The following is a 55,740-nucleotide window of genomic DNA, read 5'->3' on the forward strand; positions in this document are numbered from 1 at the left end:
CTAGACGAGTAATGCGTAAGTCTGGGTGGTGACCGGAGATGGACGAAGGGTGTTCAAGATCCGTTTGTGAGGACAGACCTGAACACCCTTCTCACCGCACTCTACGTCAAGATCGACGACCACCTCGCGGGCCGGCGCCGAACGGGCAGACCGCCGAAGTTGACCGACGCCGAGTTGGTCACCCTCGCCGTGGCCCAGGCACTGCTGGGGTTCACCTCCGAGGCCCGCTGGCTGCGGTTCCTGCCCGCCCGGATGCCCGGCGCGTTCCGCTACCTGCCCGGCCAGTCCGGCTACAACCGGCGGCTGCGTGCCGCGTTGCCGCTGATCAAGCACGTGATGCGCTGGCTCGCAGCCGATACCGACCTGTGGACCGACACCACCTGGATCGTCGACTCCACCCCGGTCGAAAGCGGCCGCTCCCGGCCGACGGTCAAGCGTTCGGAGTTGGCTGGCTGGGCCAAATACGGCTACTACCGCTCACACTCCCGCTGGTTCTGGGGCCGGCGACTACACCTGATCTGCACCCCGGCCGGGCTGCCCATTGCCTGGGCTCTGGCCGACCCGAAGATCGACGAGCGGCAGGTACTCATGGCCATCCGCGACCACGAACCCCACCTGCTCACCGACCGCCCGGGCCTGCTGATCATCGCCGACAAGGGCTACGTCTCCCGCGAACTCGACCACTACCTCACCGAGCGCGGCGTCCGGCTGATCCGACCCGCCTACCGCAACCGCCAGCCCCATCCCGGTGAGCCGCTGCTCAAGTCCATCCGCCAACTCATCGAGCCGGTCAACAACACCCTCAAAGGCCAACCGAACCTCGAACAACACGGCGGACGCACCATCGAAGGCGTCGGCGTCCGCACCGCCCAACGCCCCCTGGCCCTCACCACCGCCATCCGGCACAACCGCGCCACCAGCCAACCCACCACCCAATCCCTGACCCCCTACGACCACTGACCGAGATACGCATCAGTCGTCTAGGCGTAGTGCCCGGGGCACTACACCTGGTGGCGATGCCGGCGAACACGGGCTGTCCTGCCCGTTCCTCCCGTCGGGAATATATGGACCCGGCGTACACTTACGCTAGATATGGACGCACCGTGCATAAACAGGGTGCGCATGACGAAAGGGTGAACTCCCATGTCAGCTGTCGTTCTGATCACCGGCGCCGCAACCGGGATCGGCAACCTCACCGCCCGCGCTCTCGCCGCGGCGGGTCACACCGTGTACGCCAGCATGCGCAACATCGAAGGCCGCAACTCGGTTCACGCGACCGAACTGCTGGAGCTGGGGCGCCGGGAGGGCTACGACCTCCGGGTGGTGGAGCTCGACGTGCAGTCCCAGGACTCGGCCGACGCCGCCGTGGCCACCATCCTCCGCGACGCGGGCCGGCTCGACACCGTCGTGCACAACGCGGGACACCTCTACCTCGGCTACGCCGAGGCGTTCACCGCGGAGGACATCCAGCACCTGTTCGACGTCAACGCCATCGGCATCCAGCGGGTCAACCGGGCGGCGCTGCCGTCGATGCGGGAACGCCGCTCCGGCACGCTGATCTACGTCGGCAGCACCACGTCGGTGGTCGTGCCGCCCTTCCTCGGCCCGTACGTGGCGTCGAAGTTCGCCGCCGACGCGCTCGCACAGGTGACCGCCTACGAGGTCAACCACCTGGGCATCGAGACGACGATCGTGATGCCCGGCCCGTTCACGCGGGGGACCGAGCACTTCCCCAACGCCAGCCGGGCCGGCGACGAGGGGCGGACCCGCGCCTACGCCGAGCTGGACCCGCTGCTGGAGCGCAACGAGGCCGCGACCGAGTCCCTGTTCCCGCCCGATGTGGACGCTCACCCGCGGGCCGTCGCCGAGGAGATCACCCGGATCCTGGCGCTGCCCGCGGGCACCCGGCCGTTCCGCAGTGTCGTCGACTTCAGCAACGCCGGGGTGGAGAAGGTCAACGAGCTGGCGCGCGAGGTCCAGGAGGAGTTCGTCAACCGCATGGGCTTCGGTGAGCTGCTGCGGGTCAAGACGGGCCGGAACTGACGCGATCGAGACCGCCGAGGCCGTCCGGCAGCGGACGAGCCCTCGGCGGTGTTCCGCGCCGCGCCGGATCGCGTCGTGAGGCGGCCGGTCCATTGGCCGGTCCGGCATGTGGCCGGGTGAGGGCCGGCATCCGAGACTCGGCACTGCACCACTTACGGCTGGGCCGGCGACCGGCAGGCCGCACACCTCGGTCAGCGCGACTGCCATCCGGCGCTTCCCGACGAGCTGGAGGAACGCGATGAAGACGACAGCGGCGATCCTGTGGGAGCGCGGCGCCCCGTGGAGTGTCGAGGAGATCGACCTGGACCCGCCGAAGGCCGGTGAGGTCCTGGTCGAGCTGGGCGGCAGCGGGCTGTGCCATTCGGACGAGCACGTGGTGACCGGCGACCTGCCGTGGCCGATGCCGATCGTCGGCGGCCACGAAGGCGCCGGCACCGTGGTGGAGACCGGTCCCGGGGTGAGCGACCTGAAACCCGGCGACCGGGTCGTCTTCGGTTTCATCCCGGCCTGCGGGCGGTGCACGGCGTGCTCGTCGGGAATGCAGAACCTGTGCGAGCTGGGCGCCTGTCTCGCGGAGGGGCGGCAGCTGTCCGACCACACCGCCCGCCACCATGCGCGCGGCCGGGACCTCGGTGTGATGCTCCTGCTCGGCACGTTCGCCCGGCACACCGTGGTGCACGAGGCGAACTGCATCAAGCTCGAGGACGACGTGCCCCTCGACCGGGCCTGCCTGCTGGGGTGCGGGGTGGTGACCGGGTGGGGCTCGGCGGTCTACGCCGGTGGCGTGCAGGCGGGTGACACCGTGGTCGTCGTCGGTATCGGCGGCATCGGCGTCAACGCCCTGCAGGGTGCGGCACTGGCGGGCGCGGCGCAGCTCGTCGCCGTGGACCCCGTGGGGTTCAAGCGGCAGCAGGCGGTCGAGTTCGGTGCGACCCACGCGGTGGCCACCCATGAGGAGGCGCTGGAGCTGGTCGCGGATCTCACCCGCGGCCGCGGCGCCCAAGTCGTGATCAACACGATGGGGGTCGGGTCCGGCGATCAGATCGCGAAAAGCCTGGCCCTGACCGGCAAACGGGGCACGGTCGTGGTGACCAACCTGCACCGCGCGGCGGAGACCACCGTCTCGATGAGCGCGCTGGACCTCGTGCTGTACGAGAAGCGGGTCGTCGGCTCGACGTTCGGCAGCGCGAACCCGCGCCGCGACATCCCCCGGTTGCTGCAGCTTTACCGCAGTGGGCGGCTGAAGCTGGACGAAGTGGTCACGCGCACCTACAAGCTCGAGGACATCAACACCGGTTACGCGGACATGCGGGAGGGGCGAAACCTCCGCGGCGTGCTGTCGTTCTGAGTGCCCGGAGCCCGGCGCGTCATCCGGCACCCGCCGGGGTGCGGCTGCCGCCGGCCCCGGGGGCAGGGGCCGGCGGCAGCCGGGTCCCTACTCGATCCGGGCGATCAGCTCGCCCTGCTTGACCACGTCCCCTTCCTGCACGAGCAGCCGCAGCACGCCCGCGGCCGGGGCGGGCACCTCCACGTCCACCTTGTCGACCGCGACCTCCGCGATCAGGTCGCCCTCACCGACCTGATCGCCGTCGGCGGCGAACCAGGTCGCGAGCACGCCTTCGGCGTCGGGCTCGTTCTCCGAGATGTGGGGGAAGGCGATGTCGGTCATGCGTTCACCAGGTCGAGGACGGCCCGGCGGATCCGGTCCGGGGTCGGCAGGACGGCGTACTCCAGCGGGCGGGCGTAGGGGATCGGGACGTCCGGCACCGCGACCCGCGCGGCGGGCGCGCGGAGCAGGCCGGGGTCGCGCTCGGCGACGCGGGCGATGATCTCCCCGGACAGGCCGAAGGAGAGGTAGTCCTCGTCGACGACGAGGAGCCGCCCGGTGCGGCCCACCGACTCGAGGATCGTGTCGGTGTCCAGCGGAACCACGCTGCGCAGGTCCACGACCTCGCAGTCGATGCCCTGCTGCGCGAGCTCCTCGGCCACGTCGAGGGAGTGGTGCACCGACAGCGACAGCGTGACGACGGTGACGTCGCTGCCCGGCCGCACGATGTTCGCCTTCCCGATCGGCACCACGTGGTCCCCGTCGGGCACCGGCCCGATGGACCGGCGGTTCTTGGCCATCCAGGGCAGGCCCATGACTCCCTTGTGGAACAGGTACACCACGGGGTTGTCGTCGCGGATCGCGGCGGTCATCAGGCCCTTGGCGTCGGCCGGGTTGCTGGGCGCGACCACCTTCATCCCGGGCAGGTGCGCGAACGTGCCCCACAGGCACTGCGAGTGCTGCGCGCCGTCGGAGTACCCGCCGCCCACCGCGGCGGTCAGGACCATCGGTACCTTGACGTTGCCGCCGGACTCGAAGTGGATCTTCGCCATGTGGTTGTAGATCTGGTCCATGCACACGCCGAAGAAGTCGACGAACATCAGCTCGACGATCGGCCGCAGGCCTTCCACCGCGGCGCCGATGGCCGCGCCGATGAACGCGGTTTCCGAGATGGGCGTGTCCAGGACGCGCCGCGGGCCGAACTTCTCGAGCAGCCCGGTGGTGGAGCTGAAGATGCCGCCGTAGGCGCCGACGTCCTCGCCGAGCACGAAGACGTCCTCGTCTCGCTCCATCTCCTGCGCGATGGCCTCGACCATGGCCTTGGCGGTGCTGAGCTTCCGTTGTGCGGGTGCGGAGGACGATGCCGAGGCATCCGTGAGCGTCATTGCTGCGTCTCCTCGTCGGGTGGTGGGATCAGGCCTGCGCGAACACGAAGTCGAGAGCGGTGGCCGGGTCGGGTTCCGGGCTGCGCTTGGCGAACGCGATCGCCGCCTCGACGCGGTCGCGGGCCTGCTCGGCGATCGACGACACCGCGGCGTCGTCGAGGACGCCGGCGGCACGCAACTCCTTCTCGTAGGTGGGCAGCGGGTCCCGGCCCGGCACGCCCTCGAGGTCGGACCGGTAGCCCTGCGCGTCGCCCTCGAAGTGCCCCCACAGGCGCAGTGTGTGGACTTCGATGAGGCTCGGCCCCTCGCCCGCGCGGGCGCGCGCGATCGCCTCGCCCGCGACCGCGTGCACCGCCTCGACCGAGTTGTCCTCGACCCGCTGGCCGGGGATGCCGTACCCGGCGGCCCGGAGCGCGTTCGACGTGACGCAGGTCGACGCGCTGCGCGGGACCGAGATGCCCCAGTCGTTGTCCTCCACCACGAACACCACCGGCAGCTTCCACAGCGACGCCAGGTTGAGCGCCTCGTGGAAGGCTCCCTGGTTGGCCGCGCCCTCACCGGTGACCGCGACCGCGACGCGGTCGGTGCCGCGCCGCTGGAACGCCAGCGCCTGACCCACCGCGGGCGGGTAGCCCTCGGCGATGATGCCCGAGCACGAGAAGTGCGTCGCCGGGTCGAACAGGTGCATGTGCCCGCCCCGGCCGCGGCCGAGACCGTCCACCCGGCCGAAGATCTCGGCCGTCATCCTGTCCAGGTCCACCCCGTGCGCGATGGCGAAGTGGTGGGGCCGGTGGGTGGCGGTGACGGCGTCGTCGGCCGTCAGGTGCGCGCACACGCCGGCGGCGACGGGTTCCTGCCCGGCGGAGAGGTGCATCTCGCCCGGGATGAGCCCGGCGCCGATGTCGAACACGGGTTTCTTGTCCGCGTGGTACTCGCGGAGGATGGTCTCCTCGTAGGTGCGGATCAGGACCATCATGCGGTACAGGCCCAGCCTGCCGTCCGGTTCCATGTGACCTCCCAATCGGTGTGGGAGTCACTGTCGCGGCGGCGGAGCGCCGCGGACAACGGTGCGGATTTCAGATGGTGATACAGGGCCGTTCCGGCAGGTCAGGAGAGCAGCGCGAAGGCGCGCGACACCCGTCGCGACGCCCGCTCCAGCGACACCGGCTCGACCGAGGGCAGCCGGCGCGCGGGCAGCGAGATCGCCACCGCGCCGACGACCCCGGGCGCCCGGACCGGCGTGGCCAGGCAGGCCGTGCCCAGCAGGTACTCTTCGCGGTCGTTGAAGACCCCGCCGCCTTCGGCCAGCCGCTGTTCGAGCACGCGCGTGTCGGTGATGGTGTGCGGGGTGAGGTCGGCCAGCCGGTACCGCGAGAGGTGGTCGCGCCGGGCGTCGGGGTCCAGGCACGACAGGATGCACTTCCCGAACGCGGTCGCGTGCGCCGCCTCCTGCACGCCCACCCACAGGTCCACCGAAGGCGCGTCGGGGGCGTCGACGATGTCGATCAGCTTGATCTCGCCGCCCGAGTACAGCGACAGGTAGGCCGCGCCGCGCACCTCGTCGCGTAGCGCCCGCAGCACCGGCCGGATCTTCGGCAGCAGCGCGTGCAGGGAGTTGCGCTTCCGCAGGGCGCCGACCTGCTCGCCCAGCACGTAGCCGTCGTCCAGCTTGCGCAGATAACCCTCGTGGAGCAGGGTGCGCAGGAGGTGGTAGGTCGTCGGCAACGGGAGACCGACACCGCGGGCGAGCGCCTTGGCCGTGACCGGACGTTCGCTCGCGCCGACCGCGTCGAGCAGGTGCAGCGCACGCTGTACGGAACCGATCAGTGTCGGTCCAGTGGTCATCGGTCACCTCCGCCGCCCCGTTGCCGCGCACCCAGGATGCCGGGTGACGTGTGCGACGGGCAAGGCGTGAGGCCCGGCCGGGTTACCGGCCGACGATGGTCTCGCCGGGCTCGATCGGCTTGGCCCGGCCGGCCGGATTGGACCGAACCAGGCGAGCGTCCTTCTGCCACCGAGTCTCACAGCCCCGCGGCGGCGACCGACTGGCTCAGCGCGGCCGCTGCGGCGCGGACAGCCGTGGCGCGTTGTTCGCCCTCGGGGCCGGTGAAGTCCTCGCTGCGGCCGCCGAGGCTGAGCGTGGCCACGAGGGTTCCGCCCGCGCCGAGCACCGGTGCGGCGACGGCGGACACCCCGTTGAGGTAGTCGTCCCGGCTGACCGAAACGCCTTCGGCCCGCACCTGGTCGAGGTAGGCCGCGAACTCGTCGCGGTCGGAGTGCGTCGCGGGGGTGAAGGCGGGCAGCGGACCGGCGAGCACGCGCGCCCGGAGGTCCGGGTCGAACGCCGCCATCGTGACCGGCGCGGCCGCGGCGTGGTAGGGCAGCACCGAGCCGATCCCGATGGCCGCCAGCACCAGTGGTTTGCCGCCCTCGACGCGGTCGATGCACACCGCGCCCGCGTCGGCGGGCACCATGAGGAACGCGGTGTCGCCGAATCGCTGCGCGAGCTCCTCCAGTGCCGGCCGCGCGGCGGCGCGCAGGTCGAACTCGGCGAGCGCCGCCGCGCCGATGGTGAACACCGGCATCCGGATCCGGTAGGCGCCGGCCGGGTCCCGGTGCACCCAGCCGGCCTCGACGAACGAACTCATCAGCCGGTGCACCGTGGGCTTGTTGAGCCCGCTCGCGGCCGTGAGCTCGGCGAGCGTGATCACCGGCCGGTCCGGGCTGAACTCGCCGAGGAGCTGGCACGCGCGCAGCACCGCGGTGACGGTCTCCCTGGTGCCGCTCCCGTCGGGTGCCGCTTCGGTCACCGCCACCCCCTCGTCCGCCTGCCCGGTCCGCCCCAGGTTAGCGACCGGTCCTGGCGCGCGTCTTGACACGTCCCACCCCTCTCCCGCACAGTTTCGGAACGCGTATCGCATCACGATACACAGAGAGGTGAGTTGTGGAACTGCGCGAGATGATCTCCGACCGGCTGGTGTTCGCCCCTGGCGTCTGGGACGGGCTGACCGCCCGGCTCGCCGAACAGGCGGGGTTCTCCGCGCTGTGCGCCTCGGGCTTCGCGATCTCGGCCGCGCTCGGCTACCCCGACGCGGAGCTGTACACGATGTCGGAAAACCTGGGCGCCGTCCGGACGATCCGGGAGGCCAGCGACCTGCCGCTGATCGCTGACATCGACACCGGCTACGGCAACGCCGTCAACGCCGCGCGCACCGCTCGCCGGTTCGCCGACGCCGGTGTCGCGGCGGTGTTCCTCGAGGACCAGCGTTCGCCCAAGCGCTGCCCGCTCATCCCCGGAGCCGAGGTGGAGCTGACCGACCTCGCCGAGGCCGAGGGCAAGGTGCGTGCGGTCAAGGACGCGGCCGGGGACATGATCGTCATCGCGCGGACCGACGCGAAGGGCGAGGAGGCTCTCCGCCGCGCCGAGGCCTACGTCCGCGCCGGCGCGGACATGATCATGCCGGTCACCAAGACGTTCGCCAGCGTCGAGGAATGGGCGCGTTGCCACGAGCGGACCGGTGTCCCGCTGATGGCCACCCTCACCGCGTCGGCCTGGACCGAGCGCGAGTTCACGCCCGAGGTGATGGAGCAGATCGGCGTGCGGATCGCGCTGCTGCCCACCCAGGTCCTGATGGCGGTGACCGGGGCGGCGCAATCCGCTCTGCGCCGGCTCGCGGCGGGCGAACCACCCGCCGACGTGAGCGCGGACGCCCTGCCGCACCACGATTTCGTCGCCCTCATCGGGATGGACGAGATCGAGCGCCAGCAGCACAAGTACCTGCCGGCGGAGGTCTGAGGTGGCCGGCACGATCGCCGAGAAGATCCTGGCACGGGCGGCGGGACGGGACACCGTGCGCGCGGGCGAGAGCCTGCCGGTGCGGCCGGACTACATGATCGCCTACGACTTCCCCGGCTACACCGACGTGATGTTCCGCCAGATGCACGACGACTTCGGCATCGGCGAGCTGGCCGAGCCCGAGCGGTACGTCGTGTTCATCGACCACATGCTCACGAAGGGCAACGCGAAGGAGCAGGAGGTCCACCAGGTCACCCGCGACTGGTGCGAGTTCTACGGCATCGAACTGCACGAGGCGCGCGGCATCGGCCACCAGGTGATGGCCGAACTCGGGTACGCGCTGCCCGGCAACTTCCTCATCCACTTCGACGGGCACATCTCCGGCGCCGGTGCGTTCGGCGCGCTCGGCTGGGGTGTGCGCCGCGATCTGCTGGAGGCCTGGGTGTCCGGGCAGATCTTCCTCGACGTGCCCGCCACGACCCGGTTCGAGCTGACCGGTGACTTCGCGCCCGGGGTGGACAGCCGGGACCTCGTGCACCAGATCATCGCCGACCACGGCGCCGACGGCTGCGCGCACCAGGTGATGGAGTACGGCGGGCCCGGCGCCCGGGCGATGTCGATCGACCGCAGGCAGGGCCTGTGCGGCATGGCGATGTTCACCGGCGCGGTGTCGGCGGTGTTCGAACCGGACGAGGCCGCACTCGCCTACGCGCGCCGCGTGGCGAAGACCGACTTCACCCCGCAGCTACCGGACGCGGGCGCCGGCTACGCGGCCGTGCACTCCTACGACCTCGCCGCGGTGCGGCCCCGGGTCGTGCTGCCGGGGTCGGCCCGCTCGGCCAACACGCGCGATGCCGCCGAACTCGCCGGAACCCCGGTGACCAAGGCGTTCATCGGCTCCTGCGCCAGCGGCCGCATCGAGGACATCCGGGCCGCCGCGCTCGTGCTCGACGGACGGCAGGTCGCGCCGGGGGTGGAGCTCAACGTCGTGCCGACGTCCGACGCCGTGCACCGCCAGGCGGAGGACGAGGGGCTGTTCGACGTACTGCGCGCCGCGGGCGCGAAGATCGCCCGGTCCAGCTGCGACTTCTGCTTCGGCTACCAGAAACCGTTGCAGGACGGGGAAAACTGCATTTCCACCGGGGTGCTCAACATCTCCGGCCGGATGGGCAGCACGGCGGCCAACATCTACCTGGGTTCCGCCTTCACCGTCGCGGCGAGCGCCGTGGCGGGCAGCATCAGTACGGCCGGGGAGGTGGGGCGCTCATGAGCGCGGCACGGGACTACCCGCCACCGCCGGACGTCATCCGCGGCCGGGTCGCGTGGGTCTTCGGTGACGACTTCGACATCGACCTGGTGATCGGTGTCGAGAACATCAAGTCCTACGACGCGGAGTTCCTGCGGAGCAAGGTGATGCGGGCCTACGACCCCGGCTTCGCCGACCGGGTCCGGCCCGGCGACGTCATCGTCGGCGGCCGGAACTTCGGGTACGGCCACCCGCACTACCCGCCCATGGTCGCGCTGCGCGACCTCGGCATCGCCGCGGTCCTCGCCGGGTCCTTCTCGCCCGGGTTCTGGCGCGGCGAAACCTACAACGGGGTCCCGCTGGTCACCGTCCCCGGGATCGCCGCAGCCGTCGCGACCGGCGACCCGGTGGCCGTCGACTGGCGCGCGGCCACCGTGTCCCTCGGCGACGGCCGCGTCCTGCGGGGCACGCCACCCAGCGACCGGGTCGTGCGGGTGATCGAGGCGGGCGGCTCGCTCAAGCTGCTGCTCGCCGAGCACGCCCGCACCTGACCACTCTTCCCGCTCAACGACGACCGGATCTGGAGCCGACATGGCCGAAACCACCACCTCACCGGGCACCGTGGCCGGAGTGACCACGAAACCGTCCGCACGGCGCGCCGCGTTGGCCGGCGGCGTCGGCACGCTGATCGAGTACTACGACTTCAGCGTGTACGCCTTCCTCGCGGTCACCGTGGGCCCGTTGTTCTTCCCGAGCTCGAAACCGGCGGTCTCGGTGCTGCTGACCCTGGCCGTCTTCGGATCGGCCTACGTGATGCGGCCACTGGGTGGCTGGTTCTTCGGCCGGCTCGGCGACCGCCGCGGTCGTCGGCAGGCGCTCGTCGTCACCGTGGTCACCATGGGTGTGTTCTCCGGGCTGCTGGGCATCCTGCCCACCTACGCCTCCGCCGGTGTCGTCGCGCCCGTGCTGCTCGTGCTCGTCCGGCTCGCGCAGGGGTTCTCGGCCGGTGGCGAGATCGGCGGCGCCGCCACCTACGTCGCCGAATCCGCGCCCGCGGGCAAGCGCGGCTTGTTCGGCTCGCTCACCCCGGTCGGCTCGACTCTCGGGTTCTCCGTCGCCGCTGCCATCGTGGGGTTGATGACGGCCGTGACCACGTCCGAGCAGATGGTGGCGTGGGGATGGCGGGTGCCGTTCCTGATCTCGCTGCCACTGGCCGCGGTGTGCCTGTGGGTGCGGGTGCGGCTGGAGGACACGGCCGAATTCGCGGAGATGGCACACCGGTCGGAGGTCGTGCGCAGCCCGCTGCTCGCCGTGGTGAAGGAGAAGCCGCTGGCGGTGCTCCGGGTGATCGGGATCGCGATCGCGATGAACGGCACCGGCTACATCGGACTGACCTACTTCTCCACCTACCTGATCCAGACTCAGGGGTTCGGCAAGCAGGCCGTGTACTGGGCCTCCGCGATCGGGATCGCGCTCGCCTGCGCCACCTACCCACTGGCCGGGATGCTCACCGACCGCTTCGGGCGCAAACCGGTGCTGATCACCGCCTACGTGTCCTACCTGGTCATCGCCTGGCCCGCGTTCGCGTTGCTCGGGGCGACGTCGAGCATCGTGGTCGTCACGGTGATCTACGTGGTGTACATGGCGCTGAACGGGTTGGCTCAGGTGCCGGCGTTCCCGCAGTTCACCGAGCTGTTCCCGCGCCGGATCCGCTACACCGGGGTGGCGCTCGGGTTCAACCTCGGGACGATCATCGCCGGCGGGTCGGCGCCGTACGTCGCGGCACAGCTCGTCGAGAGCACCGGCAACCCGATGTCCCCCGCGTTCTGGGTGCTGGGTGTGGCCGTGGTCGGCCTGATCACGGTGCTGACGCTGCACGAGACCGGCCGCGATCGGCTGCCGGTCTGATGATCATCCGCAGTCCGTTCCCGGACATCGACATCCCGGACGTCACCCTCACCGAGCTGCTCTTCGGTGCGGCACCGTCCGATGCGCCGGCCCTGATCGACCCGGACGGTGACGTGACGACCCGGCGCCGGCTGGACGATCGCGTCCGGCGGATCGCCGCCGGGCTGCACGCCCGCGGGATCGGCCAGGGGTGCGTCGTCGGGTTGTTCGCGCCGAACTCGCCCGGGTGGGTCGCGGCCTTCCACGGAATTCTGCGCGCGAACGCGATTGTGACCAGCGCGAACGTGTTGTACACAGCCGATGAACTGGCGCACCAGCTCAGCGATTCGCGGGCCCGGCTGCTGGTCACCACGGCGGGGCTCCTCGACGTCGCCACCGCGGCCGCCGAGAAGGCCGGCATCGAGGAGATCCTGACCCTGGACCACGCGCCGGGGCACCTGCGGATCGACTCGCTCCCCGGTGCGGCGCCTCCGCCGCTGCTCGCCGGTCCGGGGGACGTCGCGGTGCTGCCGTACTCCTCCGGCACCACCGGCCGGGCTAAGGGAGTCGTGCTGACGCACCGGAACCTGGTGGCCAACGTGCTGCAGTTCTCCCGGATGGGCCGGACGTCGGCGGACACGGTGCTGCTCGCCGTGCTGCCGCTGTTCCACATCTACGGCATGACCGTGCTGATGAACCACGCGCTGCACCAGCGCGTTCCGCTGGTCACGATGCCGCGGTTCGACCTGGCCGGGATGCTCCGGCTGATCGAGCGGCACCGGGTTACCAAGCTCTACATCGCGCCGCCGACCGCCCTGCTGCTGGCGAAGAGCCCGCTCGTGGACGAGGCGGACCTCTCCAGTGTGGAACTGGTGTTCAGCGGGGCGGCCCCGCTCGACGGCGAACTGGCGCGGGCGGTCGCACGGCGCCTGGGGTGCTCGATCCGGCAGGGCTACGGCATGACCGAGATGTCGCCGGTCTCGCACGCCATCCCGCAGGACCGGCCGGACATCGACCCCGCGAGTGTCGGCTTCGCTCTGCCGAACGTCGAGTGCCGGCTCGTGGACCCGGTCACGGGCCACGACGCCGGCCGGGGTGAGCTGTGGGTCCGCGGACCCAACGTGATGTCCGGTTACCTGGACAACCCCGTCGCGACGGCGGCCACGCTCGACGCCGAGGGCTGGCTGCGGACCGGTGACATCGCGACCGTGACCGCGGACGGTGTGTTCTCCATCGTCGACCGGGTCAAGGAACTGATCAAGTACAAGGGCTACCAGGTGCCACCCGCCGAGCTGGAGGCCCTGCTGCTGGCCCACGGCGACATCGACGACGCGGCGGTGGTCGGCGTGCTCGACGAGGAAGGGGAGGAGGTCCCGAAGGCGTTCGTGGTCCGCCGCCCCGGCGCCCGGCTCGACGCCGCGGAGGTCATGGCCTACGTCGCCGGCCGCGTCGCACCCCACAAGAAGGTCCGCCGCGTCGAATTCCTCGACGCGATCCCGAAATCCGCGTCGGGCAAGATCCTGCGCGCCACGCTGCGGGCGGCCGGGCAGCGGTGAGTGCCGGGTGGTGGCCCCGCCCGCCACGGCCGGGCGGTCGCGCTGACGGCGAGGGCCCGGGCCGGGTCGTCCGGGTGTGCGGCTCGCCGCCGGCCGCTAACCGGCGACGCTCGCGGCGGCGAAGGCGTCCGCGGGCATCGGGCGGCGCAGGTGCCACGTGATGGCGATCGGCCGCTCGCCGCGGTGCTCCACGTGTGTCGCCGTCCCGAGGCACACGAACGGCGCCGCGCCCAGGTCGTCGGTGGGTCGCTCGCGGGTGAACAGCACGACGTGGCTGCCCTCGGCGCGGTGCTGGACGTACCGCCGCCCGGTGGGGGAGTCGAGCGAGGTGGTGTTCTGCGACTCCCAGTGGAACAGCTCGGTGCTGATCGCGTAATCGCGGTACATCGTCGTCGGCGAGAAGTCCTTTTCGCTCTTGCGCAAGTTGATCAGCAGCGCGTCGGTGCGGGTCTCCTCGCACCACGCGACCCCGGACACGTGGTTGCCCGGCACGCGTTGCAGCGTTGCGTACCCCAGCGCGGCCAGGATCTCCTCCCGCCGGTAGCGGCTGTGAGTGGCCAGCGGAACGTGCTGCAGACCCTCGCCGAGCGGGGCCGGGACGTGCCGGGCACGGTCCAGCCCGAGCGTGACGAGCTCGGCGATCTCCGCACACACCGCGGGGTGCCGGCGCAAGCGCGCGAGCCCCGCCGGGTACGACGGGAAATCGGCCTTCTTCGGCCACAGGGTGAACAGCAGCATGCGCGCGAGCCGCTGCTCGCGGTCGGTCAGTTCCGCGTAGTCCGGGCCGTCCGCGGCGACCAGCCGCCGGTAGGCCTCCGCCCGCTCGGGATCGTCGACGTGGGTGAACGCGGCCATGCGCCGCAACAGCGCACCCTCGTCCGGGCCGGCCGGAGGGGCCGGCAGGCCGGCCTCCCGCCGCAGCCCGGTCCACGACCCGCTGTTGCGGTAGACCTCCACCAGCTCACGATCGGCGGCATCCAGGTACGCGGCGAGGGCCAGATCACCGTGTGAGCGCACGTCCTTCGCGAGCTGCGTGCGGGTGAAGCGCAACTGGGTGCGCACGTTGTCGAGCACGATCTTCTGCGCGACCCGGTCGAGCACGACCTGCGAACCGGCGGGCAGGAACGGAAACCCCTGTTCGATCTGGCGCTGCAACCCGCGGCGGCTGGCGCCGGTCAGCGCGCGGTACCGGGTGTCGAACCGGTACTCCTTGCGGTGCTGGCCGATGAAATCCAGCACGGTCAGCACCGCCTTGCCGGGAGCGCGCCGCAGGCCGCGGCCGAGCTGCTGCAGGAAGACCGTCGCGCTGTCGGTGGGGCGCAGGAACAGAGCGGTGTCGATCTCGGGGATGTCCAGGCCCTCGTTGAACAGGTCGACCGCGAACAGCGCGTTGACTTCACGCGCCCGCAGCGCGGCGATCGCGCGGTCCCGGTCGCGCGGGGAGGTCTTGTCCGACACCGCGAGTGCCGGGATGCCGGACTCGCGGAACACCCGCGCCATGTACTCGGCATGCGGAATGCTCACGCAGAACCCGAGCGCGCGCATGGCACCGACATCGGTGACCTTGTCCCGCAGCTCCTTCAGCACGCGGGCGGCGCGCGCGTCGTTGCCGGTGTAGAGCTGGTTCAAGCCGGCGGTGTCGTAGGCGCCGCGCTTCCACTCCACGCCGGACAGGTCGATGCCGTCGGCCACTCCGAAGTAGTGGAACGGCACGAGCAGATCCGCCGAAAGCGCCTCCCACAGCGGCAACTCGTAGGCCGAGCGGCCGTCGAACAGGTTGCGCACGTCGCCGCCGTCGCCGCGCTCGGGAGTCGCGGTCAGACCGAGGAGTTCCTTGGGGCGCAGGTGGTTGAGCAGCTGCCGGTAGGTGCGTGCTTCGGCGTGGTGGAATTCGTCGATCACGATGACGTCGAAGTGGTCGGCGGGCACGTTCTCGATGCCGTGCGCCGTCAGGCTCTGCACGCTGGCGAACACGTGACGCCAGCGCTCGGGCCGCGTGCCGCCCACGTAGGGCTCGCCGAACGTTTCCTCGATCAACGTTTCCCGGTAGACGCGCAGCGCCTGGTGCAGGATCTCCTTGCGGTGGGCGACGAACAGCAGGCTGAGGTCGCCGTGAGCGCGCAGACGCCGGTAGTCCAGTGCGGCGATCACGGTCTTGCCGGTGCCGGTGGCGGCCACGACCAGGTTGCGATGCCGGTCGTGCACCTGGCGTTCGGAGTCCAGGGCTTCCAGGACCTCCTGCTGGTGGGGCAGCGGCCGGACCTCCAGCCCGGCCAGGCTGATCGTCACCGGCGCGCTGCCGCGACGGCCCGCCTGGCGGAGGGCGTCGTCGAAGCGGTCCGCGTCGGTGTCCGGATCGTAGGGGACGAAGGCGCTGGATTCCCAGTAGGTGTCGAAGGTCGCCTCGAACTTCCGCAGCAGTTCCGGTGTCGCCACACCGGAGAGCCGGACGTTCCACTCCAGCCCGTCGACCAGGGCCGAGCGGGACAGGTTGGAGCTGCCGACGAACGCGGTGTCGTAGCCGGAGTTGCGGCGGAACAGCCACGCCTTCGCGTGCAGCCGGGTCGACTGGGTTTCGTAGCTGATCCGCACGTCGGCGCCGAACTGCCGGACCAGGCGGTCGATCGCGGGCCGTTCCGTCGCGCCGACGTAGGTCGTGGTCAGCACCCGCAGCGGCACGCCGCGCTCCCGCACGTCCAGCAGGGCGGACTCGAGCAGGCGCAGGCCGGGCCAGCGGATGAACGCGCAGAGCAGGTCGATCCGGTCGGCGCTGGCCAGCTCCGCCCGCAACTCCGCGGACAGGCTGGGTTCTTCCTTCGCGTTGGTCAGCAGCGCCGCCTGGGACAGCGGGGTCACCGGCCGGATGTGCCGGCGCGGAGCCGGGCCGGTGATCTCGCTCAGCGCGAGGAGCTGCTGCACCGTGCCGGTGAGCCGGTCGTCCTCGGCGGCGAGCTGGTCCAGCAGCTGGTTGGCCAGCGTCACCCGGCGCGCGTTGTCGGTTTCGTCGGTGAGGACGCGGCGGACCGCCTCGGCGACGTGACGGGCGATCACCTCGGGGGCGTCCGCCGGGTCGACCGCACCGAACTCCGGCCGGAACCGGTCGCGCGCCGCGTCCAAGGTCCGGTCCAGGCGGTGGGTCCGGAGCGCTTCGTACACCCCGTCGGCCAGCGGTTCCATGGTGATCACTCTGCCACGAGCCGCCGGCGGGCACCGGCGGATTCCCGTCGCCACCGCCGACCGCGCGGGATCCACGAGAACCGCTGGAGGATTGCGGGCGCCGTCTCGGGGAAATCGTCCGGGAATGTTTGCCGGTGAATCCGCCGTCGAAAGAAAGGCGACTTCGCGTCCCATTTCTGACACCATTGTCGGGAATTGATGCTCATTGTTCCCGGCGTGACCGCTGTCTCTTTCACGTCCGCCTGGCGGGTCCGGGGGCACCGCTTCGTAACCTTCGCCGTTGCTCCGAACGGGCCAACCGGAGGAGGAGTAGCAGCCCTGTTACCGAGGGGTAGAAACAGCGTTCGAGCTGGGGAAAGTATCGATTCCGAAGATCGGCGGCCACCCCCTCAAACTGTGGTTCTCCTCACCGTTTGGTGATATCTCCGTTTCCCGTTCGTAATCTGGCCGAGGCGTTGCGGCGACACCCGAATCCCCCGTTCCCGTCGCCGTGTGCCCCCGCCGGTTTGGCCCCCGACAGCCGGTGTGGACGAACGTCAAACAAGGAGACTCCCCGTCAATGGGAAGCCATAATTCAACATCGCGTGCTCCCCGAAAGGTGGTCCTGTTTCCCCCGAACAGGTACCGCCCACGGCACGCGGTCAAATCCAGGAATCTGGGCCGGATCAGTGCGCGCACGTCCGTTTCCGCCGGCCTGCTGATGCTGTCCGTGGCCGGTTCCGCCAGCCCGCTCGCCATGGCGAGCACCCAGGGCGGCGCACCCCAGCCGGCCCCGGCCACCGATACCGCCCCGGCCGCTCACGACACCGAGGTCGCGGCACCCCGTCCGGTCCTCGGACCGCCGTCGACCTGGGTCGTCACGACCCGGGCGCCGGTCCTGGCCATCCCCGCCGCCCCCGAGCCGGCCTCGGCCGACCCCGAGGCCGCCCCCGCCAAGCCCGAAGCCGCGGACCCGGCGCCCGCCCCGGCGCCGGAGGTCTTCGACACCACCGGTGACGAGCTCGCCGGCTGGATCAACGAGGCCATCCGCGTCATGCGGGACGCCGGCGTGCCGGTGTCCGGCAAGGACGTCGAGGCGATCCGCACCGTCGTGGACAAGGAGTCCGGCGGCGACCCGTCGGCGGTGAACCGGTGGGACAGCAACTGGCTCGCCGGTCACCCCTCCAAGGGGCTGATGCAGTGCATCGACTCGACCTTCGACGCGCACAAGCTGCCCGGCCACGACGACATCTTCAACCCGGTGGACAACATCATCGCCGGGGTGCGCTACACGATCGACCGCTACGGCGGCTTCGACGGCCACCCGGGCCTGAAGTCCATCCTGAAGGGCAGTGGCTACCGCGGCTACTGAGCACCCCCTGCCGCGGGTCCGTCCACACCGGACGGACCCGCGGCAGTCCCTTGTGCTGCCGAACTTCCGGCGGCAGGCGCCGGTGCTGCGCTAACCGCCGTAGGGCTTGGTGATGATCTCCAGCCGGTGGCCGTTCGGGTCGCACCAGTAAACTCCGCGGCCGCCGTCGTTGTGGTTGATGCGTCCCGGTTCGCGCTGGAAGGGGTCCGCCCAGTACGGCAGGGAGCGGCTGGTGATCCGCTCGAAGATCCGGTCGAACTCCTCGTCGCCGACCAGGAAGGCGTAGTGCTGGGCGTGCACCGGCCCGTCGACGCCGATCACGTCGAGCGACACGCCGTTGGCCGCCTCCACGACGAGGAACGGACCGTAGGGCACCGGAGCCGGCAGCCCGAGGATGTCGGTCAGGAAGTTCGCGGTCTCCTCGCGGTCCCGCGCCTCGACGATCGTGTGGTTGAGCTGGACGGCCATGTCCGGCCTCCCTTCCCCGCAGATTCCGGCGTGTTCCCGAATGTAGCCCCGCGGCGCCCTAATCTCGAAGGATGACAATCGAGCGCACCGCGGTACTGGCCCTGCACTGGCAGGTCAACGTCATCAAACCGGAGGGCTTCTTCGGCGGCATGCTGGCCGGGCCGGTCGAACGCAGCGGGGTCGTCGAGCGCGCGGCCCGGTTCCACGAGTGGGCCGCCGCGGCGGGCGTCCCGGTCTACTTCACCCGCTTCACGATCCCGGTGGGGGAGGGGCGGCTGGTGCGCAACACCGCCTTCATGGAGGCGGTCGCCCAGGCCCAGGAGCAGTTCCGGCCGGACGCCGCGGGCGCCCAGGTGATCCCCGAGATGGCGCACCTCGCCGAGCCCGGCCAGGTGGTGGACAACCAGAAGCTGTCCGGGCTGGCCGGCAACGACCTCGCCGCCCGGCTCGGCGAGGCGGGCATCACCACGCTGTTCGTGACCGGGGTGGCCACCAACCTGACGGTCGAGCAGACCGCCCGCCACGGCACCGACCTCGGGTTCGTCGTGCACCCGGTCGCCGACTGCGTGACCGCCGCCGAGGAGCCGGTGCACCTTGCGTCACTGGCGAACCTCGACCTCGCGACCGCCGGGTGCCGCATGTCGACCGAGGTGATGACCGGCTAGAACTCGTCGCCGGCGGAGAGTTCCTTCTCGAACGCGTCGGCCTGGGCGACGACCGACAGCAGCGGCCGCTCGAACTCCTCCCGCAGGTGCAGCGACGTCAGCGGCACCGTGTGCTTGATCAGCGCCACGCCGTCGACGACGGCGGCGCCGCCGACCGACGTGCCGCCGGCCAGTTCGAGCAGGCGGCGCAGGTCGAGCTTGTCCGCCCAGCCGACCGCCGAGGAGATCTCGGCCCACTCCGCGCCGTCGACGTCGGGCAGGTGGTGCACGGTGACCTGCTGCGTGCGGCCGTCCTCGGTGTCCAGCCGGAACCGCAGCCACTGCTCGCTCTCCTCCAGCACCTCGTACCGGATGCGCACGTAGTTGATCACGTCGGTCCAGATGGTCACCCTCGCCGCCTCTCGCACGTCGACTCGGGCGCCAGCTTAGCCAGAACGGTCAGCTCTTGTGCGCGCGCGCCGCGGCGAAGCAGTAGATGCCGAACGCGGCGAGCCCGGCCGCGACGACCACCAGGAGCACGACGCCGTAGGGCTGGGCCGCGAGCGTCCGCAGCGCCTTGTCGACCCCGCCCGCCTGGCCGGCGTCGGACCGCAGCGCGGCGTAGCCGAGCAGGCCGCCGATGATCACGTACACCGCGCCCTTGGCGGCGTACCCGGCGAAGCCGAGCCATTCCACCCACTTCCGGGTGCCGGAGGGCAGGTGGACCGTGTCGAGGTCGGTGAGGAAGCCGCGCCGCACGCCCTTGACCGCGGCCCCGATCCCGGCCCCGATCACCACGGCGCCGGCGACCGCGACCAGCGCCTGCCCGGCGGGCAGCGCGAGCAGCCGGGCGGTGAACTCCTGCTGCGGCTGGTTGCCCGAGGCCGAGCCGCTGCCCGTGGCGAGCCGGATCGCGGTGTAGGCCAGGGCGAGGACCACGACACCGCGCGCCGCGGAGCCGATGCGCTTGCGGGTCCGCCTGCCGCTGCGCAACACCCAGGTGTAGCCGGTGGCCGCCATCAGGAACTGCCAGATCCCGAACGCGGTGAGTCCCGCCACGAGCACCCACAGCACCACCTGGCCGGCCGGGGTGGACCCGATTTCCTGCAGTGCGCCCTTCTGGTCGGCCTCCTTGCCGCCGTCGCCGGACGCGACGCGGACCGCCAGGTAGGCGACGATCAGGTGGACCAGACCCCAGCAGACCATCCCGATCCGCCCGGCCGCCTGTGCCGCCGTGCTGCCGCGCACCCGCGAAGCCCGGTCGGCCGTTCTGTTCGTCGCGGCACCGCTCGTCATCGACACGCCTCCTCAGTCACCCCCGACCATCGCTCGATCGGGTGTACCCCGGAGGGGGTGCCGCTAAGCCGGACGTGGTGCCCCGACGGTGTGGGAGACCCGAGCAGCCGGACCCGGTGAGTGCCAACGGGAAACACGTCACGGCCCGATCCCGGTCATCCGGGCCGGGTGGTGCGTGCACATCTCATCCGGGGCTTGGCCGGGTTTCCGTGCTCTCCCGGGCGATCAGCGTGTGCGGGGCGATGAACTCCTCCGCCGGCAAGGCCGGGTCCTCGATGCGCGCGGCGAGCCGGGCGACCGCGGTGCGGGCGATGAAGGCCGTGTCCAGCGACACGGTGCTCAGCGACGGCCGGGAATACCGGCCTTCTTCGATGTCGTCGATGCCGATGATCGCCACGTCGTCGGGGACGGTGAGACCGGCGTCGAACACCGCTCGCATCGCCCCCATCGCCAGCAGGTCCGAATAGCAGAAGATCGCGTCCGGGCGGGGCGATTGGCGCAGCAGGGACGCGGCGGCCGCGTAACCGTCGGCGCGTCCGTAGTGGGCGGCCGTGCGTTCCAGGGCGCCCACCGGCTTCAGTCCGCGTTCCTGCAGCGCCTTGCGAAATCCCTCGGTGCGTTGCAGCGGCGTCGAGTAACTCTCCTTCGGCTGGGCGCCGATCGCGGCGATGCGCGTGCGGCCCCGGTCGAGCTGACGGTGGCGGAGGGGGAGACGGCCGACCGGCTCACTCTGACCGGTGGGTTGCGGCGGATCGAGACCCGCGGCGAAGCGCTGTACCTCAACGGGGAACGGCTCTACGTGCGGGGCGTGCTCGACCAGGGGTACTGGCCGGAGACCGGCCTCACCGCGCCGGACGACGAAGCGCTGGTGCGTGATCTCGACCTCGCTCGCGCACTCGGGTTCTCGCTCGTGCGCAAGCACCTCAAGTTCGAGGAACCGCGGTGGCTGGACCACGCCGACCGCACCGGCATGCTGGTGTGGGCGGAACCGCCGTGCCCCAGCCGGTTCAGCCCGGCCGCCGCGGCCGGGTTCGAGGCGCAGTTGCCGGATCTGGTGCGCCGCGACGGCAACCACCCGTCGATCGTGATCTGGGGGCTGTACAACGAGGAGTGGGGCCTGGACTGGGACATCCCGGGCAGCCCCGAGCGGGCCGCCGCGGCCGAGCACGCCTACGATCTCCTGCGCTCGCTCGACGACACACGGCCGATCGTGGAGAACTCCGGCTGGGCGCACGTCAAGACCGACCTGGTCGACTGGCACTACTACGACGAAAACCCGCGCAGCTGGGCGGACAACCTCGCCGCGCTCGCCTCCGGCGAACGGGAGACGTTCCCGGTCAAGCTCCGGCCGGACGTCGTCGTCGAGAAGTCCTTCTACGGCTCGGCCGGCTTCCCGCGCACCGGCGTGCCGGTTCTCAACAGCGAGTACGGCGCGGGGTTCACCAGCCTGGAGCGGGCCTGGCACGTGCGCTGGCAGACGCAGGAGATCCGCCGGCACGACCGGTTCGCCGGCTACATCTACACCGAGCTGACCGACGTCGAGCACGAAATGGCGGGTCTGCTGGACGCCCACCGCAGGCCCAAGGACTGGGGCGGGCTGGACCCGGCCGACGCGTTCGCGCCGACCACCCTCGTGGTGGACCTCGTGCCCGCGCACGCCGGAGCCGACCTCCCGGTGCCGGTCGCGCCGCTGACCCTGGACGTGCACGTCTCGCACACCGGCCGGACGCCGATCACCGGCACCCTGCACGCGGCGTGGGGGGCTTCGGGCTCGCGCGGGCTTCCAGTGGCGCCCGCGGACTCCCACGAGGTGCGGGCGGAGCCGTTCCGGCTTTCGGCCGCCGCCGGGGTGTGCGTGCCGCCGCCGGGTGGCCCGGCGCGGCTGCACCTGTGGCTGGTCGTGGACGGCGAGGTGCGGGCGCGGACGTTCGTGGACGCGGCGGTGGTCGAGGAGCTGAACCGGCGCGGCGAGCGCGCCTGAGCGCGGCAGCGGGGGAGACCGGTCCACATCGGACCGTCCACCCCGGCCCGGCCCGTCGCCTTGCCTACGATTGCAAATGTGGGTGGACCAAGGACGGCAGCGAGGACAGATCCAGATCGCGCGGATGTCGGCCGTCGTCCTTTCTCCTGCTCGCGTTGCCCGTCGTGGGCGGGCGTGTGACACGCCGGGAGAACGCTCCGCCGAGCTCGGCTACGACCGGGCGTCGGCGGAGAGCTCGCCAGGCGCCTGGGCGTCAGCCACGTGAACGGGTTGCCAGGCCGGTGTCCGCACCGTGCCCCGGGGTCACTCGACCGCGATGCCCAGCACCTCGACGAACGCGGCCGCCGCGGGGGTCAGGCCCGCTGTGCTCCACACCAGGTGCTCGATCCGCCCGGGGGCGTCGGTGACGGGCACGGTGGCCACGCCCGCCAGGCGGGGCGCGTAGGTCGAGGGCAGCATCGCCACGCCCAGGCCCTCCCGCACGAGCCCGGCCATCAGCTCCGCGGTCGTCACCTCGAAGGCCACGTTCCGCGTCAGTCCGGCCGCGGCGAAGGCCTGGTCGGACTGGGTGCGGCCGGGTGAGCCTGCCGGGAAGTCGACGAACTCCTCGCCCGCCAGCGTCCGCAGGTCCGTTCCCGCGCCGGTCGCCAGCGGGTGCTCCGGCGCGACGACGGCGACGTGCCGGTCGTGCGCCAGTTCCCGGCCCCGCACGCCCTCCGGCCGTGTCGTGAGCGGCAATCCGAGGAACGCGACGTCGACCGCGCCCTCCCGGACCTGCTCGACCAGTTCGTGGCTGGGCGCCATCCGCAGCCTCACACGCACCTGCGGGTACCGCTGCCGGTACACGCGCAGAGCCGACGGCAGGTCCACCGCCGCCACGGTCGGGATCACGCCGACGGTCAACCGCCCGCGCACCTCGCCGACGGCGGCCGCCACCTCGGCCGCGGCCCGCGAGGCGAAGTCCAGGCACTGCCGGGCCTGCGGCAAGAACGCCTCACCCGCCGCGGTCAGCCGCACCCGGCGGCTGGTCCGGTCGAACAACCGCGCGCCCAGCTCCCGTTCCAGCCGCGCGATCTGGTGGCTGAGCGCGGACTGGACGACCAGGCACCGCTGCGCCGCCCGGGTGAAGCTGCCCGTCTCGGCGACCGCGACGACGTACCGCATCTGCTGGAGTTCCACCCGTCCATCGTGTATCGCGATGGATCAGGTGACAAGGATGTATTGGACTCATCGATCGCGGCGGCCGAGACTCGAGGACGTGAACGACACCCTGTCCCGCACCGCGCTGACCGCCTTCGCGCCGGTGGTCTGGGGAACGACGTATGTGGTCACCACGGAACTCCTGCCGGCCGGGCACCCGATGTTCGCGGGTCTGCTGCGCGCCCTGCCCGCGGGGTTGATCGCGCTGGCGGTCACGCGGACGCTGCCGCGGGGCGCCTGGTGGTGGCGGGCCGCCGTGCTCGGTGTGCTCAACATCGGGATGTTCTTCCCGTTCCTGTTCGTCGCGGCCGAGCGGTTGCCCGGCGGCGTCGCGGCCACCCTCGGTGCCGTGCAACCGCTGGTGGTGGCCGTGCTCGCGGTCGCCGTGCTGCGGCAGAGCGCGTCGGCGTGGCGGTTCGCCTGGGGTGCCGTCGGCGTCGTGGGCGTCGCCCTGGTGGTGCTGGGGCCGGCGGCCGGCTTCGACGTCGTGGGGGTCCTAGCCGGGCTGGGCGGGGCGGCGACGATGGCGCTCGGGGTCACGCTCACCAAGCGGTGGGGGCGTCCCGGGGGAGTGGGCCCGACGGCGTTCGCCGGCTGGCAGCTGACCGCGGGCGGGTTGTTCCTCGTGCCCGTCACGTTCCTCGCCGAGGGTGCGCCGCCCGCCGTGGACGGCCCGGCCGTGTTCGGCTACCTGTGGCTCGGGCTGGTCGGCGGCCTGCTCGCCTACGTCCTGTGGTTCCGCGGGATCACCACGCTGCCGGTCACCTCGGTCGCGGTGCTGGGCCTGCTCTCGCCGATGGTCGCCGCGGTCACCGGTGTCGTGGTGCTGGGGCAGACGCTCGGGCCGGTGCAGCTGACCGGGTTCGCCCTCGCCCTCGCGGCGATCGTGGCGAGCCAGCGGCCGGACCCCGCTCCGCGCCTGGCCGGTTAAATCAATCGCTTGACTGAGCCGGCGGGCACCGGTTAGCTGGTCACCGACCCGGGCCGGTGTTGGAGGAGGATGCACGCGATGACGACCGCAGAGGTGCCGGCTTTCCCCATGGAGCGTGTGGCGAAGTGCCCGTTCGATCCGCCGCCGGAGGGCATGGCGCTGCTGCGCGAGACGCCGATCACGCGCGTGCGGCTGTGGGACGGCAGCACGCCGTGGCTGGTGACCCGCTTCGCCGAGCAGCGGGCGCTGCTGGCCGATCCCCGGGTGAGCGCGGACGTCCGGCGGCCCGGTTACCCGAGCCCGGCGCCGGTGCGGCCGGGCGGGAGCGGGATCGGTTTCATCCTGATGGACGATCCCGAGCACGCGCGGCTGCGGCGGATGGTAACCGCGCCGTTCTCGGTCAAGCGGGTGCGCGCGATGGCGCCGGCGGTGCAGAACATCGTGGACGACCTGATCGACGAGATGCTGGCGGGCCCGAAGCCGGTGGACCTGGTCGAGGCGTTCGCGCTGCCGGTGCCGTCGCTGGTGATCTGCGAGCTGCTCGGGGTGCCCTACGCCGATCACGCGTTCTTCCAGGACAACAGCAAGACCATCGTCCGGCGCGACGCGGCCCCGGAGGACCGGTTCGCCGCCTCGGCGGAGCTGACGAAGTACCTCGACGGCCTGATGGAGCAGAAGCTGGCGAACCCGGCCGACGACCTGCTGTCCGCCCTGGCGGAGCGCGTGCGGGCGGGCGAGCTGACCCGGATGGACGCCGCGCAGATCGGTGTCCTGCTGCTGATCGCCGGCCACGAGACAACGGCCAACATGATCGCCCTGGGCACCCTCGCGCTGCTCGAGCACCCCGGCCAGCTCGCGCTGGTGCGCGACGGTGACCCCGCGGTGGTGGACTCCGCGGTCGAGGAACTGTTGCGGTACTTGAACATCACGCACAACGGCCGCCGCCGCGTGGCTCTGGAGGACATCGAGATCGCCGGTGAGGTGATCCGCGCCGGCGAGGGCATCATCCTGGCCAACGACCTGGCCAACCGCGACCCGGACGTCTTCCCCGACGGCGACCGCCTCGACGTGACCCGCAACGCCCGGCGCCACGTGGCCTTCGGGTTCGGCGTGCACCAGTGCCTGGGACAGCAGCTGGCGCGGCTCGAGTTGCGCATCGCGTACGGCACGCTGTACCGGCGCGTGCCGACGCTGGCCTTGGCGACCGAGATCGAGCGGGTGCCGTTCAAGCACGACGGCTCCGTTTACGGGGTGTACGAGCTGCCGGTCACCTGGTGATCACCGCGGCCTCGCGCGGGCGTTGCATGGCAACAGTCGCCCTGACCAACTCGCCACGAACATCCGAGCGAAACCCGCGGAGCGGCTACAGAATCCCGCCCAGCACGAGCTCGGCCACGGACTCGGCGGTGAGCGCGGGCGAACCAGGAGCCACCGGCGAAGCCGACGACGCGGCCACCAGCAGCCGCGCCGCTGTCACGTGCCGCGCTCCCGGCTTCCGGTCCCCGGTCACCCGCGCCAGATACCCGCTCACCGACGTGGTGATGCTGTCGTGGATCTCCCGCGCCCGCGCCTGCACTTCGGGGTGGTGCTCGCTCTCCCGGAACACGATCCGGTGCATGGGCGTCTGCTCACCCAGGTGCCGCGACAACCGGCTCCACAACTCGACCACGGCGGCGTGTGGATCGGCGGGCACCGAGCCGGGCACCAGATCGGCGAGGGTCCGCGTCGACCGTTCGCGGATCAGCGCCAGCAGCAACCCTTCCTTCGTCCCGAAGTGGTAGAAGATCAGGCCCTGCGGCACACCGGCGGCGGTCGCCAGCCGTGCCGTCGACGTCCGGGCATAGCCGCGTTCGGCGAACAGCTCCTCGGCCGCGGCCAGGATCCGGTCGCGGCCCGAGGAAGCGGGTCCGGTCACGGCGGGCGAGTCCGTCAGAACTCCGTCACCCCGGCGTCCGGGGCCAGCTCGTGCGCGGTGACGTACTTCGACTCGTCCGAGGCCAGGAACAACACCGAGTCCGCCACGTCTTCCGGCTCGGTGATGGCCACCGGCAGCAGGTTCGTCAGCATCCCGCCCAGCTTCGGGTCGCGCTCGAAGGCCTTCGCGAACGCGGCGTGCAGCCCCTCGCCGGCCATGCCGGTGTTCACGCCCGTCGGGTGGATGCTGTTGACCCGGATGTTGTGCCGCGCCAGCTCCGTCGCGAACGCCTTCGCCATGCCGCGCACCGCCCACTTGCTCGTCGTGTACGGCACCAGGAACGGCTGGACCTTCATGCCCGCGGCCGAGCTGATCAGGATGATCGACCCGCCGCCGCGCTCCACCAGGTGCGGCGCGCCCACCATGACCGTGTTCCACACACCGCGGACGTTGACGCCGATCGTGTCGTCGAAGATCTCCTCGGTCACCTCGTCCCACATCGCGGGCACGCAGATCCCGGCGTTGGCCACGACGATGTCCAGCCCGCCCAGCTCGGCGACACCGGCGTCGACGCCCGCGCGCAGCTTCGCCAGGTCCCGCACGTCGGCCTGCACCCGCACGGCCCGCCGCCCGGCCTCCTCCACCAGGCGCACGGTCTCGTCCAGGTCCGCGAGCGTGGGGGAGGAGTAGCCCACGCTGGGCAGCTTGTCGGCGATGTCCACGGCGATCACGTCGGCGCCCTCCTGCGCCAGCCGCACCGCGTCCGCACGCCCCTGACCGCGCGCCGCACCGGTGATCAGCGCGACCTTCCCCGCGACCCGTCCCGCCATCGTGAAGCCTCCTCTTCTCCCGCGCTGCTGCGGGTCACCGGCGAGCCTGCCCCTGAGTGAGTGCTCAGTCAAGACGGCTGCGATCAGCTCGAAACGGCCACCGGCGGCCGGCACGTGTGACACAGTGGCCGAGGGCCTGCGCTGGATCGTCCTGGGCGGGAACCCGCACGGAGGGCCGGATGCGCAAGCTGATCTTGGGGTTTTACGTCTCGCTCGACGGGAAGAGCGCCGACGGCGACAACGGGATCCGGGACGTCATGATGGGAATCGACGACCCCGAGCAGGAGGAGTACTTCGTCAACCGGCTGTGGGAGGCCGGGGCGTTCCTGATGGGCCGGAACACCTACGAGATCATGGCCGGGTACTGGCCCACCGCCGACCACCCCTCCGCCCGGGCCATGAACGAGATCCCCAAGGTCGTGTTCTCCCGCACCCTGAAATCGGCCGACGACTGGCCGGAGACCCGGATCGCCCGGGGTGACACGGCGGACGAGATCGCCAAGCTCAAGGCCGAGCCCGGCAAGGACCTCGTCGCCGCGGGCGGCACCGCGTTCATGCACTCGCTGATCAAGCTCGGTGTGGTGGACGAGTACCGCCTCTGGGTGCTCCCCGCCGTCACCGGCAAGGGCGCGCCGCTGTTCCCGGAACTGGACGAAGCCGTCAAGCTGCGCCTGGTGAAGAGCACGGCTTTCCCCTCCGGGATCCTCGAACTGTGTTACGCCCCGGCCGGCGACTGAGGTCGATGCCCCCGGCACGGTGCCGGGTGGGGTCAGTCACCGGCGCCGTTCGTCAGCGCGCGCTGACCGTGGGCGTGGTCGGCGAGTGAGCCGTAGCCGTCCTCGAGGTCGCGCCGGAACGCGGTGCGGCGACGGTCGTCCAGGCCGGCCAGCAAGCGGTCCTCGATGCGGCGGACCAGCGGTTCGCACTCGTCCAGGACCGCGCGTCCGCGCTCGGTGAGGGCCGCGAGCAGGACCCGCCGGTTGCGCGGGTCCTCCTCCCGCTGGATCAGGCCGGACTTCTCGAGCGTGAGCACCATCGTGTGCATCGTCTGCGGCCGCACGAACGAGCGGCGCGCCAGTTGCGCCGAGGACAGCCGGTTGCGGTGCCGCAGCGCCGTGAGCGCGGTGTACTGCAGCGTGGTCAGCCCGAACGGCCGCAGCGCGTCGTCCATCAGCGAGCGGATCACCAGCTCCAGCCGCTTGACCAGGTAGAGGGTCAGCGGAGCGTCCTCGCCGTCGTGCTCTGTCACCACCCCATGCTGCCACGTGTCCGGAGTGGACAGCTCAGCAGACGATGCCGCGTTCGCGGCGCACGTGCGACCGGACTCCGTCGAGGCCGTGCGGCGCGGACCCGGCGATCCGGTCCGGTTCAGCGCGAACCGGCCCCGCGCGATCGCGCGGCTGCTCAGCGACCCGACGAGAGCCCGGCGATCTCGCGGTCCCGCGCGGTCAGCGGGTCGCTCGCGCGCAGCCGCGCCGGCAGTTTGTCCGCGGTGCGGGTGTCGGGGTGTCACCGGCCCGCCGCCGCGCGTCCCAGGGGAAACCCAGGAACCGGGCGGCCTCGGCGAAGGCGAGGGACCGCGTCGCCTCCCGGCCCGTGCGGTGGGCCCAGTCGCGGCGCGGGACCGCGTGCCCGGATCGGCCGCGGAGCGCAGCCAGTGCCCGGCCACCACACCGGCCGGCGCGAGGTCCCGGCGCGCCCGCACTCGAGATCACCGTCGACGGCCGCCTGGTGCCGGAGTGACCTACGGCGCCGGCGCGGTGCCGCCCAGGTGGGCGGGCAGCCACCACAGGTCGGCGGGCCCGGCGGGGGCCTCCGGGTACTCCGCCTGGGCCTTGTCCAGCAACAGGCTCATCCGGTCGCGCAGGTCGCGGGTGACGGCTTCCGGGTCGTCGCCGGGGCCGGGGCGCAGCGGTTCGCCCATCAGGACCGAGATCGGCAGGTGGCGCCTGGTCAGCGTGCGCGGGCGGCCCTTCGTCCACAGCCGCTGCGTGCCCCACACCGCCATCGGCACCAGGGGCACCCCGGCCTGCGCCGCCATCCGCGCGGCACCGGACTTGACGTCCTCGACCGTGAACGAGGGGCTGATCGTCGCCTCCGGGAAGACCCCCACGACCTCACCGGACCGCAGCCGGGCGACCGCCTCGTCGTAGGCGCCGCGCCCGGCCGCGCGGTCGACCGGGATGTGGCCCATGCCGCGCATCAGCGGGCCGGAGATCCGGTGGTCGAAGACCTCCTTCTTGGCCATGAACCGCACCAGCCGCTTCGCCGGCCGGGCGCCCAGGCCGCAGAAGACGAAGTCGAGGTAGGAGACGTGGTTGCAGGCGATGACGGCGCCGCCGCGCGCCGGGACGTGCTCGGAGCCCTCGACCCGCAGTTTCAGGTCGAGGACCCGGAACATCGTCTTCGCGAACAGGATGACGGACGGGTACACGAGCTCTGGCATCCCGCCAGGCTACGGGGCCGTAAGTTACTTCTCGGTAGGTGTGTCGTGTGACGCCGCTTGCACCTCCAGGCCCACCGCGATGTGGTCGATCCCGCTCAGCGCGACCGCGAGCGCCGTCCACAGCAGCGGCAGGGCGGTGGAGCCCGGAGCCGACGCGGCCGCCCAGAACGCGAACCCCAGCCCGGCTGCGCCGGCCGCCGCGCGCAGCCACCACAGGTCGTCCACGCCGCGGCGCGCGAGGCCACGGATCAGCCGGACCGCGCCACCGCCCAGCAGGACCCAGGCGACGACCCGGGCCGCGACCAGGAGCGTGGGGTCCGGCCAGGCCAGCGCGACCAGCGCGCCGGCCAGCGCCACCGCGGCGAGCGCCACCGACGTCGCCCGGCGTGCCGTGACGGCGACGAGGACCTCGCCGAACGCCACCGCCGTCAGCGCCAGGCCGAGCGCGAGCGCGGCCTCGCCCGGCGAACCCAGCCCGAGCTGCGGCACGGCGAGCGCCACGGCCAGCAGGACCAGGCCGGTGCCGCCGTAGAGCCGGCCCGGTCCCCGCGGTTGCGGCCGGGGCTCAGCCGGCTCGGCGGACTTCGCCACCGTGCACGACCACCGCCCAGATGACGACCACGTCGAGGGCGATCACGAGCGCGCCCCACACCGGGTAGGCGGACAGGAACGCCAGCTGGGCGACCGCGTTGATCGTCGCCAGGACGACCGCGGTGACGCGGGCCCAGGCGGCGCCGGTGAACAGGCCGAACCCGGCCGCGACCGCGAGCGCCCCGATGATCAGGTGGATCCAGCCCCAGCTGGTCAGGTCGAACACCAGCAGCCCCTGGGGCCCGACGGCGTAGAAGTCGCCGTGGAACAGGGCGACCAGGCCCTCGATGATGTTGAACATGCCGAGCAGCACCATCATCGCGGCCGCGAACCAGATCCAGCCCAGCCACGCCGTCGGTTCGGTGACGGGCCGCTCCGGCGGCGCCGTCGGCTCGGTCCCGCCCAGGGTGCCTTGGCCGGGTTGTGCGTGCTGAGTCATTGCTCCTCCTGCCTGCGCGAGGGAAGTCAGCCGGCCGCCGCCGTCTCCCGGCCGTGCGCGACGAGCGCGTAGATCACGACGACGTCGAGCACGATGATGATGAGCGACCAGACCGGGTAGGCCGGCACGAACGCCAGGTGCGCGAGCGCGCTCAGCCCGGCCAGGACCGCACCGGCGATCTGCGCGACCCGGTTGCCCGCCAGGACACCGCAGCCGACCGCGACGACGACGACCCCGAGGCCGAAGTACAGCCAGCCCCAGGTGTCGTAGGAGGCTCCGACCACCATGCCGGACGGATCGACGAGGTAGTAGCCCGCGTCGAACACGGCGACGAGGCCCTCCACGGCGTGGAACAGGCCGAGCAGGACCATCATGATCCCGCCGAACACGACCCAGCCGGTCCAGACCGCCGCGGTCCGCGGCCGCCGGGCCGAGGTGCTGCTCATGGGCGCCTCCCGTGGGAACCGGGGTCCGACCCGGGCCACGATCCCCCCGCGGCCGCGCCGCCGCCTCACACGCGGCGGGTGAGGCGGCGGGTCAGTCCTCGCCGGTCACGCGGTGCGGCAGTTCCGGGATCCGGTGCACCGACACGATGTGCAGGCCGAGGTCTTCCAGCACCATCAGCAGCCCGTGCAGGTGCGACGCGTCGGAGATGGCGCCGTAGATCAGGGTTTCCGGCGGGGCGGGCACCACCCGGACCTCGCTGAACTCGCCGACGGCCCGCCGCAGCAGCGGCGAGCACCGGCCGTGGACACGGAACTCGTAGTTCATCTCCGGCACCGGTCCGCCTCCTCGGGCAAGGGGCTCCACGACGCCACTGTGTGGTCTCCCGGCACCGGTCTTCCTCCCCTGCGCCGGGTGAAATGCGCGTCAGGGTGCGGTGCGCCGCCGGTCGTGCTCACAATGGGGCACCGGCGAGAGGGAATGCGATGGGGCACCCGGCGGACGGGGGAGGACGCAGTCGCGTGCCGAGGACGAAGGTCACGGTGCCGGACTTGCCCGTGCACTTCGTGTCCCGGCCGCGCCTGCTCGCGCTGCTGGACCGCGCGGCCGCGTCGCCGGTGTCCGTGCTGTCCGCACCCGCCGGTACGGGCAAGACGGTGCTGCTGACCGACTGGGCGCGCCGCCGCGACGGCGACACCGCACTGGTCGCGCTGGACGCGGACGACCGGGACGACCGCCGGTTCTTCTCGGCGGTCCTCGACGCGCTCGCCGGGTGCCGCGCGGTTCCGGCGGACCACCCGCTGCGCGGCCTCGCCGTGCCCGCCGCTCCCAGCACCGACGCCGGCTTCCTGGCCGAGGTGGCGGCGGCGCTGGGCACGCTGCCGGCACCGGTGTTCCTGGTCCTCGACGACGTGGGGGAGCTCCCCGGTGCGCGGCCGCTGGACGCGCTGGTGCGGCACCGGCCCCCGCGGTTGCGGCTGGTGCTGTCCGGCCGCGGCGCGCCGACGGTGCCGCTGGGGGGCGGGCTCGCCGAACTGGGGGCCGGCGATCTGCGCTTCACCGCGGCGGAGACGCGGGCCCTGTTCGCCGTGAGCGGTGCGCCGGTCGCGGCGGGGACGCTGGACCGGCTGGTCGCCGAGACCGGCGGCTGGGCCGCGGCGCTGCGGATCGCCGCCGCGTCCGCCGCCCGGACCGGTGACCTGGACGAGTTCTTCGCCGGGCACGACCGCACGCTGGCGGACTACCTCGACCAGGAGGTGCTGGACGACGAGACCCGCGAGTTCCTGCGGCGGGTGAGCGTGTGCGCGGACCTGCCGCCTGGTCTGGCCGTCACGCTGTCCGGACGACCCGACGCCGGGGACCTGCTGCGCGCGCACGCCCTCGTGACACGCGGGGCGGACGGGTACCGGATGCTGCCCCTGCTGCGCACCTACCTGCTGGCCGATCTCGCCCGGCGCGACCCGGACCGGCTGGCCGACCAGCACCGTCTCGCGTCCGGGTGGTTCGCGGCGCGCGACGACGCGGCCGCGGCACTGGCGCACAGCGTGCGGGCCCGCGATGGCGAGCGGACGACGGCCCTGCTGCGGGCCCACGCGGCACGGCTGTTCCTCGCCGGGGAACACACCGTGCTGCGGGAGGCGCTGGACGTGCTCGAGGTGGGCGTGGTGGCCCGGACACCGCGGCTCGCGCTCGTCGCCGCCGCGCTGTGCCTCGAGGCGGGTGAGATCGGGACCGCCGACCTGCACCTCCGGCACGCCGCGGCCGCGTGGCCCGCCGGGCCGTCGCCGGAACTGGCGGTGCTGTGGCAGCTCACCCGCGCGCGCCGCGCTCAACTGGACGGCGACGACGCGGAGATCGCGCGCACCGCACTGGCCGTCGACCCGGGCCTGGCGCGTGACACGGACCTGGCGGCGCTGGCCGGCCTGCACCGGGAAGCCGGGGCGCTGCTGGCCGGCCGGCGCGCCGCGGCCAGGGACCGGCTCGAATCGCTGGTGGCCGGGGCGGGCGACCAGCGGCACCTCGCCTTGCGGGCCCGCACGATGCTCGGCGAGGTGGCCGCGCTGGACGGGGATTTCCGTGCGATGGACCGGATCGCGCACGACCTCGACGCCGCGGGGGCACCCGCCGGGGCGGGGATGATCGAGACCGCCACGGCCCGGGTCCTGCGCGCCTACCGGGCGCTGACGCGGGCCGACCCCCGATCGTGCGTGCGGCTCCTCGACCCGATCCTCACCGTCGCGGACGGGCCCGCCTCCCGCGTCGGGAACAACCTGGCCCTCGTCGCGGGAACGCTGTCCGGTGCGGCGCGGTTCGACGCGGGGGACTGGCACGCAGGCCTGCGGCGGATGCGCCACAGCAGGCTGTCGCTGGGCGACCGGTCGCTCTCGCCCGAGCACACCGCCCTCGGCGCGGTCCTGGAGCACCGGGCGGCGCTGCTGCTCGGCGCCGCAGACGTGGCCCGCGAGGTGCTGACCTGGTGCCAGGACCGCGTCGACGGCACCGCGGAGCTGCTCCTGGTCCGGGCGCGCGGGCAGATCGCGCTGGGCCGCCACGCCTCTGCGGACAGGGTGCTCGGGCAGCTCCTGGACGGCGATGTCCCCGCGGCGCTGCCGTGGTCCGGCATCGAAGCGCGGCTGCTGCGGGCGCGGATCGCGCTGCACGACGCCGAACACGACGGCGCGCGCCGCCTGGTCACCGAGGCGCTCGGCGTCGCCGAGGACCTGGATGTGTGGTGGCCCTTCGTGTTCGCACCGGAGGAGGTGATCGCGGTGCTGGGCGGGCTGGCCGAGCGGGAGCCGTTCGCCGCCGCGCTGCTCGCGCGGCGACGCGGCGTCCGCACGGTGCCCGCTCCGCTGACCGACCGGGAACGCCGCGTGCTGCGGCTGCTGCCCACGTTGCGATCCATCGAGGAGATCGCCGCGGAACTGACCGTGTCCCCGAACACGGTGAAGACCCACGTGCGCGGCATCTACAGCAAGCTCGGAGTGACCCGGCGACGCGACGCCGTGGCGGTCGCCCAGGCGCGGGGACTGCTCGACGGCGCGACGCGAGGGGGATAACGGCCTCCGTGGTGGGGACCCTCGGCCCTATCCGCGGCGCGGGACGGACCATACCGTCGATCCCATGCGGGGCGGGGAGGGTGAACACCGGGGTGCGGCGGGGCGGTGGGTGCCGCGCGCCAAGGTGACCTCGCCGGGGCTGCCCGCGGATTTCGTGCGCCGCAAGGAACTTCGGGAACGGCTGGCGTCCGCCGTGGACGCTGCCGGCGTCACCCTCGTGTGCGCGCCGGCCGGGTACGGCAAGACGCTCCTGCTCGCGGACTGGCTGGCGGGCCCGGGCCGGGACGCGCGGGCGTGGGTGTCGCTGGACCGCGACGACGACAGCGCCGAAGCCTTCCTGGCGGCCGTGCTGTCCGCGGTCCGGGCGCACGTCCCGGTTCCGGTGACGACGGCACCACCACCGGGCGACACCGCCGCCGCCGTCGCGGTGCTCGTCGACGCCGTCGCCGCCGCGCCCGGGCGTCTGGTCCTGGTGCTGGACAACGTGCACGCGGTGCCCGGGGCCCGGCACGTCCTCACGGCGCTGATCCGCCACCAGCCGCACAACCTGCGGCTCGTCCTGGCGTCCCGTTCGGACCCGCCGCTGCCGCTGGCCCGGCTCCGGGTGCAGGGCCGGCTGGCCGAGCTGCGCGCGGACGCGTTGCGGTTCCGCCGCCCGGAGGCGCGAGAACTGCTCGAGCGCTGCGGCGTCACCCTCCCCGACGGTCCCCTGGCGCGCCTGGTCACCCACACGGAAGGCTGGGCCGCCGGTCTGCGCCTGGCGGCCCGTTCCCTGCGCGGCGGCACCGATCCGGAGGATTTCCTGCCGCGGTGCGCCGGGCACGACCACGCGGTGGCCGATTTCCTCACCGGCGAGGTCCTGGCGCACCTGCCCGACGACACCCGCGACGTGCTGACCAGGCTGAGCGTGTGCGAGACGGTGAGCCCGCCGCTGGCGGCCCGGCTCACCGGTCGCGCCGACGCCGGCGCGGTGCTCGCCGCACTGGAGGGCGACGGCCTATTGTCGTCCACTGTGGATGGTGAGTACCGGCCGCACCCGATGCTGCGCGCGTACCTGCGCGCCGACCTCGCCCACCGCAGGCCGGAGCTGGCGTCGGCCCTGCACCACGAGGCCGCCGCGTGGTTCGCCGCCCAGGACCGCCCACGGGACGCGCTGCACCACGCCGAGCAGACCGGCGACGGGTGCGCGGCCGTCACCCTGCTGGCCGACCGGGGCGCCGGGATGCTGCTGGACGGGCAGCCCGGGCTCGTGCTGCGCGCCCTGGCGGCGGCCGGCCCGGCGGTGGCCGGTGACGCCCTGCTGCTGCTCTTCTCCGCGCTGGCCCACCTCGAGCTCGGTGACCTCGGCGCGGCCGAAGCGGAGATCGCGCGGAGCGGGCGGGTGTGGCCCGGGCGGGCGGACGAGCGGCTCACCGCGTTCCGCCGGCTGGTCGTGTCGGCGCACGCCCTGGCCTGCGGGCGCCCGCCGGTGCGGGGCCCGGCGGGCGCGTGCTCCTCGCCTGCGGCCGAGGCGTGGGAACGGCTCGACCACGGACTGGTGTCGCTGAGCGCGGGCGACCACGACGCCGCGTCCCGGGCGCTGGACGCCGCGGAACGGCTCAGCGGGGAACAGGACCTGCCCTACCTCCTCGTGCACGTGACGGCCGCGCACGCGCTGCTCGCCGCGGTCACGGGCGACCACGCCGGCATGGTGAAGGCCGCCGAAGAGGCGCTGGCGCTGGCGGGGGACGGCGCCTGGAAACACTCGCCGTGGCTGGCGATGTGCCACGCCGTGGCCGGTTTCGTGCGGCTGATGCGGGCCGATCCGCGCGGGGCGCGGGCGAGCGCCGCGGAACTGGGCGGGTCGGAGGCGCCGGTGTTCCGCTGGGCCGCCGGCGCGGTGGACGCGGTGGCGCGGTTCGACCTCGGGGACCGGGAGACGGGACTGCGCCTGCTGCGGAACGCCCGGGCCTCGTCCGCGGATGCGCCCGTGCCGCGCGAGCTGGCCGCCGCCGTGATGGTGCTGGAACACGAGTGCGCGCTGGACCTGGCGCGGTTGCCGCTCGCCCGGGACGTGGCCGAGTGGGGCGCCCGGCGACTCGGCACGACGGCCGAAGTCCACCTCACGCTGGCGCGCACGCGGTTCGCCCGAGGCGATCTGGAGAGCACCGAACACGCGGTGTGCGTCGCACGCGGGTTGCCGCCGCTGGTTCCGGGTACCGATGTGGAGCTGTGTCTCGTGGCCGCCGCGGTCGCGTTGCGGCTGGGCAGGCGGACGAAGGCGCGTGAGGAGCTGGACCGGGCGCTCGGGCTGGCGGCGCCGGGCCGGATCGTCCGCCCGTTCGGGCACGTCGAGGCCGAGGTGCGGAAGCTGCTGCTGGACCAGGTGGGCGGATTCGGCGAGACGTTCGCGGCGCGGGTGCGGGACGTCCTCACGGCCGGCGGGACCGGGACGGCGGCGGCGCTGACGGGCCGCGAACGCGCGGTGCTGGTGCGGCTGACCGCGCCGCGGCCGCTCGACGAAGTGGCCTCCGAACTGAGGGTTTCGCTCAACACGGTGAAGACCCACGTGCGGGCGATCTACGCGAAGCTCGGGGTGAACAACCGCAGGGCGGCCGTCGCGGCGGCGCGGGAGCTGGGACTGGGGTGAGTCCGGCCCGGGAATGGCCGCGTGGGCCTGGGGAACTCAACACGGCCGGGGGTCGGGAGCAGCCCGCGGTGCGGGTGGCGGTGGCGGGCAAGGTGAGGCGGGCTGGGGTGCTCGACCTGGTCGCGCCGCTCGCGTGGGGCCTGGCGGCGGTGGCGATAGCGGGGTGGCCGGGGCGGGTTCGGTGTGCGGTGGCACGCGGGCTGGGGTGCGCCAGGTGCTGCGGCCGGGGGTCGGGAGCAGCCCGCGGCGCGGGTGGCGGGCAACGTGAGGCGGGGCTGGGGAACCCAACCTGGTCGCGGCGCTCCCGTGGGGCCTGGCGGCGGTGGCGATAGCGGGGTGGCCGGGGCGGGTTCGGTGTGCGGTGGCACGCGGGCTGGGGTGCGCCAGGTGCTGCGGCCGGGGGTCGGGAGCAGCCCGCGGCGCGGGTGGCGGGCAAGGTGAGGCGGGGCTGAGGGACCTCGACTTGGTCGCGGCGCTCGCGTCGGGCGTGGCGGCGGTGGCGATGCTGAGGTGACCGGGGCGGCGTCGGCGTGCGGTGGCACGCGAGCTGAGGTGCGGCAGGCGCGGCGGCCGGGGGCCGGGAGCAGCCCGTGGCGCGGGTGGGTGGCGTGCAAGGTGAGGCGGGGCTGGGGAACCCGACCTAGTCGCGGCGCTCGCGTGGGGCATGGCAGCGGTGGCGATGCCGGGGGTGACCGGCGCGGAGTGGGCGTGCGGGGCGCGCAGTGCGGGGTGTGCCAGGCGCGCAGCCTGGGGGCTGGGCCGGAGGGAACTCACCTCGCCCGGGTGATGCCGTCGCCGCGCGGTGCCGGTGACAGTGCGGAGGTGACCGCGCACGGGATCGGGAGCGGGACCCGCTCCCCGGCCGGCCGGCGGGCTCGTCCGGTGCACGCGGGGGACTTGCGCATCGAGGCGTGGGGCACCACTCGCGAGCTTTGCGTGGCGGAGGCCGTCCGGGCCCTGGTCGACAGCTTCGTGCCACCCGGCCGCCCGGTGGCGACCCGCGTCGTCTCGTTCGAGGTGACCGGCGCGGACGACCAGGTGACCGCGGCGGCGCTGGCGCGCGTGATCACCGCGCTGCGCCGGCTCGGTGTCGTGCCGGTGGACACCGAGGTCACCGGCACCCCGACGGGACTGCGGCTGCGCTGCGACATGGCCGACGCCGCCGCGATCCGCCCCCGCGGCGCGCTGCCGAAGGCGGTCACCGCCGGGTCCGTCCGGTGTGGACGGAAAGCCGGGTCGTGGTGGTGCACGGCGCGGATCGACGTCTAGTGCGAGCACGGCCGGGAGCGGAAGCCGGTCGGTGACCCGGCGCCACCCGGGGTGCCATGATGATCCCGTGGGCCAACCCAGGAGGCACTGATGACCGGCTTCGGGGCGGAGCGGATCGCGGAGTTCATCGAGCCGCTGCGGGTGGAGCCGGGGCGGAAGGTCCGGCTCGCCGAGGACTTCGACCCCGCGTTCAAGGCGGGGGTGACGAAGAAACGCGACGGCCGGGAACTGCTGCGCGCGGGCGTCGACCTGCTCGCCGAGTACCAGCGCCGGCTCGCGGCGGAGAACACCCGGGCGGTCCTGCTGTGCCTGCAGGCGCTCGACGCGGGCGGCAAGGACGGCACGATCCGGCACGTGATGAGCGGCGTCAACCCGCAGGGCGTGAAGGTCAGCAGCTTCAAGGTGCCCTCCGCGGAGGAGCTGGACCACGACTACCTGTGGCGCTACTCCCGCCGCCTGCCCGGGCGCGGCGAGATCGGGATCTTCAACCGGTCCCACTACGAGGAGGTCCTGGTGGTGCGCGTGCACCGGGAGAACCTGGACCGGCAGCGGCTGCCGCGGGACGCCGGCGACGAGCTGTGGGCCCGCCGCTACCGCGAGATCAACGACTGGGAGCGGTACCTGACCGGCAACGGCATCGCGGTCGTCAAGGTGCTGCTCAACCTGTCGAAGGACGAGCAGCGCAAGCGGTTCCTCAAACGCATCGACGTGCCCGAGCGGAACTGGAAGTTCTCCGCCGACGACATCCGGGAACGCCGCTTCTGGGACGACTACCAGGTCGCGTTCTCGGACATGCTCTCCGCGACGAGCACGCCGTGGGCGCCGTGGTACGTCGTGCCGGCCGACCGCAAGTGGTTCGCACGCCTGTGCGCCGGCGCGCTGCTGGCGCACACGCTCATCCAGCTCGACCCCCGGTACCCGCGCGTGTCGGACGAGGCGCGCGCCGAACTGCGGGCCGCCCGCGCCGAGCTGGAGGCCGAGAAGCCCGAGCGGCCCTGACAGTTCGGGTGTTTCTCGAGCGCCGGCAGATGATGCCGAGCGGGGACGCCCGCGCCGCCCTCGCACCGGCCGCAGGGTGGCCGCGCCGCGCGGCTCCCGAGCGGCGACGGCCGCCCCGGGCGGACCGACTCGCTCGGGATGTGCCGCGCGGCCTCTCGTCGGCGAACTCCACCATGCGCCGCGTGGCGGCGTCAGGAGGCGGGGGCCGCCTCGACGGCCTTCGCGCGCGCCTGCTCGACCCGCTCGGCGTGCGAGGGCGGGTTGGCCGGCACGTGCTCCGGGCGCTTGGCCTCCATCTCCTTGCGCAGCACCGGCACGACCTCCTCGGCGAGCAGGTCGATCTGCTCCAGCACCGTCTTCAGCGGCAGGCCCGCGTGGTCGATGAGGAACAGCTGCCGCTGGTAGTCGCCCACGTCCTCGCGCATCGTGGCGTACCGGTCGATCACCTGCTGCGGGCTGCCGACGGTCAGCGGGGTCGTCGCGGTGAAGTCCTCCATCGTCGGGCCGTGGCCGTAGACCGGGGCGTTGTCGAAGTAGGGGCGGAACTCGTTCCACGCGTCCTGCGAGTTCTTGCGCATGAACACCTGCCCGCCGAGGCCGACGATCGCGGTGTCGGCCGGGCCGTGGCCGTAGTGCTCCCAGCGCTGCCGGTAGAAGCGGACCATCTTCTTCGTGTGCGACATCGGCCAGAAGATGTTGTTGTGGAAGAACCCGTCGCCGTAGTAGGCGGCCTGCTCGGCGATCTCCGGACTGCGGATCGAGCCGTGCCACACGAACGGCGGAACACCGTCGAGCGGGCGCGGGGTCGCGGTGAAACCGCGCAGCGGGGTGCGGAAGTTGCCCTCCCAGTCGACGACGTCCTCCTCCCAGAGGCGTCGCAGCAGCGCGTAGTTCTCGATCGCGAGCGGGATGCCCTGGCGGATGTCCTTGCCGAACCACGGGTACACCGGGCCGGTGTTGCCGCGGCCCATCATCAGGTCCATCCGGCCGTTCGAGATGACCTGCAGCATCGCGTAGTCCTCGGCGATCTTCACCGGGTCGTTGGTGGTGATCAGCGTCGTCGAGGTGGACAGGATGATGTTCTTGGTGACGCCGGCCAGGTAGCCCAGCATCGTGGTGGGGGAGGACGCCACGAACGGCGGGTTGTGGTGCTCACCGGTGGCGAAGACGTCGAGCCCGGCCTCGTCGGCGTGCTGGGCGATGGTCAGCATCGACCGCACGCGCTGGGTGTCGTCCGGCGTCTCACCGGTCGTCGGATCCGTGGTCACGTCACTGACGGAGAAGATCCCGAACTGCATGTCAGCCTCCTGCTGATGGGGTGTCGGCCGGTAAAACGTCTCGCGCGGAAGAATATTCCGTGCGAGACTACCTGAGCATCGCCGGCAGGACGTCCCGCAGCCCGGGGGACAGGGCGACCGTCGCGGCGGAGTCGACCGTGTGGTCGCCGCCGTCGGCGTCCAGGACCAGCCCGCCGGCCTCGCGCACCAGCAGCACCCCGGCCATCGTGTCCCAGGGGAGGTTGGACAGGATGACCGTGGCGTCGAGGCGGCCGTGCGCGACCCACGCGAGGTCCGCCGCCGCGGTCCCGATCATCCGCACCCGCTCGGCCCGCGCCCCCAGTTGCTCCAGCAGCGACAGCCGCAGCCGGTTCTTCGGCCCGGAGTCCTCGCCGACCGCGAAATCGCCCACCGAGACCATCGCGCCGGACAGCTCGCGCACGGCCGAGACCCCGATCCGCGCGTCACCGGCGTAGGCGCCGTAGCCCTCCACCGCCGTGTAGACGGTGTCCAGGAACGGCAGGTCGATCGCCGCCACCACGCTGCGCGGCCCGGACACCAGCGCCAGCGAGATGCCGGTCAGTGGGATGCCGCGGGCGAAGTTCGCCGTCCCGTCGACCGGGTCCAGCGTCCACCACAGCTCGCCCCGCTCGCCGCCGTGCTCCTCGCCGACCACGCCGATCTCCGGCGTCTCCCGCGCCAGGAACTCCCGCACCGCCTCCTCGACGGCCAGGTCGATGTCGGTCACCAGATCACGTTCACTCTTGTGGGTGACGGACTGCGGGGCGCGTGACGTGATGATCCGGTGCCCGATCGCGACCGCCTCGCGGGCGACGGGCAGCAGCGCGAGGTGGTCCACGTCAGGACTCCGCGACGTCGAACGTGTCCACCTGCGGCAGGACGTGACCCAGGCGGTCGCGCTTGGCGGTCAGGTACCGGATGTTGTCCGGGCTGGCGGGCGCCAGCAGCGGCACGCGCGCCGCCACCCGGATGCCGTGCGTCTCCAGCGCCGCGATCTTGTCCGGGTTGTTCGACATCAGCCGCACCGAGCGGACACCGAGGTGGCGCAGCACGCGCGCGGCGGGGCGGTAGTCGCGCACGTCGACCGGCAGGCCCAGGCTCGTCGCCGAGTCGACGGTGTCCAGGCCGTCCTCGTCCTGCAGGACGTGCGTGCGCACCTTCGCCACCAGGCCGATCCCGCGCCCCTCGTGCCCGCGCAGGTACACCAGCACCCCGCTGCCCTCGTCGACGATCGCGTCCAGGGCGGCGTCGAGCTGTTCCCCGCACTCGCAGCGCACCGCGCCGAACACGTCCCCGGTGAGGCATTCCGAGTGCACGCGCACCAGCACGTCGTCGCGCCGGATGCGGCCGTGCACCAGAGCCAGGTGCTCGGCCCCGTCGCGGAACGCGACAGCCCGGAACGGGCCGCGGCGCGTGACCAGGGTGGATTCGGCGATGTCCTGTTCGCGCATAGGGGTTCCCCTCGTCGTCGACCGGGAACGTGCCCTCCCGGTATACCGGAACGATGCATCCGCTGCCGCCGGAAACCACCGACGACATCCGCGACCGGGCGCCCGCCGTGGCGGTCCTGCCCGTCGGGAGCCTGGAACAGCACGGCCCGCACCTGCCGCTGACCACCGACACGCTGATCGCGTGCGCGGTCGCGGAGGAGATCTCGCGGGCGCACGGGTTCTGGCTGCTGCCGCCGGTCACGGTGTCCTGCTCGCACGAGCACGCCGCGTGGCCGGGGACGGTGAGCGTGTCGGCGACCACGCTGATCGCGGTCGTCTCCGACATCGCGGCCTCGTTGCGCGCGTCCGGGGTGGGGCGGCTGGTGCTGGTCAACGGGCACGGCGGGAACCACGTGCTGGCCAACGTCGTCCAGTCGGCCGGTGGCGCGATGGTCCTGTTCCCGAGCTACGGCGAGTGGGCGGCGGCGCGCGTGGCCGCGGGTGTGGGCACGACCAACGACGAGGACATGCACGCCGGCGAGCTGGAGACGTCGATCCTGCTCCACGCGTGTCCCGAGGTGGTGCGGCCGGGGTACGCGGACGCGGATTCGGCACCCGGGGATCTGCGCCACCTCCTGTCGCTCGGGCTGGCCCCGTACACGGAGTCGGGCGTGGCCGGTCATCCGTCACGCGCGTCGGCCGGGAAAGGGCGCGCGGCGCTCGCGGCACTGGCCGAGTCGTTCCGCGCGCACCTGCCCGTGCTCGGAGTGTGAGCACCCCGGGCAGCGCGGCGACCAGGGTGAGGACGCCGTAGACGACCGACGCCGTGATCCCCGCGCCCGCGCCCAGCCCGGCGGCGCCGAACGCCACCGCCGCGTACCCCTCGCGGGGCCCCCAGCCGCCGATGTTCAGCGGCACCGCCATGACGACGAGCGCGCCGAGACCGAGGGGCACGAGGGTGCCCAGCGGCGCGGACACCCCGGCGACGCGTGCGGCGACGACGAACAGGGCGGCGTGCCCGGCGACCGTCGCCGCGGACAGCAGGACCACGCCCGGCCAGGTGCGGCGGGCGAGGAGGCCGCGGGCCTCGGCGGCGGTGGTGCCGACCGCGCCCCGCCACCGGGGCACGACGGCGACGGCCGCGGTGACGGCGAGCGCGACGCCCAGCAGGACCAGGACCCCGCTCGACGGGGGCCCGGGCAGGATGCCCGGCCGGGCGGCGACGAGCATGGCTCCGGCGCCGAGCAGCACGACCTGCCCGGCGAACCGCTCCAGCACGACGGCCCGGACCCCGCGCCCGACATCGCCCGCACGCCGGCCGTGACCCAGCGCGCGTCCGACATCGCCCAGCACCCCGGCCGGGAGCACCGAGTTGAGCAACGTGGAGCGGTAGTAGGCGCTGGTGGCCGCGGGCAGGGTCAGCGGCAGACCCAGCGCCCGGGCGACGAGGCACCACCGCCCGGCGCAGGTGACGGTGGTGAACAGTCCGATCCCGAGCGCGAGGACGAGGCTTCGCGGACCGACGAGCCGCAACCCGGCGACGAACACCCCGGTGCCGACGTGGGCCACGAGCGCCAGGAGGATCCCGGCGGCGGCGAGCAGGCGCAGCCACGGCCACAGGCGTGACCACGGGAGACGGCCGGCCAGGCGCCGGCCCGGGCGGGGGCGCATCAGCGGGCCCCGATCGCGAGCAGGTCGGTGTGGTGCACCACGACACGCAGCTCACCGGCGGCCAGGGCGGCCAGCCGTCGCCGGGTGTAGTCCGACGCGGGGAGGCGCGGGTCCTGCTGGTGCGCCGCGGCGACCCAGCCGCGCAACCACTGCCCGGTCAGCGCCTGCTCCGACCGCCCGAGGCGCCACGGGCTCGGCGCACGGTGGACGATCGCGCCGCGGCGTTCGAAGGCCCGGGTCGCGAACGCCACCGCGTCCGGGCCCAGCAGGCCGCCGCGGCGCTGGTGGTCGTCGAAGGCGGCGGCGACCTCGGCGTCGAGCGGGTCCTCCGGCGTCAGCTCGACCCGCCCGGCCACCGACAACGTCAGCAGCGCCGGGCACCCGGCCGCGGCGCACGCGGCGGCGAGGGTGTCCACCTCGGCCGGCGTGAGCAGGTCGAGCAGCGCGGAGGTGACCAGCAGCGAGGTCCCGGTCAGGTCGAGGCCGGTGAGATCACCTTCCAGCGTCTGGAACGTCACCCCCGCCCCGGCGACCGAAGCGCGGGCGAGCAGGTGCGGGTCGCTGTCGTGGAGGACCCAGTGCTGCGGGACCGGCAGCCGGGGAGCCAGCCAGCGCGCCATCGAGCCGGTGCCGCACCCGAGGTCCCGGATGACCAGGCGCGGTTCGTGCGGTCCGGACTGCGCGGGGTCCGGGCCGTCCGGGCGTCCGGTCAGGTGTTCGCGCAGGGGAGCGAGCAGCGCGGTCGCGCGGGCGGCGGCGTCGGCGGGTTCGCGGAGCGCCAGCCAGTCCGGGGCGCAGCGCGTGGTACCCCGCTCGCCGGGCGCGCCGGGGCCCGCGCCGCCCCATCGGTCGTCGGTCACACCCCTTGTCACGGGCGGTGGCCCGGTTCCGGTTCAACCGGGGCCCGCTCGTCACCCGGGCGGCGGTGGCTCCAGCTCGCCGAGCACCCGGTCCATCGTCCGCGCCGCGGTGGTCCAGTCCGGCAGCGCGCCCCGGCGCAGGCGGGCCGACCGGCGCAGTGACCCGCGCAACGACGGCGAGGTGAGCCAGGACCGCAGAGCCCCGGCCAGCGCGGGCACGTCGCCGGGTGGCACCAGGATTCCGGGCAGCGATCCGTCCGCCGCCCGGCCCAGTGCTTCGGCCCCGGCGGAGGCCAGGACCGGGATTCCGCGCGCCAGTGCCTCGGCCACGACCATGCCGTACGTTTCCGACCGCGACGGCAGCACCAGCAGACCGGCCCGCTCGTACGCGCGGTCCAGCGCGGGGCCCGTCAGCGGACCGGTCACGACCACCCGGGAGGTCAGGTCGTGCCGCGCGATCAGCTCCCGTACCCGCGCCGCGAACGACGGCGCCCGGCGCAGCGGCCCCACCAGCCGGCACCGCCAGTCCAGATCCGCCACCGCGGCGAGCGCCTCGACCAGGGTGTCCTGTCCCTTGTGCGGGGTGAGGGACGCCACGCACAGCAGCTCCGACCCCGCCGACACCGGCGCCGGGTCCGTCCCCGGCGGCACCACGTGCACCCGGGACAACCCGTGGTGCCGCCTCAACCGCCGTGCCGTGCCCGCGCTCATGGTCACCACCGCCCGCGCCGCGTGCAGCGTCGTGCGCTCCCGCGCGTCCAGCGCCGCCGCCGCCCCGGTCTCGTCCCCGAGTGGCATGTGCACCAGCACGACCAGCCGCAGGCGGGCGGCGTGCGGCACCACGACCTCCGGCACCCCGCAGGCCACCAGCCCGTCGATCACCACCAGCGCGCCCGCCGGCACCGCCGCCAGCTCACGGTCCAGCAGGGCCCGCGCCCCGGCGCCGGGAGACGGCCACGCGCCCGGTACGGCCACCTCCCGCACCGGCCTGCCGAGCTGCCGCAACCCCGCGACGATCCGCCGGTCGTAGACGTTGCCGCCGCTGGGCAGCTCCGGATCGTCGATGTCACCCGGCAGGACGAAGATCACGGTCGTAGCTCGCCCACGCCACGTGCGATTCGTGCAGGGTCACCGAAATCCCCGCCAGCCCCGACGCGCCGTCGCCCAGCGCACCCTCGTGCACCCGGCCGGCGAGCCGGTCGGCGATCACCTTCGCCAGGAACTCCGTCGACGTGTTGACCCCGGCGAACTCCGGCAGATCGTCCAGGTTCCGGTAGTTCAGGCCGGCCAGCACGGCGCGCAGCTGCTCGGTCGCCAGCCCGATGTCGACCACGATGTTGTCCGCGTCCAGCTCGGCGCGGCGGAACGTCGCGTCCACCACGAACGTCGCGCCGTGCAGGCGCTGCGCCGGGCCGAACACCTCGCCGCGGAAGCTGTGGGCGACCATCACGTGGTCGCGGACCGTCACGCTGAACACGGAACCTCCTGGTAGACGACGCGGTGGCAGAGCGCGGGGATGTCGCCCGAGGCCAGCTCCGGCAGCACCGACGGCAGGTCCTCGAACGCGCACTCGCCGGTGATCAGTGTGTCGAAAACCGGGTCGGCGAGCAGGTCCAGCGCGAGCGCGAGCCGGTCGGCGAACGCCCGCCGCGACCGCCGGGCGGGGGAGACCATCCCGACCTGGCTGCTGCGCACCACCAGTCGCCGGGAGTGGAAGAACTCGCCGAGCGGCACGCTCACGCGCCGGTCGCCGTACCAGCTCAGCTCCACGACCTCGCCCTCCGCGGCGAGCAGCTCCAGCGCCAGCGTCAGCCCGGAGTCCGTGCCGCTCGTGTGGACCACCAGGTCACAGCCGGGCGTGGCGTCCTCGGGCCGCGCGAACTCCACGCCCAGGGCCGCCGCCACCGCCGCGCGCGACGGGTCGACGTCGACCAGTTGCACCCGCACCGCCGGGAAGCGGGCCAGCAGCGCCGCGACCGCGCAGCCGACCATGCCGCCGCCGACCACCGCGATCCGGTCGCCGATCAGCGGCGCGGCGTCCCACAATGCGTTCACCGCGGTCTCGACCGTGCCGGCGAGGATCGCCCGCCCCGCGGGCACCGCCTCCGGCACGACGGTCACCGCGCCGGCCGGCACGACGAACCGCGTCTGGTGCGGGAACAGCGTGAACACCGTGCGGCCCAGCAGTTCGGGCGGCCCCTGCTCCACCACGCCGACGTTGAGGTAGCCGTACTTCACCGGCGCCGGGAAGTCGCCCTCCTGGAAGGGCGCCCGCATCAGCTCGTGCTGGCTCTCCGGCACGCCACCGCGGAAGACGAGCGTCTCGGTGCCCCGGCTCACGCCCGAGAACAGGGTCCTGACCTCGACTTCGCCCGGTCCCGGCGGCGCCAGGTCGACCGGCCGGATCTCACCCACCCCCGGCGAACTGAACCAGAACGCCTGTGCGGCACGTGTCATGGGCGAGACCTCCGGCGAAGGGACGCGGTCACGATGATCGTCCGGACCCAGCGTGGCACGATTCCGGCCCGCCAGGAACAGGCACTGGCCGCCGGTGCCCTGCTGGTGCAGCTGACCGCCCTCGACCTGACCCTCGGCCTGGGCACGGCGGGCTGGCTCGCCGGTGCGGGGTACGGCGCCGGCCTGTGGGCGCTGCTCGCCGCCGCGCTGCGCCGGGCCGGCAGGTCCGCCCTGACCCCCGCGGACCGCGTCACCCTGGCCCGCGCGACGGTCGCCGGCGGTGTCGTGGCGCTGGTGGCCGGCGGGAGCACCGGCCCGGTGCTCGTCGCGTTCGCCGCGGTGGCGCTCGCCCTCGACGCGGTGGACGGCCGCATCGCCCGGCGCACGGGGACGGTGTCGCCGCTCGGCGCGCGCTTCGACATGGAGGTCGACGCGTTCCTCATACTCGTGCTCAGCATCGCGGCCGCGGCGTCGCTGGGGCCGTGGGTGCTGGTGATCGGCGCGATGCGGTACGCGTTCGTGGTGGCCGGGTGGGTGGCGCCGTGGCTGCGGGGCGCGTTGCCGCCGGACCTTCCGCGCAAGGCGGTCGCGGCGGCGCAGGGGATCGCGCTGGTCGTCGTGGTGGCGGACGTGCTGCCGTCGTCGTGGGTCGTGGCCGCGGGCGCGCTCGCGGCGCTGGTGTGGTCGTTCGGCCGTGATGTGGGGTGGCTGTGGCGCACCCGGTGACCCTCCGGCGAGCGGCCGACGTGCTCGCGTGCCTGCTGGTGGTGGGCGCGCTCGTCGTGCCGGACGACTTCGCGGACGTCGGGGTGACGGCCTTCGTGCGGATTCCGGTGGAGGCGCTGATCGGCGTCGCGCTGGCGCTGGCCCTGCCCCCGCGGCCGCGCCGGGTCGGGGCGCTGCTCGCCGGCGCGGTCGTCGGGGTGCTCACCCTGGTCAAGATCGCCGACATCGGGTTCTCCCGGGTCTTCGACCGCCCGTTCAGCCCGGTGTTCGACTGGGGTTTCGCCGGGCCGGCGCTCAGCCTGCTCCACGGTGCCGCGCGCGCCGCGGTGGTGGCCGGGGTCGCGCTCGCCGCCGTCGCGGTGGTCGTGCTGATGACCCTGGCGGCGTCCCGGCTGGCCCGGGTCGCCGCGGACCACCGCACGACCGCGGCGCGGATCGTCGCCGTCCTCGCGGTCGGCTGGATCGCGGCCGCGCTGACCGGGGCACCGCTGGCCTCGCGGACGACCGCCGCGCTGGCCTACCGGGAGGTGCGGTCGGTGGCCGCCGACCTGGCCGACCAGCGGGAGTTCACGGCCGAGACGTCCGCCGACCGGTTCCGGGACACCCCGCCCGACCGGCTGCTGACCGCGTTGCGCGGCAAGGACTTCCTGCTCACCTTCGTGGAGAGTTACGGCCGCGTGGCGCTCGGCGACCCCGGCGTGGCGGCGCTGCTCGACGACGGGACCCGCCGGCTGCGGTCCGCCGGGTTCACCGCGCGCAGCGCCTTCCTGACCTCGTCGACGAGCGGCGGCGGCAGCTGGCTCGCACACTCCACAATGGAATCCGGTCTGTGGGTGGACAACCAGCAGCGGTACCGCGCCTTCACCGGCAGCGACCGGCTGACGCTGTCCGGCGCGTTCGGCCGCGCGGGCTGGCGCACGGTCGACGTGCAGCCGGAGAACGGGGCGGACTGGCCCGAGGGCGCGGTTTACCGGTTCCAGCGGCTCTACGACGGGCGCAACCTCGGCTACCGCGGCCCGAACTTCTCCTACGCCGCGGTGCCCGACCAGTTCACGCTCGGCGCCTTCCACCGCGCCGAGATGACGCCGGGCCACGCGCCGGTGATGGCGGAGATCGACCTCGTGTCCAGCCACTGGCCGTGGGCGCCGTTGCCGCGCCTGGTGGATTGGGATTCCCTCGGCGACGGCACGGTTTTCGCGCCGATGCCCGCGCAGGGTTCGCTGGTGGACCAGGTGTGGTCGGCGCCCGCGCGCGTCCGGGCGGCCTACGACGACTCGATCGAGTACTCCTTGTCGGCGCTCATCTCCTACGTGCAGACCCACGGCGACGACGATCTCGTGCTCGTGTTCCTCGGCGACCACCAGCCGAACACGTCCGTCACCGGCGAGGGCGCGGACCGCGACGTGCCGGTGACGCTGGTGGCCCGCGATCCGGCGGTGCTGGACCGGATCACCGGCTGGGGCTGGCAGGAGGGACTGCGGCCGGGGCCGGACGCGCCGGTGTGGCCGATGAGCGCGTTCCGCGACCGGTTCCTGACCGCCTTCGGCCCTTGACCGCACTGCGGGGCGCGCAGTTGCCTGGAATAGTTCCGGTCACGGCCGCGCACGGCAGAGGAGGTTTCCGTTATGAGCGAGCCGAACCAGTTGTTCACCACCACCGACGCGGGAATTCCCGTCGAAAGCGACGAGCACTCGTTGACGGCGGGCCCGGCGGGCCCGATCCTGCTCCAGGACGCGTATCTGATCGAGCAGATGGCGCAGTTCAACCGGGAACGGATCCCGGAGCGGCAGCCGCACGCCAAGGGCAGCGGCGCGTTCGGACGGTTCGAGGTGACCGCCGACGTCAGCCGCTACACGAAGGCGGCACTGTTCCAGCCCGGCGCGAAAACCGAACTCGTGGCGCGGTTTTCCACCGTGGCGGGGGAGCGGGGCAGTCCGGACACGTGGCGCGATCCGCGGGGTTTCGCGCTGAAGTTCTACACCAGCGAAGGCAACTACGACATGGTCGGCAACAACACGCCGGTCTTCTTCGTCAAGGACCCGATGAAGTTCCAGCACTTCATCCGGTCGCAGAAACGCCGAGCCGACAACAACCTGCGCGACCACGACATGCAATGGGACTTCTGGACGCTGTCGCCGGAATCGGCGCACCAGGTGACCTGGCTGATGGGTGACCGCGGCATCCCGCGCACGTGGCGCCACATGAACGGCTACACCTCGCACACCTACATGTGGGTCAACGCCGAGGGCCGCCAGTCGTGGGTGAAGTACCACTTCAAGACCGACCAGGGCATCGAGTTCTTCACCCAGCACGAGGCCGACCAGATGGCCGCCGCGGACACCGACTACCACACGCGGGACCTGTTCGAGCACATCGCGGCGGGCGATTTCCCCAGCTGGACGCTGTACGTGCAGATCATGCCGTACGAGGACGCGCCCGGATACCGCTTCAACCCGTTCGACCTGACCAAGGTGTGGCCGCACGGCGACTACCCGCTGATCGAGGTCGGCCGGATGACCCTGGACCGCAACCCGACCGACAACCACGCCGAGATCGAGCAGGCGGCGTTCCAGCCGAACAACCTGGTGCCCGGCATCGGGCCGAGCCCGGACCGCATGCTGCTGGCACGGCTGTTCTCCTACGCCGACGCCCACCGCTACCGCATCGGCGCGAACTACCAGCAGCTGCCGGTGAACGCGCCGGTCGTGCCGGTGCACAGCTACTCCAAGGACGGCGCGATGGCCTACCGCAAGGTCACCGACCCGGTGTACGCGCCGAACTCCAAGGGCGGCCCGGCGGCGGACACCGCGCGTTACGGCAGCCCGCCGACCTGGGAGACCGACGGGCGGATCGTGCGGTCGGCCTACGTCGACCACGCCGAAGACGACGACTGGGGCCAGCCGGGCACGCTGGTGCGCGAGGTGCTCGACGACGCGGCCCGGGACCGGTTGGTGGACAACGTGGTCGGGCACCTGCTCAACGGTGTGTCCGAACCGGTGCTCCGGCGCGCCTTCGAGTACTGGCACAACATCGACAAGACCCTCGGGGACCGCATCGAGGACGGGGTGCGCGCCAAGCAGGACGAAAAGGACCCGAAGGCCGCCGACCAGGGCAACCCCGCGCGTCGCAGCATGCAGGCCAAGGCCTGATGCCCGTGCGCGCTCAGTGCGGTTCGGGTGCGGGCTCCAGGAGCAGGACCGGGATGATCCGCTCGGTCCGTTCCTGGTAGTCCGCGTAGTTCGGGAACGCCTCGACGGCGCGCCGCCACCACACCTCGCGCTCCTCGCCGGCCGCCTCCCGCGCGATCATGTCGAACACCTGCTCGCCGTCGCGCACTTCGACGCGCGGGTCGGCGATCGCGTTGTGGTACCAGAGCGGGTGCTTCGGCGCCCCGCCCAGCGACGCGACCGCCGCGTAGACGCCGTCGTGCTCGACGCGCATCAGCGGGGACTTCCGCAGCTTCCCCGACTTCCGCCCCACCGTCGTCAGCACGATCACCGACATCCCCTGCGTCGAGACGCCCCGGGTGCCGCCCGAGCGCTCGATCTGCTCGACCTGCTTGCGGGAGAACTCCAGCGTGCCGGGCTCGTACTCGCCTGCGAGGGGCATCCGCGGTCCTTTCGTCGAAGATCGGCCTTCAACACCGGCAACGCGATCACGACCGGAGTGATTCCCGGATCGCCGGTTCGGAGAGGTGGCCGGTGAGGAAACCGGTGAGCCAGTGCTGCGCCGGGGTGCGGGCGTGGCTGTGCCGCGTGTAGACCGACACCTGCGCGGGCTCGATGTGCATCGGCAGCTCCAGCAGCCGCACCGGGTGGTCGGCCGCGAAGACGTCCGCCACCAGGCGCGGCACCATCGCGACCAGGTCGCTGTCCTGCACCAGGTACGGCAGCGTGGAGAAGCGCGTCACCTCCAGCACCACCCGGTCCAGCAGCCCGCGCGCTTCGAGCGCCCGCCGCGGCCCCTCGTGCCCGGTCGGGCCGAACACCGCGATGTGCCGTTCCGCGGTCAGCTCGGGCACGGACACCCGCGGGCCGCGCAGCCGCGGATGCGCGGCCGCCACCATGCCGACGTACCCCTCCGAGAACAACGGGATGCGCGCCACCCGCTGCGAACTGATCAGCGGCGAGGCCACGAACGCATCGATCTCGCCGCGGCCCAGCTGGTCGACCGCGCTCGCGACGTCCAGCGGCCGCACCGTCAGCGTCACCCCGGGCGCCTGCGCCGGCAGCGCCGCCATCAGGCGCGGCAGCAGGGACAGCTCACCCAGGTCCGACAGGCACAGCGTGAACCGGGCCTGCGCGGTAGACGGGTCGAACGACCGGGCGCCGCTGACGGCCGACTCGATGTCGGCCAGCGCGGAGTGCCACGGCGGGTACAGGGCCTGCGCGGTCGTCGTCGGCGCCAGCCCGCCGCCGGTGCGGCGGAACAGCTCGTCGGAGAACCGGCGGCGCAGCTTCTGCAGGCTGTAGCTCACCGTCGGCTGGGTGACGTGCAGCGACTCCGCGGTGGCCGTGACGCTGCGGGTCTCGTAGAGGAGCACGAACGTGCGCACCAGGTTGAGGTCGAAGTCGCGCATCATCGATCCTGTCTATGCGGGCGAGTGGCAACATTGATTGGAGCATGCGCGGGCGATCTGTCACGCTCGGGGCGACCCCACCGCCGAGGAGGACCCCGCGCATGCCGACCGTCCGGAAGATCGCCCACGAGTTCCTGGAACGCCGTGGCCTCACCACGATCTTCGGCAACCCGGGGTCCAACGAGCTGCCGTTCCTGGCCGGCCTGCCCGCGACCTTCCGGTACGTGCTCGGCCTGCACGAGGGCGTCGTGGTCGGCATGGCCGACGGTTACGCGCAGGCCACCGGCCGTCCGGTGCTGGTCAACCTGCACGCGGCCGCCGGGTCGGGCAACGCGATGGGTGCCCTCACCAACGCCGTTTACTCCCGCTCGCCGCTGGTGCTGACCGCGGGGCAGCAGGTGCGCTCGGCGATCGGCCTGGAGGCGATGCTCGCCAACGTCGACGCCACGCAGCTGATGCGCCCGTTGGTGGGCTGGTCGGGTGAGCCCAGTTGCGCCGCCGACGTGCCGCGCTCGCTGGCGCAGGCGGTGTTCGAGGCCGAACTCCAGCGCCGCCCCACCTACCTGTCGGTGCCTTACGACGACTGGTCCGCCGAGGTCGGCGACAACCCGGTCCTCACCCGCACCGTGCACCGTGGTCTGTCACCCGGGGACGGCCAACTCGACGACCTCGCCGAACGCGTCCGGGCCGCGGGCAACCCGGTACTGGTGCTCGGCGGGGACCTCGACGCGCTCGGCCTGTTCGACCGCGCAGTCACCGTCGCCGAGCACCTCGCCCTGCCGGTCTGGATCGCGCCGTCGCCGCACCGTCTGGCGTTCCCCAACCGCCACCCGCTCTTCCGCGGCGTCCTGCCCGCCGGGATCGGCCAGGTGTCCGCGGCATTGGCCGGGCACGACCTCATCGTCGTGCTGGGCGCGCCGGTGTTCCGCTACCACCAGCACGTGCCCGGGCCGTTCCTGCCCGAGGGGGCCGCACTGGTCCAGGTCACCGACGACCCCGGCGAGGCGGCCCGCGCGCCGGTGGGGGAGTCGCTGGTCGCCGACCCGGGTGCGGTCCTCGACGGACTCCTCGCCCGCCTGCCCGCGCGTGCGGGCGGGGACACGGTGTTCGCGCCGAACCCGGAACCCGCCACGGGGGAGCGGGCGCTGCACCCGGAGCAGGTGTTCGCCGCGCTGCGCGAGACCCAGCCCGCCGACACCGCCTACGTCGTCGAGTCGACGTCGACGAACTCCGCGTGGTGGCGCCAGATGGACCTGCGCCGGCCCGGCTCGTACTTCTGGCCCGCCGCGGGCGGGCTCGGGTTCGGGATGCCCGCCGCGGTCGGGGTCGCGATGGGCCTGCCGGACCGCCCGGTCGTCGGCGTGATCGGGGACGGTTCGGCGAACTACGGCATCACCGCGCTGTGGACCGCGGCGCAGTACCGGGTGCCGGTGACGTTCGTGATCCTGCGCAACGGCACCTACGGCGCACTGCGCTGGTTCGCCGGCCTGCTCGGCACGACCGGCGTGCCGGGCACCGAGATCCCGGGTCTGGACTTCACCGCGATCGCCGCCGGGTACGGGGTTCCCGCGACCACCGTGTCCGGTGTGGACGATCTGCGCGCCCAGCTCAAGACCGCACCGGCCGGACCCCGCCTGATCCAGGTCGACACCGAGCTCACCACGCCCTGAGTCCCCACACCGGAAGGAGAACGGCAATGACGACGTCTCCCGCCCGCTCGGCCTGGACGGCGGTGCTGTGCTGGCTGACCGTCCTGCTCGAGGGCTACGACCTGGTCGCGCTCGGCGCGACCATCCCGACGCTGCTCAAGACCGGGCACCTCGGGTTCACCGCGGCCGGCGCGACCGCCGTGGCCACCGTGTCGCTGGTCGGCGTCGCGGTCGGCGCGGCCGCGCTCGGGCCGCTCACCGACCGGTTCGGCCGCCGGGTCATGCTCATCGGCTCGGTGCTGCTGTTCTCGGTGTTCACGCTGGTACTGCCGCTCGCGCCGAACGTGGCGACGTTCGGCGTGTTCCGGTTCGTGGCCGGGATGGGGCTGGGCGCCTGCATGCCGGTGGCGTTGACCGTCATGTCGGAGAACCTGCCCGCGCGGCGCCGGGCCAGTGCGAGCACGTTCACCATGACCGGCTACCACGTCGGCGCGGTGCTGACCTCGCTGCTGGCGCTGGCCGCGGTGGAGAACTGGCACGTGCTGTTCTACGGCGGCGGCATCGCCGGTCTCGTCGTGGTGCCGATCATGTGGTGGCGCCTGCCCGAGTCGGCCGCCTACCTGGAGGCGAAGCAGCGGCCGGACGCGGAGAAGTTCAGCCTGCGCGACCTGCTCGGCCCGAAGTTCCGGCGCGTCAGCGTCGCGGTGTGGACCGGGTCGTTCATGGGCCTGCTGCTGGTGTACGGGCTGAACACGTGGCTGCCGCAGCTGATGCGCACCGCCGGCTACCCGCTGTCGACGTCGATCACGCTGCTGCTGGTGCTCAACATCGGCGCGGTGATCGGGCTGGTGCTCGCCGGGGTGATCGCCGACCGCTTCGGCATCCGGCCGATCGCGCGGATCTGGTTCGGCGCCGGTGCCGTGCTGCTCGCGCTGCTGAGCCTGAAGATCGGCAACAGCGTGGTGCTCAACGGTCTGGTGCTGCTGACCGGTGTCTTCGTGTTCTCCGCGCAGGTGCTGATCTACGGGTACGTGGCGCACGCGTTCCCGGCGCAGGCCCGCGGCACGGCGCTCGGCGTGACCTCCGCGGTCGGCCGGCTGGGCTCGATCGTGGGCCCGTTCGTGACCGGAGCGCTCGTCACGGCCGGGGTGGCCTACCCGTGGGGCTTCTACTTCTTCGCGATCGTCGCGGCACTGGGCCTGGGCGCGATCCTGCTGCTGGGCTCGCCGCGCCGCGAGGCGGCGGCCGCGGGGCTGGCTTCACCCGGCCAGGAACGGCTCCAGCACTGACACCAGTTCCGCCGGCCGGTGCAGCGGGATGATGTGCCCGCAGTCCTCGATCAGCTCCTCGCGCAGGTCGTCGGTGTGCGGCCGCAGCTGGCGGGCGAGCGCGTCGCCGACCGGGTGGGCGCCGACGGCCAGCGTGGGCACCGTCAGCCGCGCTCCCCGCGTCACCGCGGCGATCTGCCGTGCGCTTTCCGGCAGGGCGCGGTAGTAGGAGAACGCCCGGCGCAGGGCGGCGGAACCGGTGTAGGCGCGCACGAACGCGTCCCGGACGCCCGCCGGGACACCCTGACCGTGCGTGCCCGCGTCGAGGAAGAAGTCGAGGTAGGCGGCCTCGTGCCCGGCCAGCACCTCCTCGGCGAGCCCGGGCACGGCGTGGAACCCGAACCACCACGGCGGGCCGCCGGCGAGGAAGTCCTCGGCGCCGGGCAGCGTCCCCAGCAGCGACTCCATGAGGACCAGCCGGCGGACGCGGTCCGGGTTCCGCAGGGCCGGCAGCGCGGCGGGCGGGGTGCCGGCGTCGATGCCGACGACGGCGGCCGACCGTTCGCCGAGCGCGTCCAGGATGCCGAGCGCGTCGTCCGCGAGCGTCGCCGCGTCGTGACCGTCCGTGGCGTCGCTGCCGGTCCAGCGCAGGTCCGGGGCGAGCACCCGGTACTGCATCGCGAGCCGGGGCATCACCTCCTGCCACAGCTGCCACGTGTGCGGGAAACCGTGCAGCAGCAGGACGGCGGGACCGGTGCCGGCGGCCGCCACGGTGGTGGCGATGCCGTTGGTCCGGATGCTGTGCAGTTCGACGGGCATGGAGCTCCTCCCGCAGTTACCATTGGTGACCACGTCAACGTAGGGAACCGGCGCCGAGCCGGGAAGACCGCACT

52 protein-coding genes and 2 pseudogenes are annotated in these 55,740 nt (G+C 72.9%); 24 read left to right on the top strand and 30 right to left on the bottom strand.

The features are described from left to right. The first annotated feature begins 66 nt into the window (after nucleotides 1-66). From FB470_RS24580 to FB470_RS24590, 3 genes are all read left to right on the top strand, one after another. On the top strand, nucleotides 67-960 hold the full coding sequence (locus FB470_RS24580) for an IS982 family transposase (RefSeq protein WP_306995229.1): 894 nt from the start codon (nucleotides 67-69) through the stop codon (nucleotides 958-960). A 183-nt stretch (nucleotides 961-1,143) separates the two neighbouring features. Then, on the top strand, nucleotides 1,144-2,043 hold the full coding sequence (locus FB470_RS24585; protein ID WP_306995231.1) for an SDR family oxidoreductase: 900 nt from the start codon (nucleotides 1,144-1,146) through the stop codon (nucleotides 2,041-2,043). 238 nt (nucleotides 2,044-2,281) lie between these two features. Then, nucleotides 2,282-3,391, top strand: a complete 1,110-nt coding sequence (locus FB470_RS24590; protein ID WP_306995233.1) for an NDMA-dependent alcohol dehydrogenase — start codon at nucleotides 2,282-2,284, stop codon at nucleotides 3,389-3,391. A gap of 87 nt (nucleotides 3,392-3,478) precedes the next feature. Here the strand turns inward: FB470_RS24590 and FB470_RS24595 are convergent, their stop codons facing one another. The 5 genes from FB470_RS24595 to FB470_RS24615 form a co-directional block, all read right to left on the bottom strand. Then, complete coding sequence (locus FB470_RS24595; RefSeq protein ID WP_306995235.1) at nucleotides 3,479-3,712, bottom strand: lipoyl domain-containing protein; 234 nt, start codon at nucleotides 3,710-3,712, stop codon at nucleotides 3,479-3,481. Beyond that, entirely contained in the window at nucleotides 3,709-4,755 is a 1,047-nt protein-coding gene (locus FB470_RS24600) for an alpha-ketoacid dehydrogenase subunit beta (protein ID WP_306995236.1), read from the bottom strand. The genes FB470_RS24595 and FB470_RS24600 overlap by 4 nt, the downstream gene beginning before the upstream one ends. Before the next feature lie 28 nt (nucleotides 4,756-4,783). Further along, a complete protein-coding gene (locus FB470_RS24605) occupies nucleotides 4,784-5,764 on the bottom strand; it encodes a thiamine pyrophosphate-dependent dehydrogenase E1 component subunit alpha (protein WP_306995238.1) in 981 nt (326 codons plus the stop codon). Nucleotides 5,765-5,862: 98 nt separating this feature from the next. Next, a complete protein-coding gene (locus FB470_RS24610) occupies nucleotides 5,863-6,600 on the bottom strand; it encodes an IclR family transcriptional regulator (RefSeq protein ID WP_306995239.1) in 738 nt (245 codons plus the stop codon). Between the two features lie 176 nt (nucleotides 6,601-6,776). Continuing rightward, entirely contained in the window at nucleotides 6,777-7,565 is a 789-nt protein-coding gene (locus FB470_RS24615) for an IclR family transcriptional regulator (RefSeq protein WP_306995241.1), read from the bottom strand. A gap of 134 nt (nucleotides 7,566-7,699) precedes the next feature. Between FB470_RS24615 and FB470_RS24620 the strand changes: the two genes are divergently transcribed. Genes FB470_RS24620 through FB470_RS24640 form a run of 5 tightly spaced genes read left to right on the top strand, consistent with a single transcriptional unit; the run spans nucleotide 7,700 to nucleotide 13,240 of the window. After that, nucleotides 7,700-8,551, top strand: coding sequence for an isocitrate lyase/PEP mutase family protein (locus tag FB470_RS24620; protein WP_306995243.1), 852 nt, complete (start codon nucleotides 7,700-7,702; stop codon nucleotides 8,549-8,551). A 1-nt stretch (nucleotide 8,552) separates the two neighbouring features. Continuing rightward, nucleotides 8,553-9,821 carry a 3-isopropylmalate dehydratase large subunit gene (locus tag FB470_RS24625; protein ID WP_306995245.1) on the top strand — a complete coding sequence of 423 codons (1,269 nt, stop codon included), beginning with the start codon at nucleotides 8,553-8,555 and terminating at the stop codon, nucleotides 9,819-9,821. Continuing rightward, nucleotides 9,818-10,348 (top strand): 3-isopropylmalate dehydratase small subunit, encoded by a 531-nt coding sequence (locus FB470_RS24630; RefSeq protein WP_306995247.1) that lies wholly within the window; start codon nucleotides 9,818-9,820, stop codon nucleotides 10,346-10,348. The genes FB470_RS24625 and FB470_RS24630 overlap by 4 nt, the downstream gene beginning before the upstream one ends. Nucleotides 10,349-10,388: 40 nt before the next feature. Then, nucleotides 10,389-11,705, top strand: coding sequence for an MFS transporter (locus FB470_RS24635; protein ID WP_306995249.1), 1,317 nt, complete (start codon nucleotides 10,389-10,391; stop codon nucleotides 11,703-11,705). Next, nucleotides 11,705-13,240 carry an AMP-binding protein gene (locus FB470_RS24640; RefSeq protein ID WP_306995251.1) on the top strand — a complete coding sequence of 512 codons (1,536 nt, stop codon included), beginning with the start codon at nucleotides 11,705-11,707 and terminating at the stop codon, nucleotides 13,238-13,240. The genes FB470_RS24635 and FB470_RS24640 overlap by 1 nt, the downstream gene beginning before the upstream one ends. 96 nt (nucleotides 13,241-13,336) lie before the next feature. Here the strand turns inward: FB470_RS24640 and FB470_RS24645 are convergent, their stop codons facing one another. Then, nucleotides 13,337-16,417, bottom strand: a complete 3,081-nt coding sequence (locus tag FB470_RS24645; protein ID WP_306995253.1) for a DUF3427 domain-containing protein — start codon at nucleotides 16,415-16,417, stop codon at nucleotides 13,337-13,339. 736 nt (nucleotides 16,418-17,153) lie between these two features. Here FB470_RS24645 and FB470_RS24650 point away from each other — a divergent pair. Beyond that, nucleotides 17,154-17,768, top strand: a complete 615-nt coding sequence (locus tag FB470_RS24650; protein ID WP_306995255.1) for a transglycosylase SLT domain-containing protein — start codon at nucleotides 17,154-17,156, stop codon at nucleotides 17,766-17,768. Between the two features lie 90 nt (nucleotides 17,769-17,858). Here FB470_RS24650 and FB470_RS24655 read toward each other — a convergent pair whose 3' ends face one another. Beyond that, nucleotides 17,859-18,236, bottom strand: a complete 378-nt coding sequence (locus FB470_RS24655; protein ID WP_306995256.1) for a VOC family protein — start codon at nucleotides 18,234-18,236, stop codon at nucleotides 17,859-17,861. A gap of 71 nt (nucleotides 18,237-18,307) precedes the next feature. On the opposite strand from FB470_RS24655, the gene FB470_RS24660 reads away from it, so the two are divergent. After that, nucleotides 18,308-18,901 carry a cysteine hydrolase family protein gene (locus tag FB470_RS24660; protein ID WP_306995257.1) on the top strand — a complete coding sequence of 198 codons (594 nt, stop codon included), beginning with the start codon at nucleotides 18,308-18,310 and terminating at the stop codon, nucleotides 18,899-18,901. Here FB470_RS24660 and FB470_RS24665 read toward each other — a convergent pair. From FB470_RS24665 to FB470_RS24675, 3 genes and pseudogenes are all read right to left on the bottom strand, one after another. Then, a complete protein-coding gene (locus FB470_RS24665; RefSeq protein WP_306995259.1) occupies nucleotides 18,898-19,290 on the bottom strand; it encodes a hypothetical protein in 393 nt (130 codons plus the stop codon). The two genes, FB470_RS24660 and FB470_RS24665, sit on opposite strands and share 4 nt — an antisense overlap. A gap of 49 nt (nucleotides 19,291-19,339) precedes the next feature. After that, nucleotides 19,340-20,176, bottom strand: a complete 837-nt coding sequence (locus FB470_RS24670; protein ID WP_370876556.1) for a DUF1206 domain-containing protein — start codon at nucleotides 20,174-20,176, stop codon at nucleotides 19,340-19,342. A 184-nt stretch (nucleotides 20,177-20,360) separates the two neighbouring features. Continuing rightward, nucleotides 20,361-20,849: pseudogene (locus FB470_RS24675) on the bottom strand (LacI family DNA-binding transcriptional regulator); the annotation flags it as partial. Between the two features lie 24 nt (nucleotides 20,850-20,873). On the opposite strand from FB470_RS24675, the gene FB470_RS24680 reads away from it, so the two are divergent. Beyond that, nucleotides 20,874-22,157 carry a glycoside hydrolase family 2 TIM barrel-domain containing protein gene (locus FB470_RS24680; protein ID WP_306995261.1) on the top strand — a complete coding sequence of 428 codons (1,284 nt, stop codon included), beginning with the start codon at nucleotides 20,874-20,876 and terminating at the stop codon, nucleotides 22,155-22,157. Between the two features lie 303 nt (nucleotides 22,158-22,460). On the opposite strand, the gene FB470_RS24685 is transcribed toward FB470_RS24680, so the two are convergent. Then, nucleotides 22,461-23,336 carry a LysR family transcriptional regulator gene (locus FB470_RS24685; protein WP_306995262.1) on the bottom strand — a complete coding sequence of 292 codons (876 nt, stop codon included), beginning with the start codon at nucleotides 23,334-23,336 and terminating at the stop codon, nucleotides 22,461-22,463. A gap of 79 nt (nucleotides 23,337-23,415) precedes the next feature. Between FB470_RS24685 and FB470_RS24690 the strand changes: the two genes are divergently transcribed. Beyond that, on the top strand, nucleotides 23,416-24,288 hold the full coding sequence (locus tag FB470_RS24690) for an EamA family transporter (RefSeq protein WP_306995264.1): 873 nt from the start codon (nucleotides 23,416-23,418) through the stop codon (nucleotides 24,286-24,288). Between the two features lie 78 nt (nucleotides 24,289-24,366). Continuing rightward, nucleotides 24,367-25,566, top strand: coding sequence for a cytochrome P450 (locus FB470_RS24695; RefSeq protein ID WP_306995265.1), 1,200 nt, complete (start codon nucleotides 24,367-24,369; stop codon nucleotides 25,564-25,566). An 85-nt stretch (nucleotides 25,567-25,651) separates the two neighbouring features. On the opposite strand, the gene FB470_RS24700 is transcribed toward FB470_RS24695, so the two are convergent. Together FB470_RS24700 and FB470_RS24705 are read right to left on the bottom strand one after the other, a co-directional pair. Continuing rightward, nucleotides 25,652-26,203, bottom strand: coding sequence for a TetR/AcrR family transcriptional regulator (locus FB470_RS24700; RefSeq protein WP_306995267.1), 552 nt, complete (start codon nucleotides 26,201-26,203; stop codon nucleotides 25,652-25,654). Between the two features lie 14 nt (nucleotides 26,204-26,217). Beyond that, nucleotides 26,218-27,033: a mycofactocin-coupled SDR family oxidoreductase gene (locus FB470_RS24705; protein WP_306995269.1), complete on the bottom strand. Its 816-nt coding sequence runs from the start codon at nucleotides 27,031-27,033 to the stop codon at nucleotides 26,218-26,220. A gap of 179 nt (nucleotides 27,034-27,212) precedes the next feature. Between FB470_RS24705 and FB470_RS24710 the strand changes: the two genes are divergently transcribed. After that, a complete protein-coding gene (locus FB470_RS24710; protein ID WP_306995270.1) occupies nucleotides 27,213-27,770 on the top strand; it encodes a dihydrofolate reductase family protein in 558 nt (185 codons plus the stop codon). 32 nt (nucleotides 27,771-27,802) lie between these two features. Here FB470_RS24710 and FB470_RS24715 read toward each other — a convergent pair whose 3' ends face one another. The 6 genes from FB470_RS24715 to FB470_RS24740 form a co-directional block, all read right to left on the bottom strand. Next, on the bottom strand, nucleotides 27,803-28,285 hold the full coding sequence (locus FB470_RS24715; protein ID WP_306995272.1) for a MarR family winged helix-turn-helix transcriptional regulator: 483 nt from the start codon (nucleotides 28,283-28,285) through the stop codon (nucleotides 27,803-27,805). Between the two features lie 492 nt (nucleotides 28,286-28,777). Further along, a complete protein-coding gene (locus tag FB470_RS24720) occupies nucleotides 28,778-29,479 on the bottom strand; it encodes a lysophospholipid acyltransferase family protein (RefSeq protein ID WP_306995273.1) in 702 nt (233 codons plus the stop codon). 24 nt (nucleotides 29,480-29,503) lie between these two features. Continuing rightward, nucleotides 29,504-30,070 (bottom strand): DUF308 domain-containing protein, encoded by a 567-nt coding sequence (locus FB470_RS24725; RefSeq protein ID WP_306995275.1) that lies wholly within the window; start codon nucleotides 30,068-30,070, stop codon nucleotides 29,504-29,506. Then, nucleotides 30,045-30,509 carry a DUF7144 family membrane protein gene (locus FB470_RS24730; protein WP_306995276.1) on the bottom strand — a complete coding sequence of 155 codons (465 nt, stop codon included), beginning with the start codon at nucleotides 30,507-30,509 and terminating at the stop codon, nucleotides 30,045-30,047. Before FB470_RS24730 ends, FB470_RS24725 begins: the two co-directional genes overlap by 26 nt. 26 nt (nucleotides 30,510-30,535) lie before the next feature. Next, nucleotides 30,536-30,955 carry a DUF7144 family membrane protein gene (locus FB470_RS24735; protein WP_306995278.1) on the bottom strand — a complete coding sequence of 140 codons (420 nt, stop codon included), beginning with the start codon at nucleotides 30,953-30,955 and terminating at the stop codon, nucleotides 30,536-30,538. 91 nt (nucleotides 30,956-31,046) lie between these two features. After that, the gene (locus FB470_RS24740; protein ID WP_306999474.1) at nucleotides 31,047-31,280 is read right to left on the bottom strand and encodes a hypothetical protein; all 234 of its coding nucleotides are present in this window, start codon (nucleotides 31,278-31,280) and stop codon (nucleotides 31,047-31,049) included. A 194-nt stretch (nucleotides 31,281-31,474) separates the two neighbouring features. Between FB470_RS24740 and FB470_RS24745 the strand changes: the two genes are divergently transcribed. From FB470_RS24745 to FB470_RS24760, 4 genes are all read left to right on the top strand, one after another. After that, nucleotides 31,475-34,012, top strand: a complete 2,538-nt coding sequence (locus FB470_RS24745; protein ID WP_306995280.1) for a LuxR C-terminal-related transcriptional regulator — start codon at nucleotides 31,475-31,477, stop codon at nucleotides 34,010-34,012. A 64-nt stretch (nucleotides 34,013-34,076) separates the two neighbouring features. Further along, nucleotides 34,077-36,641, top strand: coding sequence for a LuxR C-terminal-related transcriptional regulator (locus FB470_RS24750; RefSeq protein ID WP_306995282.1), 2,565 nt, complete (start codon nucleotides 34,077-34,079; stop codon nucleotides 36,639-36,641). A gap of 822 nt (nucleotides 36,642-37,463) precedes the next feature. Continuing rightward, on the top strand, nucleotides 37,464-37,910 hold the full coding sequence (locus FB470_RS24755; RefSeq protein WP_306995284.1) for an archease: 447 nt from the start codon (nucleotides 37,464-37,466) through the stop codon (nucleotides 37,908-37,910). A 90-nt stretch (nucleotides 37,911-38,000) separates the two neighbouring features. Then, the gene (locus FB470_RS24760; protein WP_306995286.1) at nucleotides 38,001-38,909 is read left to right on the top strand and encodes a polyphosphate kinase 2 family protein; all 909 of its coding nucleotides are present in this window, start codon (nucleotides 38,001-38,003) and stop codon (nucleotides 38,907-38,909) included. A 191-nt stretch (nucleotides 38,910-39,100) separates the two neighbouring features. Here the strand turns inward: FB470_RS24760 and FB470_RS24765 are convergent, their stop codons facing one another. The 3 genes from FB470_RS24765 to FB470_RS24775 form a co-directional block, all read right to left on the bottom strand. Beyond that, a complete protein-coding gene (locus FB470_RS24765; protein ID WP_306995288.1) occupies nucleotides 39,101-40,207 on the bottom strand; it encodes an LLM class flavin-dependent oxidoreductase in 1,107 nt (368 codons plus the stop codon). Between the two features lie 67 nt (nucleotides 40,208-40,274). Beyond that, nucleotides 40,275-41,045: an inositol monophosphatase family protein gene (locus FB470_RS24770; RefSeq protein WP_306995290.1), complete on the bottom strand. Its 771-nt coding sequence runs from the start codon at nucleotides 41,043-41,045 to the stop codon at nucleotides 40,275-40,277. Between the two features lies 1 nt (nucleotide 41,046). Beyond that, the gene (locus tag FB470_RS24775; protein ID WP_306995292.1) at nucleotides 41,047-41,658 is read right to left on the bottom strand and encodes a GTP cyclohydrolase II; all 612 of its coding nucleotides are present in this window, start codon (nucleotides 41,656-41,658) and stop codon (nucleotides 41,047-41,049) included. Nucleotides 41,659-41,711: 53 nt separating this feature from the next. Here FB470_RS24775 and FB470_RS24780 point away from each other — a divergent pair, with 53 nt between their 5' ends. After that, nucleotides 41,712-42,410 carry a creatininase family protein gene (locus tag FB470_RS24780; protein ID WP_306995293.1) on the top strand — a complete coding sequence of 233 codons (699 nt, stop codon included), beginning with the start codon at nucleotides 41,712-41,714 and terminating at the stop codon, nucleotides 42,408-42,410. A gap of 64 nt (nucleotides 42,411-42,474) precedes the next feature. On the opposite strand, the pseudogene FB470_RS24785 reads toward FB470_RS24780, so the two are convergent. The 5 genes and pseudogenes from FB470_RS24785 to FB470_RS24805 all read right to left on the bottom strand — a co-directional run. Next, nucleotides 42,475-43,308 (bottom strand): annotated as a pseudogene (locus FB470_RS24785) (lysylphosphatidylglycerol synthase transmembrane domain-containing protein); the annotation flags it as partial. Further along, on the bottom strand, nucleotides 43,308-44,168 hold the full coding sequence (locus tag FB470_RS24790) for a methyltransferase domain-containing protein (RefSeq protein ID WP_306995294.1): 861 nt from the start codon (nucleotides 44,166-44,168) through the stop codon (nucleotides 43,308-43,310). The gene FB470_RS24790 and the pseudogene FB470_RS24785, both read right to left, overlap by 1 nt. 51 nt (nucleotides 44,169-44,219) lie before the next feature. Then, entirely contained in the window at nucleotides 44,220-45,257 is a 1,038-nt protein-coding gene (locus FB470_RS24795; protein ID WP_306995295.1) for a glycosyltransferase family 4 protein, read from the bottom strand. After that, nucleotides 45,235-45,645: a 6-pyruvoyl trahydropterin synthase family protein gene (locus FB470_RS24800; protein ID WP_306995297.1), complete on the bottom strand. Its 411-nt coding sequence runs from the start codon at nucleotides 45,643-45,645 to the stop codon at nucleotides 45,235-45,237. Before FB470_RS24800 ends, FB470_RS24795 begins: the two co-directional genes overlap by 23 nt. Next, nucleotides 45,633-46,625, bottom strand: coding sequence for a zinc-dependent alcohol dehydrogenase (locus FB470_RS24805; RefSeq protein WP_306995298.1), 993 nt, complete (start codon nucleotides 46,623-46,625; stop codon nucleotides 45,633-45,635). The genes FB470_RS24800 and FB470_RS24805 overlap by 13 nt, the downstream gene beginning before the upstream one ends. A 33-nt stretch (nucleotides 46,626-46,658) precedes the next feature. Here FB470_RS24805 and FB470_RS24810 point away from each other — a divergent pair, with 33 nt between their 5' ends. From FB470_RS24810 to FB470_RS24820, 3 genes are all read left to right on the top strand, one after another. Next, nucleotides 46,659-47,351, top strand: coding sequence for a CDP-alcohol phosphatidyltransferase family protein (locus FB470_RS24810; protein WP_306995299.1), 693 nt, complete (start codon nucleotides 46,659-46,661; stop codon nucleotides 47,349-47,351). Then, nucleotides 47,348-48,904 (top strand): alkaline phosphatase family protein, encoded by a 1,557-nt coding sequence (locus tag FB470_RS24815; RefSeq protein WP_306995301.1) that lies wholly within the window; start codon nucleotides 47,348-47,350, stop codon nucleotides 48,902-48,904. Before FB470_RS24810 ends, FB470_RS24815 begins: the two co-directional genes overlap by 4 nt. A 72-nt stretch (nucleotides 48,905-48,976) precedes the next feature. Next, nucleotides 48,977-50,500 carry a catalase gene (locus FB470_RS24820; protein WP_306995303.1) on the top strand — a complete coding sequence of 508 codons (1,524 nt, stop codon included), beginning with the start codon at nucleotides 48,977-48,979 and terminating at the stop codon, nucleotides 50,498-50,500. A gap of 13 nt (nucleotides 50,501-50,513) precedes the next feature. Here the strand turns inward: FB470_RS24820 and FB470_RS24825 are convergent, their stop codons facing one another. Continuing rightward, on the bottom strand, nucleotides 50,514-50,960 hold the full coding sequence (locus FB470_RS24825; RefSeq protein ID WP_306995306.1) for a nitroreductase family deazaflavin-dependent oxidoreductase: 447 nt from the start codon (nucleotides 50,958-50,960) through the stop codon (nucleotides 50,514-50,516). Nucleotides 50,961-51,006: 46 nt separating this feature from the next. Beyond that, nucleotides 51,007-51,933 (bottom strand): LysR family transcriptional regulator, encoded by a 927-nt coding sequence (locus tag FB470_RS24830; protein ID WP_306995307.1) that lies wholly within the window; start codon nucleotides 51,931-51,933, stop codon nucleotides 51,007-51,009. Nucleotides 51,934-52,031: 98 nt separating this feature from the next. Between FB470_RS24830 and mdlC the strand changes: the two genes are divergently transcribed. Then, nucleotides 52,032-53,600, top strand: a complete 1,569-nt coding sequence (gene mdlC, locus FB470_RS24835) for a benzoylformate decarboxylase (protein ID WP_306995309.1) — start codon at nucleotides 52,032-52,034, stop codon at nucleotides 53,598-53,600. Nucleotides 53,601-53,626: 26 nt separating this feature from the next. Continuing rightward, nucleotides 53,627-54,868 (top strand): MFS transporter, encoded by a 1,242-nt coding sequence (locus tag FB470_RS24840; protein ID WP_306995311.1) that lies wholly within the window; start codon nucleotides 53,627-53,629, stop codon nucleotides 54,866-54,868. Here FB470_RS24840 and FB470_RS24845 read toward each other — a convergent pair. Next, complete coding sequence (locus tag FB470_RS24845; RefSeq protein ID WP_306995312.1) at nucleotides 54,839-55,666, bottom strand: alpha/beta fold hydrolase; 828 nt, start codon at nucleotides 55,664-55,666, stop codon at nucleotides 54,839-54,841. The genes FB470_RS24840 and FB470_RS24845 overlap by 30 nt on opposite strands. Nucleotides 55,667-55,740: the final 74 nt, after the last annotated feature.

Origin of the sequence: Amycolatopsis thermophila (assembly GCF_030814215.1) — a bacterium.
Classification (GTDB): Bacteria; Actinomycetota; Actinomycetes; order Mycobacteriales; family Pseudonocardiaceae; genus Amycolatopsis_E; species Amycolatopsis_E thermophila.

Excerpts from the sequence above, each read along its gene's own strand:
- FB470_RS24585 (WP_306995231.1), top strand. The coding sequence starts at position 1,144 with ATGTCAGCTGTCGTTCTGATCACCGGCGCCGCAACCGGGATCGGCAAC.
- FB470_RS24590 (WP_306995233.1), top strand. The coding sequence starts at position 2,282 with ATGAAGACGACAGCGGCGATCCTGTGGGAGCGCGGCGCCCCGTGGAGT.
- FB470_RS24595 (WP_306995235.1), bottom strand. The coding sequence starts at position 3,712 with ATGACCGACATCGCCTTCCCCCACATCTCGGAGAACGAGCCCGACGCC.
- FB470_RS24600 (WP_306995236.1), bottom strand. The coding sequence starts at position 4,755 with ATGACGCTCACGGATGCCTCGGCATCGTCCTCCGCACCCGCACAACGG.
- FB470_RS24605 (WP_306995238.1), bottom strand. The coding sequence starts at position 5,764 with ATGGAACCGGACGGCAGGCTGGGCCTGTACCGCATGATGGTCCTGATC.
- FB470_RS24610 (WP_306995239.1), bottom strand. The coding sequence starts at position 6,600 with ATGACCACTGGACCGACACTGATCGGTTCCGTACAGCGTGCGCTGCAC.
- FB470_RS24630 (WP_306995247.1), top strand. The coding sequence starts at position 9,818 with ATGAGCGCGGCACGGGACTACCCGCCACCGCCGGACGTCATCCGCGGC.
- FB470_RS24635 (WP_306995249.1), top strand. The coding sequence starts at position 10,389 with ATGGCCGAAACCACCACCTCACCGGGCACCGTGGCCGGAGTGACCACG.
- FB470_RS24640 (WP_306995251.1), top strand. The coding sequence starts at position 11,705 with ATGATCATCCGCAGTCCGTTCCCGGACATCGACATCCCGGACGTCACC.
- FB470_RS24645 (WP_306995253.1), bottom strand. The coding sequence starts at position 16,417 with ATGGAACCGCTGGCCGACGGGGTGTACGAAGCGCTCCGGACCCACCGC.
- FB470_RS24650 (WP_306995255.1), top strand. The coding sequence starts at position 17,154 with ATGGCGAGCACCCAGGGCGGCGCACCCCAGCCGGCCCCGGCCACCGAT.
- FB470_RS24655 (WP_306995256.1), bottom strand. The coding sequence starts at position 18,236 with ATGGCCGTCCAGCTCAACCACACGATCGTCGAGGCGCGGGACCGCGAG.
- FB470_RS24660 (WP_306995257.1), top strand. The coding sequence starts at position 18,308 with ATGACAATCGAGCGCACCGCGGTACTGGCCCTGCACTGGCAGGTCAAC.
- FB470_RS24670 (WP_370876556.1), bottom strand. The coding sequence starts at position 20,176 with ATGACGAGCGGTGCCGCGACGAACAGAACGGCCGACCGGGCTTCGCGG.
- FB470_RS24695 (WP_306995265.1), top strand. The coding sequence starts at position 24,367 with ATGACGACCGCAGAGGTGCCGGCTTTCCCCATGGAGCGTGTGGCGAAG.
- FB470_RS24705 (WP_306995269.1), bottom strand. The coding sequence starts at position 27,033 with ATGGCGGGACGGGTCGCGGGGAAGGTCGCGCTGATCACCGGTGCGGCG.
- FB470_RS24710 (WP_306995270.1), top strand. The coding sequence starts at position 27,213 with ATGCGCAAGCTGATCTTGGGGTTTTACGTCTCGCTCGACGGGAAGAGC.
- FB470_RS24720 (WP_306995273.1), bottom strand. The coding sequence starts at position 29,479 with ATGCCAGAGCTCGTGTACCCGTCCGTCATCCTGTTCGCGAAGACGATG.
- FB470_RS24730 (WP_306995276.1), bottom strand. The coding sequence starts at position 30,509 with ATGACTCAGCACGCACAACCCGGCCAAGGCACCCTGGGCGGGACCGAG.
- FB470_RS24735 (WP_306995278.1), bottom strand. The coding sequence starts at position 30,955 with ATGAGCAGCACCTCGGCCCGGCGGCCGCGGACCGCGGCGGTCTGGACC.
- FB470_RS24740 (WP_306999474.1), bottom strand. The coding sequence starts at position 31,280 with ATGAACTACGAGTTCCGTGTCCACGGCCGGTGCTCGCCGCTGCTGCGG.
- FB470_RS24750 (WP_306995282.1), top strand. The coding sequence starts at position 34,077 with ATGCGGGGCGGGGAGGGTGAACACCGGGGTGCGGCGGGGCGGTGGGTG.
- FB470_RS24760 (WP_306995286.1), top strand. The coding sequence starts at position 38,001 with ATGACCGGCTTCGGGGCGGAGCGGATCGCGGAGTTCATCGAGCCGCTG.
- FB470_RS24765 (WP_306995288.1), bottom strand. The coding sequence starts at position 40,207 with ATGCAGTTCGGGATCTTCTCCGTCAGTGACGTGACCACGGATCCGACG.
- FB470_RS24775 (WP_306995292.1), bottom strand. The coding sequence starts at position 41,658 with ATGCGCGAACAGGACATCGCCGAATCCACCCTGGTCACGCGCCGCGGC.
- FB470_RS24780 (WP_306995293.1), top strand. The coding sequence starts at position 41,712 with ATGCATCCGCTGCCGCCGGAAACCACCGACGACATCCGCGACCGGGCG.
- FB470_RS24805 (WP_306995298.1), bottom strand. The coding sequence starts at position 46,625 with ATGACACGTGCCGCACAGGCGTTCTGGTTCAGTTCGCCGGGGGTGGGT.
- FB470_RS24810 (WP_306995299.1), top strand. The coding sequence starts at position 46,659 with ATGATCGTCCGGACCCAGCGTGGCACGATTCCGGCCCGCCAGGAACAG.
- FB470_RS24820 (WP_306995303.1), top strand. The coding sequence starts at position 48,977 with ATGAGCGAGCCGAACCAGTTGTTCACCACCACCGACGCGGGAATTCCC.
- FB470_RS24825 (WP_306995306.1), bottom strand. The coding sequence starts at position 50,960 with ATGCCCCTCGCAGGCGAGTACGAGCCCGGCACGCTGGAGTTCTCCCGC.
- FB470_RS24830 (WP_306995307.1), bottom strand. The coding sequence starts at position 51,933 with ATGATGCGCGACTTCGACCTCAACCTGGTGCGCACGTTCGTGCTCCTC.
- mdlC (WP_306995309.1), top strand. The coding sequence starts at position 52,032 with ATGCCGACCGTCCGGAAGATCGCCCACGAGTTCCTGGAACGCCGTGGC.
- FB470_RS24840 (WP_306995311.1), top strand. The coding sequence starts at position 53,627 with ATGACGACGTCTCCCGCCCGCTCGGCCTGGACGGCGGTGCTGTGCTGG.
- FB470_RS24845 (WP_306995312.1), bottom strand. The coding sequence starts at position 55,666 with ATGCCCGTCGAACTGCACAGCATCCGGACCAACGGCATCGCCACCACC.